The following is a 41,755-nucleotide window of genomic DNA, read 5'->3' as shown; positions in this document are numbered from 1 at the left end:
GGTCGCGCACGACTCGTTCACCGCCTACGAGGAGAAGCTCATCACCTCGCCCCATGTGGTGGTGCTCGGAGACATCGGCTCGGGGAAGAGCTCGCTCCTGAAGACCGTCTACTGGCTTCGGCCCTGCATCGTGAAGAAGCGGCGGGGCGTCGTGCTCGACCGCAAGGACCGGGACGGCGAGGGCGAATACTGCGAGTTGAGCAGACGATTCGGCGGGTCGGTGTTCGGATTCCGGGCGGGCGGTGGCGGCACACGCCTGAACCCACTCGATCCGCGCATCCTCGACGTCGTCGGGGCGGGCGGCGCGTTCCGTCTGGTGAAGGCGATGGCCGAGCGTGCCAGCGGGACCGACCTAACCCTGGACTCGTGGGCGCAGGACGCCCTCCGGAAAGCAGTGAAGCGCGCTCTGAGAGACGCGGCACGCGATGATCGTGTGCCGGTGCTCGGAGACATCGAGAGCCGCCTAGGCGTCGTCGACGGCGACGATGCCTGGTCGGACTACTCGGCGGCGGCGAAAGAGCGGGTGCACCAGGCTGGCCTCGAGGTGCGCCAGCTTCTCATCGGCGCCGTCTCTGACGATCTCGCTGGTCTTTTCGACGGGCCCACGAGCGACGACGTGCAACTGAACTCGAAACTGACCGTCTTCGACATCTCGCAGTTGCCGGCGGACGGGCCGGCGACGGCACTGGTTCTTGTCGTCGCGCAGGCGTGGCTGCTCGGGACGCTGCGCAAGGACCGTGGCCACGGCACGAACTTCTTGCTGGAGGAGGGCTGGGACCTCGTGACCGGCCCGATCTCGCGGCAGATCAACGCGAACCAGATGGTCGCCAGAGGGCTCGGGCTCTGCAATGTCGCCGCGATGCACAATATCGCTCAGATGCCGAACAGCTCGGCTGCCCGATCGCTGCTCAAAGAGCCTGAGACGATCCACATCTACCGACAGGACCGCCGCGAGGACGCCGTCGCGTGCGGTGAGCTCTACGGGCTGGACCCAGGGTCGGTCGAGGCACTCTCCTCACTTGACCAGGGCACCCACCTGCTCAAGGTCGGGTCTCGGCCAGAGATTGTGGTCGAGCACGTCCGCTCGGCGCTCGAGGCCGAGCTGACCAGGACCGACAGCGGAATGCTCGTAGGCGGTGCTTCCTGATGAGCGAGGACCAGGGCGTCGCGAGTCACACGGCCGGGAATGTAGTCGTCGCCTTGATCGCGCTGTGTGCGATCGGCAGTTGGCACGCCGCGGTGGTTCTCACGTCCGGCAGTGTCGGAGTGGTCGACGTCGCGGGCTCGATCGACGTGCTCATCGGGGGCGCAGGTCGTGGTACGTGGGCGCTCTTCGGTGCGTTCCTCGCCGCGGTGGCGGCGGCCGGCGCCGGGGTGATCTGGCTGCTGCGGAAGCGCCGGTCCTCAGGTGACGCCGAACGTCGAGGTCTGGCCTCCAAGGAGCAAGCCGAGGCCGCACTGGGCGAGACCGCGGTGCGCGAGAGCGCAGCACAGACTCGGCCCGGGCTGTCGGCCGCGATTCGAGAGAAGGTCGAGCTGGACGAGATTGGCCTTCGGGTCGGTCGCGACAAGGCGAGCGGGAGCGAGCTCGTGCTGCCCCATGACGACCACCTGGTGGTGATGGCGTCAACGGGTGGTGGCAAGTCGACCCTCGTGATGATCCCGGCCGCGCTGGCAGCACCAGGGGCGCTCGTCGTGACGTCGAACGAGGTCTCGATCCTCGATCTGATCGCGACGAGCAGGGCTCGCCTCGGTCGGCTGTGGGTCTTCGACCCTCTCAACAGAGCGTCCTGGCCCGAGCCGATGGTGTGGAACGCCGTCGGCGGCTGCGAGGACGGTAAGACCGCACTGGCACGAGGGATCGCCTTCGCCGCGGGGCTGAAATCCGACAAGGGCGGTTCGACGAACGCGGGCTTCTTCCAGCACAACGCGATGATCGCTCTCTCGCGGATGCTGCACGCAGCTGCCTTGTCGGGTCGGGACATGAGCGAGGTGCTGCGGTGGACGGCCAATCTCGATATCGAGGGGAAGGTGGCGGCGCGACTCATCAGTGAGAGTGCCGACCCGCGAGCTGAGCAGGGGTGGGCCGACATGCTGGTCGCTGTATCAACTGGCGCGGTCGAGACGGTCTCCTCTTCACGGCAGACGCTTCAGCAGGCGGTGGAGCCGCTGACCTTGAAAGCCGTTACACGGTGGGTGAGCCCTCAGCCGGGGGTCCCGGAGTTCGACGCCGGCGAGTTCGTCAGGTCGACCGACACCTTGGTTCTGATCTCGGACGACTCGTCCGCCACGAACGTGGGGCCGCTGTGCACCATGCTCTTCCAAGAAGTGATGGACGCGGTGAAGGCCGCAGCACCGACGATGAAGTACGGGAAGCTTGACCCTCCGCTGCGTGTGGTGGGAGACGAGTTCGCGAACATCGCGCCGATCGACAAGGCGCCGGAGCTGGCGTCGGAAGTGCGCAAGCTCGGGGTCCAGCTGATCCTGGCCTTTCAGTCCGAACTCCAGACGCGATCACGCTGGGGCGACCGAGGCCAGATCCTCCTGGAGCAGTGCGCTGAACTCGCACTTGCTGGCCTGAAGTCGCCTACCTCGCTGCGCCGCTACAGCGAGTTGACCGGGAAGGTGGACGTCGACGACGACACACACCGTCAACGCGAGGTGCTGCGCTCCGACGAGCTGCGGATGCTCGAGAGCGGAACAGGACTCCTGCTGTACCGCAACGCAGCGCCGATGGTCATCGAACTCGACCCCTGGTTCCGGTCACCGAACGCCGAACAACTCGAGGCGGATCGGGCCACGGTCGCCGATCGGCGAGCAGCGCACGCCCGCGCACAGGGCCTGATTCGGCCGAATCACCTCATCGATGTGGAAGGAACGAAGGCATGACCGTGCCGGGGGCAGAGGTCGAGCGCCGGCTGAGGGCGGCCGAGACTGACATCGCGGAGCTGCGGACCCACACGACGGACATCACCGATGCCGTTGGCTCGCTCGCCGAGTCGGTGAAGGTCCTGACGAAACGGTCCAGCCGGCCGACAGGAGGGGGTGGGAGCGAGGCCGAACCGACGGCGTGGGCGCTGCGAGCCACCGATGACGACTGGGCGGCCCTTGCGGACTGGGTCGACGGGCTGCTCACCACCTACGAGCTGAGCGAATGCGTCGCACCGTGCTGGCCAAGCCACGGTGGCGTCGTCGAGGAACTAGCCGCCCTGCGAAGTGCGTGGCGGGCAGCCGCCGCGAAGTCCGCGGAGGAGGACGACGATGCGATGTCCTTCTGGCACGACCGCGCGCTGTACCCGACGATCACGCGGATCATGTCGACCTTCTACCCGATCAACGGATGCCGCAACGGACATCGCACCTCCGAGACCGTGCGCCCGACCGACCGCCGCACTATCGCCCTGGCTAACCCGTCGAAGGGCTGCCCGTCATGGCCGTCGCGATGATCGCGCGGCGGCTCCTGGCAACAGGAGCCGCCCTCGTGGCGCTCGCATCGTGCTCGACGAGCGAGCAACGACCGACCGACCCGGGCGACGCCGCAAACCAGCCATCAGGGGTCGCGATCCCGCACGGTGAGCCCGGGCACGAGCACGACACAACGCCGATCGAGGGCGCGGGCACGGTCGCGACGTCAGCTGCTCGACGAGTCGTGGCGCTATGGGCCCGGCCCGACCTGACTGCGGAAGCGTGGTGGCGCAACCTGGAACCGCTGCTCTCCGCATCAGCTCAGCAGGCCTACGCGTGGACCGACCCGACGACGGTGCCTCGACTCGAGGTGCTGTCCGCACAGGTCGCCGACGATGCGACGGCGACAACGCCGACCTACACGGTCGTCGACGTTGACACCACGCGCGGAGTCATCGCCGTCACGCTGACGCGGACGACGGTCGAGTCGGGGTGGGTCATGGACCGGATGGACCTCACCGAAGTGCTCCAACCGACAGCTGCGCCTGGGAGCACGGACGGCGATCTTCTGGCGGCGGCCGAGGCGCCATGAAGAAGGTCGCCGTAGTCGCCGGATGCCTGATCGGGGTGATGCTGATCGGCCTGCTCACCCTGGTCGGGATGATCGGCGGCTCGCAGCCTCCCGGCAGCACGTGCGGCGTGCCGGGAGGCACGAGTGCCGGCACGGTGACCGGCGCACTCCCGGCCTCAGTGGGAGCCTGGAGCGGCGAGCAGATCGAGAACGCGGCCGCGATCATCAACGCAGGTGCGGAGATCGGCATCTCCCGCCACGGCCAAACGATCGGCGTGATGACGGCAATGGGGGAGTCGGGCCTGCGAGTCCTCGACTACGGCGACTCGGCCGGTCCGGACTCTCGAGGGCTGTTCCAGCAGCGCGCAAACGGCGCCTGGGGGAGCCTCGAGGACCGGATGGACCCACGAATCAGCTCCCTGAACTTCTTTCGAGCACTGATGAAGGTCGAGGGATGGGAATCCCTGCCACCGACGATCGCGGCACACCGGACTCAGATCAACGCCGACCCCTACCACTACGAGAAGTTCTGGGACGACGCAGTCGAGGTGGTCGCGGCGCTCCTGGCCACCGACGGCGGGTCAGTGCAGATGGCGGTCGACAACACCGACGGCGACCGGTACGGCCTGGGCCAGGTGACACCGCAACTTCGGAACCTGGTGAACACCCTCGCGCCGATGTTCGGCATCAGGACCGTCGGAGGCTACCGAGAGTCCGCCACGGATATGGATGGGCACCCAGCAGGTCTGGCAGCGGACTTCATGGTGCCGCTGAACAGCGCGGGCAAGCGGCAGGGCGACGCCCTGGCTGCCTACGCCCGGGCCAACGCGGCGAGCCTCGGCGTCGACTACATCATCTGGTACCAACGAATCTGGTCGACCGAACGAGCAGACGAAGGCTGGCGGGCGATGGAGGACCGCGGAAGCGGCACCGCCAACCACCTCGACCACGTCCACATCAACGTCAAGCGCGACGCGACCGGCACCGGTGCGCTCACCCCAGCCCTCTCTCCCTGGAAGGCCGCGCTCGGCTGCACCCCGGTCGCGACGGCCGGTGCCGGCACCGTCGTGTACCCGATCGCGAACGGTGCGGACTACGACCGGAAGAACTGGGGAGACGCCGGCTCAAATTGGAAGAACCGGCACACCGGGACCGACTTCTCCGTCAGCTGCGGCACTCCCGTCGTGGCTGCGACCGGCGGCACGGTGTCGATCGAAAAGTCGTCGTGGGCGGGACCATTCCTCACCAAGGTGTCGACCGGACCGACCTCACTCACGACCTGGTACGGCCACATGCAGAGCGTGACCGTTTCAAACGGTGACGTGGTGACGGCGGGCCAGCAGATCGGCGAGGTCGGCACCCTCGGGAACAGCACGGGATGCCATCTGCACTTCGAGGTCCACCCGAAAAACGGGTCGATCTACGAGGACAACATCAACCCCACCACGTGGCTGGCCGAGCACGTTGGTCAGCCCGTGGTGGTCCCGGTGGGCTCGCAGGCCGTGCCCGGCACCGGGATTCGGGTGATCCAGGCCAACGTGAAGGGCAACAGGTCACGGTCCAGCTTCCTGGCCACGCGGGCGAAACTCGCCAGCCTTGGACCGGACATCATCACCTGGAATGAGGGGTTCCGGCGGTCTGATGCGCTGCTCACCCCTCCCGGGTACGCGACGTGGCGCGATCCCAACACGGTCTGGCCGGTCTCGGAGAGCCGGGGCACAGCAATCAGCTGGCGCACCGACAGATGGACACTCGCGGGCAAGGGGCGCGTGAAGATCACGAGCGGCCCGAGGGCCGGGTCGTGGGATAACCGATGGGTCCAGTGGGTGCTTCTGCGCGGCGCCGACGGCACATACCTATCGGGTGTCTCGGCGCACGCCATGACGAACGCTGGCAGGCCCTACGGCGGCCGTTCACCGCAAACGCGCGAGGCGGAGTACGTCCGAGGGATGGAGAAGCTCGCCACCGTGGTCAGCCAGCTCAGTGGCTACGGGCCAGTCGTCGTCGGCGGTGACTTCAACTCCGGATACCGGCCGAATCAAGGCCGAGGTTACGGATGGGGCCCGCAGGCGGTTCTGGGCCGCTACGGCATCCGCTCGACGTTCCAGGCCCTCGGCCCGCTGGAAGCCTCGTACGTCGACTACATCTTCTTCACGCCCGGACTCACAGCAACAGGCCATCGAACGATCCGAATCGACAGCGACCATCCCGCAGTAGTAGCCGACCTAGCAGCCGCTCAGTAAACAGAGGGAGAAAGTGATGCCGGAGAACGTTGCAGTGGCAGACCGCCAGACAGACCAAGCGCCGATCGATCCACACGACGATCCGATCTCGCAGACCATTGAACGGATCCGCGTCGCATCGCGCACGCTGGCCGAACGCGAGCACGAGGTCGAGCAGGCCGTGTTGAAGGCGTGGATGGCCAGGCACACGTGGGCGGACATCGGCAGCGTCGCCGGGATGACTAGACAAGGCGCGCAGGCGCACTGGTCGACCGCGGTCCAGGGCCTCACGCGAGTCGAAACGGGCCCCGAACTGGACGACGTCGTCGAGCGCAACCACGCGGCCGCCGAGACCAGCCGCCAACTGGCGCAAGCCGTAGACCGCTGCAGGACAGCCGGAATCGCACGGAGCGCGATCTGCAAGGCGGCCGGCGTGTCAGCAAAGACAGCAGCAGCTCGATGGGGAGCCCTCCCAGCAGACGGTGCGTACGACATGGGCCAGCAGGCGCTGCACGAGCTGCGCGCGGCGGCCGCGCGGCGCTCCTACGCGCTGGAAGAGCTGGCACTCAGCATCACAAAGGCCCGCGAGGCCCGGTTCTCCTGGCATCTGATCGGAAGCACCCTCGGGCGCAGCCACGCGGTGGTGCTGAAGATGACCAAGACCCTGCTACCCGATGCGGTCACCGCCCCGTCAGGACACTCTCAGCACACCGAGGCGCTCGCAGATGCCCTTCTCCAATGGGAACGCGCACGCGCCGGAGTGCGTAGCACCGCAGCAATGGCCAGGCGTATCGGATGCACCTGGAAACAGATCGAAGACGCCACCGGCCGACGGATGCGGCCATGAGCGCCCCTGGAGATGGGGGGCCTGCGGGAGACCGACCGACCTCCCCGGAGAAGGACTCGGAGGGGGTCGCTGCCCTTATCGCCGTGCTCTACCTGGGCGTCCTGGTCCTGGCGGTCTTTGTGGCGTGGTCGTTGGGAGGGGATACGGAAGACATCAGCCCGACACGTTCGGAGACCATTTCTGCGTGGCTCGGCCTTGCGGGAGGACTTTTCCTCGTCGGCGTCGGCGTGAAAGACGTCGTGGCCAACCGAACAGCGTCCAACGGCAGGGGACTCATGTGGGGGTTGGGGCTCCTGGGGACAGCTCTCGTAACCGCCCCCTTCGCCCTGACGGTTCTGTCCTTCATTGTCACCAGATAGACCGCCGCCAAGGGAGATGGCAAAAAAATCGGAACACGATATATCGTGATATATCGCCGTTAACTGTCGTTATGACAAAACGACCAGTTAACTAGTTGCATAGTCAGACGCCTGGGTGTACGGTCGGTGCATGACCGAATCGACGTTGCATCTCCCCCGTCGTCAGGTGTCAGCGGTTCGGATGCGGCTGGGACCGGAGCAGCCGGCCCCGCCGGGCGACGCGCTCGGCCGGGACCTGATCGGCTACGCCGAGGGGTTGAGTCCGGCGCAGCTGTGGCTGCGGGGACGTGGGGTGTGGAAGGCGCGCCTGGACAAGGTCGCCGACTGTGCGCTCGCGCTGATCGTCTACGACGGCCGGGTGGTCCAGGTCGGGACCGTCGAGGGGGTCTCGTTCCACCTCGAGGACCGGGTCGCGGTCGAGGGCCGGCCGCTGCCCGGGCACCCGCTGGTCGGCCAGCCGGACCCGTTGCACAACGACTCACGCAACCCGATCGCCTACGGGAAGGTCGAGGTCCCCGCCACCGCCGGGTCGCCTGCGGTGATGGGTAGCGCGGAGTACTCCGACGCCTACGCCGACCTGCTGGCCCAGGCGGTGACGACGCTCACCGCGGCCGCACGTCTCCCCCGGCCGGTGCTGCGACGGGTCGAGGACCCCGACGGCCGCGCCGGGGCGTCGTCGACGCCTGGCGGGGCGTGGGAGGTCGACCCGACTCGGACCGAGCCGACCGACTGGGCCGAGTTCGTGACCCTCGCCCTGGCCGGCGCGGCCGCGAACGTCGGCGGGATAGGAGTCGCGCTCGCCGGGCGGCCCGGCTCCTGGGAGGCCGCAGGCGTCGAGCAGCTGCTGGAGTCCACCGTCGGCCCCGACGAGGCAGGCCTGTGGGCCCACCGCACCGAGCCGCTGCGGATCACCCTCCACGTCGACGAGCTCCTGGCCGATCACACCGAGACCGGAAGCGAGTACGACACCGCGTTTCGCGCGATCCGCGAACGCATCACCGCTGCCGAGGAACGCGAGCCCGAGGTCGACCTGGCCACCTACGCATGGATCTACGACCGCGACAGCAGCGGCGAGTGGCAGCCCCACGACCCAGCCGCGCCCGCCTGGTCCCTCGAGGCGTGGAAGGACTCGCTCCGCGCCTCTGGTACCTCCGAGCAGGGCATCGCTGCCGGAGCTCAGTGGCTCGAGGAATCCTCAGAAGGCGCATGGATCTCCAAGACCCCCGAGGCCGAGGCCGAGTACTACCGGCTGGTCAACGAACGCGACCAGCGGCTCGGCCTCGACGACGAAGACCGCCTCGAGGAGCTACGACTACGCGAGGCACGGGAGTACGGCGCCGCGCTCAAGACACACATCGAGCACGCCGCCGCGCAGCTCGACGGCCTGAACGTACCCGTCGAGATCGTCGTCGACGTCGAGACCTACCGACCCAACCGCGAGCTGGAGGACTTCAACTCCCTCACCGCTCGCCTCATCGACGCCGCCGTCATGGACGTCCCCTCCCCCGCCGACCTCCCCGGAACCCCGCTAGAACGACTCGATAACAGCACCAAGGAATGACGTCGAGCGGGACGACGCGAACACCAGCCAGCTAGGCCGCACCGATTGTCGGTGGGGGCAGGAAGAATCAGTCAGACACAACCTCGGAAAGTGGTGGAACCGATGAACCTTGAGCCCTTTGAGAACGTTTCTGTATGGGTGCCTGTGATCGCGGCGATCGGGATTTTCGCGATGACAGTCCTGTGGGTCATCTCCCAAGCCCACAAAGAACAAGGGCCGCGATGGATCAACCGGTACGAGGCCAAAATGCGATCGACCTACCTGCGCCCGGCACTCGAGCTCGCAGCGCAAGGCGGTGGCCAGCGCCACGTCCCCAGCATCTGGAGTAACGCGACAGCTGAGCAGGCCAGCGAGGAACTGCGCGGGGCAGGCATTCACGATGCGGTCGCCGCCGAGGGGTACGCCCTAGCCCTCGAGTCCGACCGCTGGGTCCCAGCTGGCCAGCTACTCCTCAACGTCACGCCGCTCCGGACCAACGCGCTCCCCTAGCCGCTACCCCGGTAGGCCTCGTCGTCGCATCAGTTCCTCGTGGCCGTACGCGGCAGGACCGTGGCTGGTTGGAAGGTGAGGGGAAGGCCCATCGCTGTGTCCAGGCCGATCGCTTCACCGAGCCCAATCGCCTTGTCGAGGCCCTGGTGCTCGGCGAGGTCGGCCTCGCTGAGGTTGGCCCCGGTGAGGGCGGCCTCGGTGAAGTTGGCGCCGGTGAGGTCGGCGCCGAAGAGGTCGGCGCCTGTGAGGCGAGCGCCGTCGAGGCGAGCGCCGTTGAGACGAGCGCGGGTGAGGTTGGCGGTGGTGAGGTTGGCGCGGTCGAGGATGGCGCGGCTGAGGATGGCGCCGGTGAGGTCGGCGCCGAAGAGGTCGGCGCGGCTGAGGATGGCGCCTGCGAGGATGGCGCCGTCGAGGCGAGCACCGAAGAGTTTGGCGGTGGTGAGGTTGGCGTCGAAGAGGTTGGCGGTGGTGAGGTTGGCGTCGGTGAGGTTGGCGTCGGTGAGGTTGGCGCCGAAGAGGTTGGCGTCGGTGAGGTTGGCGCCGAAGAGGTTGGCGTCGGTGAGGTTGGCGCCTGTGAGGTTGGCGCCTGTGAGGTTGGCACTGCTGAGGTCAACGCTTTCGAGGTAGGCGTTGTCGAGGTTGGCGCTGGTGAGGCCTACGCCGCGTAGGTTCGCGGCCTTCAGGTTGACCTCGGTGATCGACAAAGGCTGCCGATCGCCCTGGAGGCGGCCGTAGACCTGGACAGCGCCGACCACTGTGGGAGAGGCACGGGTGTAGCGGACGGCCCCGGCTTCGGCCGCGGTCGCTTCCACTATGTAGGCCTCCAGGAGACGCTCGATGGTGGCGCGGTCACGTTCGGAGTCTCCGTGGATGCGTTCTAGTGCGAACAGACCACCAAGCGAGATGGCGGGGTTCGGGTCTGCGAGCTGTGTGACCGCCTTGGTGTATCGGTCGGTGACGTCGGCGTCGCGGCTGAGCGTGAGCTCTTCGAGGCGCGCCTGGTGGCCGTATCCGGCGAGCACGGCCGCGAGGACCGCCGCGACGAGCGCCGCGCCAGGGATCGCGATCTTCGCGACCTCGCCCCACTCGACGCCGGGACCCTTGACACCGTTGAGGGGCCACCAGTCCCCTGTGCTGAGCCCGGCCGCGACCCACATCAGTCCGACGACAACAAGCACCGCGCCGACACCCGCGAGCGCGATCCCAGCTCCAAGGCCGGGCGCCTGAATCCTGCGTAACCGAGACATGCGGCGCAGTATCGCAGCGGGCAACCAGCTCCTGCCCCGAAATCGCTAGAGCATGCGGCGAGCGGCGCGCCGCAGCGCGGCCTCGAGGTCAGGCACGGCGTCGCCGAGTGGCGTCGGTGGGTGCTGGTCAGCGAGCTCGTCGAGCAGGTCGTCGTCGACGAGCTGCGGGGCGGCGTAGGTGTTCCACTCCCCTACCGCGGCCGCGAGCCGGCGGTAGGCCTCGACGTCGGCCGGCGCGTTGAACCAAGCGGAGGCGGCCAGGGCGACGCGTCGGGCGAGGATCGCGGCCTGGTCGTCCATGACGTGGAGTCTCCCACTGATCAACTGGGGTGTCGGTGGTTCAGGGCATCATCGGCTGCAGAGAGCGGGTGGTACGGATATGCCTTATGTGACCGGCCACTACCGGAGCGGGCGCTGGGTACGTGGTCACTGGCGCCGGAGCGCTGGCGCAACGGGCAGCGTGACCGCACTTGCGCTGGGAATCGCCGTCGTCGCGGCGATGCAGGGCGGCGGCGGGCAAGACCGTCGTCAACAAGACGACGCGCCTCCGGCCACCTCGCTCCGACAGCGAGCGTCCGCGGCCGCCGTCATTGACGGCGACACCTTGCGGGTCACTGTTCGGGGCGCGCAGGAGCGCGTGAGACTGCTCGCGGTCGACACGCCTGAGGTCGACCAGTACGAGTGCTACGCAGATGAAGCGACGACGCTGACTGCCCAGCTGGTCCGCTCGGCGGACCAGGTCGTCCTCGTGGTCGACCCGACGCAGCCTGACCGCGATCGATACGGGCGTCTGCTCCGATACGTGCGGCTCGATGGGACTGACCTCGGCTCAAGCCTGGTCGAGTCGGGCGCTGCTGAGGTGTGGGTCGGGACTCCCCCGGCAGCTCGGTTAGACAGGTACCGGGCGCTGGAGGGCGAAGCCCGTGCAGCTAGCGCGGGCCGCTGGGGGCAGTGCGCAGCGGCGACCTAACACCGCTCGCCCAACAGTTTCTCGGGAGCAGGGCCTCGTTTCCTCTAGGCCGTCGGCGTGGGCCCGGTGTGGCGGGGCGCGGGCCTGTCGTGGTCGTCGCGCCGCTGGGTCTGCTCGCGGAGACGCTCCTGGGTTTCCGCGCGAGTCGCGCGGACACGCGCGAGGAGGTCGTCGAGACGGGCTCGGTCTGGTGATTCGGCCGAATCAGGGGCTTGGAGTCGCTCGAGGACCGCGGCCGAGAACGCGGCGGAGCTCTCGAACGTCTGGCCACTGTCTGCGACCTCGATCGCCGTGGTGGTAAGGGTCGATCTGCGCCCGGCGCGCACGTCAGCCCGGACCTGGGCCGCTATCGCTGGCCAGGCGGGGGTGGCCATGATTTTGGCGGCGTCCTTGAGGTCGAGGTCGGTGGCAAGCAGCTGGTGGGTCGGGCTGTCCGCTTGGTGGTTGCCCGTGGTGAGGGGACTGAGACGTGACCACAGTGCGGCGGCCTGGTGCTCATCTGGCAGTGGTCGGTCGAGAGCGGCGTGGAGAAGGGCCTCCACGAGAAGGTCGTCGCGCAGGAGGTCGCTGTCTTCTCTGTCGCCTACCTCGGCCTCGATCGGCGCCTCGGCCGCGTCCGACCCGAAGTCACTCGATAGCGGAGCGTGGGCGACGCCGCGGGCCTCGTCGAAGGCGGCCGAGACCACCTCGGAATCGAGCGGTACCGCTACCTGGGTCAAGACGGTGGCATAGATCTGCTGGTCCTCTGCGGCCCGCGCAGCGTCGCGGGCGATCGCTCGGAGGGCGCCGAGCTGCCCGTCGATGTGGTCGAGGACTGATCCCCACTTGTCGAGGTGAGCGTTGACGACCGTTCCGATCAGCGGAGACGTCTCGGCGAGTGTGGTGGCGAGTGTTTCGGCGCCGTCCTGCTCCAGGACTTCGGCGGGGTCCTTCCGTGTGAGCCGGACCGAGCGGGGGTCCTCGACGCCGGCGTCGACGAGCAGCCGCCAGGCGTTGACGGCGGCCTTGCGTCCGGCCACGTCCTCGTCCGTCGCGACGACGATCGGAGTGCTCGCTAGGTCGACGACCGTGCCGAGCGCGGCGACCTGGTCGGCGGTAAGGGAGGTCCCTCCTGACGAGAGTCCAATGTGGGTGCCACCTGTGGCGAGGGTGACAGCTTCGGCACAGACCTGGCTCTCCACGAGCACCGGGATCGCGCCGGCCCGAAGGGCGTCGACGTGCTCAGCGAGGCCGTACAGGACCTCACCCTTGACGAAGGCGGCGGTACCTGGCGTATTGAGGTACTTGGGCACGTAGTCCGGGTGCCCCTGGGGTGCGCGGCCGACGAAGGCGACTGGTTCGGGTGATCCGTCGGCGCCGGTGGCATAGACGGTGAGCACCACCCGGTCACGGAACGTGTCGCGGACCTTGCCGTCGCGATCGACGGCGAGACCCGCCTGCACCAGGTCCTCGACACTATGTCCGAGTTGGGTCAGGTGCTCGACGAGCGCCCGGGGGCCGCGGGGTGCGTAGCCTGCCTTGTCGATGATGCCCGCCAGACCTCGACCGCGCAGGTAGCCGCCGATCCAGCTTCCGGCCGCGTGGCCGGCGTAGAACTCGTGGGCGGCCCGGTGCAGCTCGACGACGCGTGCCCGACGTTCCGCGTCGACGACTGAGGCCTCGACCGGCTGCGCCTTCTCCGAGCCGTTGGCGGTGCTCTCGCTCGCAGGCGGTTCAGTGGGGGCGTCCACGCGGTCGGGCGCAGCGTCAACGGGGTCGTCGCCGGTCGGCTCGCGGAGAGCGGCGTTCGCATGTTCAGCGGCGACTTGTTCGAGCGCTCGGAGGACGTCGGCGTTGGTGAGGTCGAGCCCGCCTGTGGTGAGCTCGTCGAGCCGGTCGGCGAGGACCGGCCACCAGGGATCGGCCGTGAGGGCAGGGTGGCTGTTGAGCACACCGGCCCAGTGGTGCGTTGGCCCGGTGAGCGTTGCGCGGTGGCGCTTGAGGCGCTCGACGAGGCCCTTGTAGTGACGGCGTTCACGCCGGTCTGATGGCTCCCGCCCTACGGGTCGAAGGTCGTCGTCGCGGACGTGGCGGGCTGCCCGCCACACGGCGAGGTCACCGACCAAACGTCCGTCGAGGCCTAGGAGGCGCTGCGCCCACGCGGGCGCCGTCTCCACCGTCCACGTGTCGGCAAGCGTGCGGACCTCACTCGCGGCGGCGCTGAGTTGCTTGCTCCGAGCTTCGAGCCAGGGACCGTACTCGGGGTGGGTCAGGATCGGGTCGGGAATGGGCGGGAGCCACGGGAGTGGGCCGGCCCCGCTCGCGTCGGTGTCGTCGAGCCGCCACAGCATCACGGCGGCGTCGTCCCGCGAGGGGTCTGTGAGGTCGTCCACGAGAGGCCGGCTGGCCAGCGCGGTGGCGAAAGTTCCAATAGCGTCCTCCCCCCGTAGCTCGAGGACGCACAGATGCTGGACCAGCCGATCCCAGCTCGGAGTGTCGCTGATGCCCGGAGCGAGGACCTGAGTGTCGCGGGCGATCTCCTCATACCGGTCTTGGCCGACCATGAGGATCGCTGCCCTGCCGAGCCCGTCGCCGTAGATGCGCGCGAAGCGAGCCAGCTCGACGACCGGGGAGACCGCGTCTTCCGCGGCCGAGTGGGCAGAAGTGGCCGAGCTGTCACGACCGAAGACTTGGAGCAGAGTGTCGGTCGCGGTGGGCTGCTCGACCTGATCGGGGGTGATCTGGGTGTGCGGGTCCCCGTCGCCTCCGGTGACGACGTAGACGCTGTTCTCAAGGCGGCCGCGGGTCATGGCGACGTAAGCGGCGGCGCGGTCCCACGCGCCCGTCACGAGTGCGAAGCATCGGTCGACGGTCTGGCCTTGGGAGCCGTGCACGGTGGCGGCGTAGCCCAGGTCGACGTGATCTGCGACGTAGTCCGCGGGCAGCCGGATCCTGCGCCTGAGGACGTCGTGGACGACGGTCACGGCGCCGTCCCGGTGGACACGCTGGACGGTCCACCGGTCACCGTTCTTGACGTGGTCGGTCGCGCTGACCCGGAGCGACCGATTGTTGCGCCTGGTCACGATCGTGTCGCCGGCGCTGGCCTCGAGGCCGGATCGGAGGGCTACCGATCGGCTCACCTTGTCCCCGGCAAGTCGGGCGAGGCGGGCTCTGGCGTTGAGCTCGTTCACCGAGTCTTTGTCGGCAGCCACCATGAGCGCGTTGTCACCTGTGGCGCGCGCCTGGCTCCAGGCATTGAAGATGTCATCGACGGCGTTGATGGGGCTGGCCGCCCGAACGCGTGACTGATCGAGGTAGAACCCGATCGCTTCGACGGCACGGCCGTCGCGCAAAGCGAGGCTGGCTGTGGCCTCTGCAGGGCAGGCAAAGCGGATGACTTCGTAGAGCGAATCGGCGCCGACTGTCGATTCGATGTCGCGCAGCACTCCCCCGGCGCCGATGGCAGCGAGTTGCTGGGTGTCACCGATGAGCCGGACGCTTGCGCCGCGCTCGCGGGCGAAGGCAACGGCGGTTGCGAGCGCGGGCGTCGAGGCCATTCCGGCTTCGTCGATGATGATCAGCGTCTTGTCGTCGACCCCTGCGAATGGCGAGCTTGAGGCGCGGACCTCGTCGTGCTCGATGTCCCAGACGAGCTTGTCGAGGGTGCTGCTCGCCGCTCCTGTGGCCTCGGCCAGTTCTCGCGCGGCCACTGCGGAGGGCGCGAGCGAAAGAACGTTCCCGCCGGACCCGGTCCAGGCGGTCGCGAGGGCCCGCATGGCCGTGGTCTTACCTGTCCCGGCCGGCGCGAGAGCGAGTTGGAGGCGGGCGCCCGAGGTCGCCATAGCGCGGACGAGCTGCTGCTGCCCTTCGTTGAGGTCATGTGCGTTGGCGGTCTCGGTGAGCAGGGCGACGCTCACGTCGACCTCGCTTACGCGGCGTGCGCCGCGCTCCTGGGCGGCGTCGACGAGGAACCGTTCGGCGCTCTGGACTCTGGTGGTGGTGTAGAGCTGGCTCCGCGGGGTGGCGTACTGCGAGGACCCGTCCGCGCGAAGCATCGCGACCGGCTCATGGACCGAGTCGGGGCTGCCGATGGCCACGGTGTCCACCCCTGAGAGGACCGCGCTCGTGACAGCCTCGACCGCGTCGTCGACGGTCGCGCGTGGGACCTCGGCCGAGCGGACCAGGCGCTCAGCTTCGGCTCGGATGTGCGCGTACTGGAAGGTCGCGCGAGCAGCCTCGGTAGTTGCGAGGGCCTGCTCGGCCAGGTCAGCGATGCGTTCGGGCGAGAGTTCTGCGCGCGGTGTCGCGACCTGGTGAAGGGCGTCTTGGACCATCTCGTCGACTGCATCCGGGCCGCCGAGAGCGCGCGCGGCTTCAGCGGCCCACTGCTCGCGCTGGTCGGCGTGGGAGCGGTGCTCGTGCTTGGCCTCCCGGGTCTCAAGGTTCGCCTGCTGTGCCAGGTCGAGGGCCTCTTTGGGAGTCGGGACACGGCCATGTCGCTCCTGAAACTCCGCGGTGAGGGTGGTGAGACGTGCGTCGATGGCCGACCGGCGAGTCGACCACCGCCTTAGGAGGTCTGAGGCGACACCTACGATCTCGCGGACGGGTCGGGCGTTCCTGGCCGTCGTGACCGGCTCCCAGGTGACGCCGAGACGCTCGCTGAGTTCGGCCTCCAAGCGGGTGTTGTAACGCTCGGAGGCGGCGACTGTGTGCTTGTAGAGGACCTGCGCATCGATCGCGAGCCAGGCGCCGTCTTCTGGGTCCTGGACCTTGTTCGCGATCGCGACGTGCGTGTGGAGGTCTGGGTCTCCCGCCCGTGAGTCGCGATGGACGAACATCGTCGCCAGGAGGCCGGCGGTCGAGACCGTCCGGGCCCCGTTTGCTCCGCGGCGGGTATAGATGATTTCCCGCTCAAGCCAGTCAAGGGTGTCCCTGACGGCCGCCTCGTGGGCTTGCTCGATGGTCCTGGACGTGTCGCGATCGGCGACGGCCCACAGGGCCGAGACGCTCTTGACTGGCGAGAAGGTCAGGTCGAAACCGGCACAGGCCTGCTCGCGGGGACGCGACTCGCGGGCGATGAACCCCGAGAGTTCACGAGAGTCCGCTGGAGGGCGGCCGTGGTACTCGGTGAACAGCGTCTTGCCGATCCGAGTCCGGATCAGGGCGCGTTCCTTCTCCGGAACTGGCGCGGTCCGCGGGTTCCCGATCGCGACGTTGTAGGCCTCGTACTCGCGGGCGCACTCGACGACGAACTGATGAGGCTCCGACGCGGTACGCCGAAACTTGTTGCCAAGCTTGGAGGCCCGTTGCTGTTCCTTGGGCGACCCACCGGCCGCTGCCATCGCGGCCTCCAGGGCGTCCGCGTTCGGCTGGCGCCCCTCTCCGAAGAGGGCCGCCATCTGCTCGGCGGTGACGGTAGAGCCGAGGGCGACGGCGGCCAATGACCGCAGGTGGAGCACCGTCTCGCGAACCGCTTCGTCGACCTTGTCCGGGTCGGGAAGGGCGGAGGCAAGCCCAGCGAGACCTGACCCGGCCCACACCCCAGGCTGCTCTCCCTTCTCGGAGTAGTAGTCGCTCAGCGCCTCGCGCGGCTCGAGCTCTCGGTCGGCCGCAGCTGTCTGCCGGATCAGGTACTGATAACCGTCCCCAGCCGAGAGCTTGTGCAGCGACATCACGAGGGCATCGTAACGGCGCTGTCCAGAATGCAAGAGGTGTGTGGGAGTACAGGTCTCAAAGATGGGATCGCTGAGGAACAGGACTTGGTGCTGGTTCGATGGTCGATCTGGTTGGTACCTTGGGCTGGCAACATCTGGCTACCAGGCTGAGGAGAACTGAAAATGGCACGACTGAATCAGGCAGAAGCTCGGGAACGTGCTCGGGCCGCAAAGCGGCGCCTTGACGCCGATCGCCACGCCCGCGACAAGCGGATCGAGGAGGCCGCGACTGCGTTCTACGCGGGGCGGTCGCTCATCGACGAAGGGGTCGAGGCGGTAGAGGCCGCTGTCATGACTCTGGTCGATGAGCTGAGCGAGCCGACAGCGAACGTGGCGGTCCTGCTCGAGATCAACGAGGCCGAGGTCAGGCGAATCCGTCGACAGGCGAAGGTCCGGCAAGGACCGGATGAGGACGGCCATGCCAGGCCCGTCGGTGACGTTCATGTGGAGGCGCGCGATGGAGAGCTTTGAACGGGCCGACCTCGACGGTCATGTCGGATTCGGGGGACCGCTGGCCCAGGAGCGGCACGAAGCCGCGCGACGCCGGTTCCAGGTCCGCCACCCCGGTTGGGCCGGCAACTTCGAGCTTCACGAAGACGGCTTAGCGATCTCGTTGAGCGAGCACTCCGCCACCGTCCAACTGGCCGCCAACTACTTCCGCGACGACGACGGCTTCCGCACCCTGGAGTACCCGATCGCAGTCCTATCGGTCGACGCCGCAGGCGACGGCCCAGCCTCTGTGTCACTGAGCCTCTCGACGTGCGGCGAGCCGTTCCGATCAGCTGACCTCGCAACCGTCGCGGAACAACTCGAACTGGGGACCGCCGCGGACGCCCTGGATGCCGTGAGCGGCGTGACCGCGCGGCTACTCGCTGCGGTCGACACCGAGGGCGAGCGCGATGGCCTACACCACCTTGATGATGCTGAGGCAGCGCTCCAGGCGCACGAGCGCCGCGCAGCGGCCAGGCCGGTCACGGAGCTGGACGTCGGCCACCGGTACGTCGGCCACGGCGAGATGGATGTTCTGGCTGACATGGAGTTCACGCTGAAGGCGCGAGGCGAGCCGGACGACGAGCGGATGGTCTCGCTGACCGCCGAGGTTGGCACCGAAACCTGGTCGAACGTCAGGGTGCCCGCGACTGCGACCGCACGACTCCCGGAGCAGGATCGTGCTGCCCCCGCGCCGTCGCGGATGGGGCTGATTACGAGCAGATTGCGCGAGACGGCCCGGTTGGTGCGCGAGAACGCTGATGCGTTGGACTCGACCCCTCCGACCGACACCGGCGATGACCGTGTGGAGCGGCTGGCCGCCTCGATCCGCGAGATTGCCGCGAGGATCGAAACCTCGGCAGGCGAGCTCGATGTCGTCGGGGACCGCAAACGCTCCGACCTTCGGCATGACAACAACCGTGCATCCAGCGCCAGGACACATAGGCTGTAGGCGGGGATTCAGGTGGGCACGTTGGACAACTACCACCGCGAGCTCGAGGCGGTGTTAGGTGACGCCCAGGTCGTCGCACGGTTTCGCGCGAAGGCCTGGCGCGTCGCCGGGTCCGACTGCGTGTGGTGGGCTGGGGCCGTGTCCGACCGAGGCCACGGCCGGTTCTGGCTTCGCCCACACTCCCCCGGCGCCGGACGTGTCATCATCGCCCACAGGTTCGCTTGGGCCCTGGCGTACGGCGCAGCCGCGCTCCAAGCGACACCGGTGTTAGGTCATCTGGGTGTGTGTGACAACCCGTTGTGCCAGAACGTCGAGCACATGGCACCGAGCAGCGGGCGTGAGAACACACAGGACTGGTCACGTAGACGTCACCGCGTTGGGGGGCCGTTGAACGACCTTCGCGGATCCTTAGGCCGCGCGCTGGCCGTCCGTGACGCGATCCGGAGCGGCGGCGATGTCCAGGCCACCCTCGAGGCCGGAGACAAGCACCGCGATCAGCCGACGCTGTTCGAGGTTGCGGACTGATTCGGGCGAATCACTCCAGGCGGACGATCGGCTCTCCTGGGAGTGATTCGGCCGAATCACTCCACACGCCAGCTCGAACGGGTGTTCTACCATCGTTCGGTGATCTATCCCCGCGCCGAGCACGTTTGGGTCTCGGACGTCGAGGTGTGGGGCGACCGTCGCTCCCCCGGCCTGCTGTTGGGATGGCGCCGCTCTGAGACAAGGGACGGCTGGGACGGCTGGGTCATCTCCGCCTCGGTGGGAATCCCCGCCAGGGGCGATGGGCCCTACGTCCGACAAGCGTGGGTTCGCGCTGAGTCGATTGAGCGGGCGGGGACAGACGCCCCACGGGGGTCGGCGTCCTCACCGACGACGAGCTAGAAGGGCCCAGGCGATAATGGCGCCGCCCACGGCGGAGAGCAGGTGGGTGATGACGAGCGCGGGATCCATGACAACTCCTTCGTGTCCGGGACCTGCCAGATCGAGCGAAGCCTGTTGCGCGCCGTCGCAAGCGCACCTTCCCCGAGCATGGCCGCCATCCTTGCATCCGCTGACCGGTGAGGCTCGTGACCAGGTCGTCAGGGGCGACGGGGAGATACGCAGGCGGCGCAGAGCTGGCAGAGGCCGTGGGGCTCGCCCTCGGCCAGGCGCCGGCGCGCCTCCTCCCCCGCTGACCAGATGTCGGCGAGAGCAGGTGGCTCCTCCCCCGCGTCCGGAATCTCGTCCAGCTCGTCGAGCGCGTCGTAGTCCTGACGAGTGACCGTGCCGAGGGTACGGGCGAACTCGTCGAAGCCTGCGTAGTCGTTCTCCTTCCACTCGGTGAGGTCGTAGTCGTGCGGGACCTCGAGGAGGTAGTCGGTTGTCTGGCGGACGAGGAAGGTCCGTCGGACGGTCACGGTCCGGATCAGGCTGCTGCTTTCGGTGCTCATCAGTAGTCTCCTAGTTGGGGTTGGGGGTCCCTGTTTCATCGCGTGGTGCAGGTCGAGCAGGTGCGGGCTGTGCCGTTGTTGCCGCCGAGGAGGACCGTCGGGCGCACGCGGCCGCAGTGGTCGCATGCTCGGTCGACGCTCATCGCGAATCTCTCGACGTGCGGTTCGTCGCGAGGGTCGTGACCAGTGGCCCGCTCGATGTCTTGGGCCAGCTGGACGGCGTCCTCGAACGTCTCGGTGCCGTAGATGTCCCTGACCATGCATTCGAGGGCGTAGAGGTTGTTCCACAGGTCGCGGTCATCGGATAGCCGTCGGATCAGGTTGAGGCGGTCCCGCGCCGCCCCGAGCTGCCGTCTGCTGGCGCGGGGGTGGGCGTGCAGCAGGGCGAGTGCCCGCTTGGCCTCGCGGAAGCCCTCGGCGGCTTCCTTGATGGTGAGTTCGCACATTGGTCTCGTTCTCCTTCGATTTCGTTCAGGTGGCGTGCCGACACTTGCTATTGTAAGTAATGTGGGTATTGTAAGCAATACCTACACGGGCATAAGGTTGCTCGGACGAGAAGATCGAGGAGGGTCCAGCGATGGCTGGTCAGCGCAAGACGGGGATGGGCACCAACCCCTTCGGAACGAAGAAGCCCGGCCGGGCGAACCTTGGGGTGGTGACCGCCCTGCGGGAGGCAGCTGCTGCTGACGAGGCGGCGACCGCGATGCCGGTCGTCGACCTGGCTCCGAACCCGGAGAACCCTGAGTCGCGCTCGCAGGCCGATGAGGGGCTGGTGGCCTCGGTGACGAAGGTCGGGGTCCTGGTGCCCTTGATCGTGCAGTCGCGGTCGGTGTTCCTTGCCGCGCTTCCGCAGCACGCCGATGCAGTGGGGGACGCGCCGTACGTGATCCTCGCGGGGCACGAGCGGCGGGCGGCCTGCGTGGAGGCCGGGGTCGATGAGGTGCCGGTCATCGTCCGTGACGACCTGGTGGCCGACGACGTGATGGTCGCGGAGAACGTCCATCGGGTCGCGCTGACGCCCCTGGAGGAGGCAGCCGTCTACCGCCGCGTCATGGACCGCCAGGAGCTATCGCAGCGGGCGCTGGCCGGACACCTAGGGGTGCCGCAGGCGCGGATCAGCAAGCGGCTCGCCCTGCTGAAGCTCTCGCCCCTTGCGCAGAAGCGCGTGGCTTCGGGGGAGATGGGCCTCGAGACCGCGCAGGAGGTCGCCGCCAGGTTGCCTGAGGGAGACGAGGACGTCGCGGCGGAGTTCGACCGACTTCTCGTAGAGCGACCGAACTGGGGTGCGGAGGTGATCGCCAGCGAGGCGGTCCACCAGGTGGAGGCCGCGCGCCGGCTGGCCGAGCTGGAGAAGCAGGCCGAGGACGAGGGAGTAGTCTTCGTGGCAGACCCCAGGAACAAGTTCAAGGGCAGGGAGGGGCAGCACCGCCTGACGACCAAGCGTGAGATCGAGAAGGCGCGCAAGAACGACCACCTGGTGCTCGGCCCTACCACCGGCTACGGAAACACCCAGGACTGGTGCTACTACACGTTGGCGGCCCCGAAGACCTCGAAGCCGGCGCTGTCCAAGTGGGAGTTGGAAGCCCGCGAGGAGGAGCGCGGCCGCAAGGAGGCGATGAAGGCCCGACGCGAGGCGCTGGCCACCATCGTGACCAGGAAGGGCGCCCTGTCGCCGACGGCACTCGACGAACTGCGGATCGAGGCGACCCTTGCGGGGAAGCACCTGAACGCCGATGCAAAGACCGTCTGCATGAAGCTCGCTCTCGCGGCTGGCCTCGGTCCGGCTGCCAGTGATCTCAGCGAGAAGCCCACGCACTATGAGTGGATGGAGGCCGTTCTGAAGCAGTGTCCGCGCGGTGGCGCCGACCGCGCGCGGATTGCGGCCCTCGGCGTCGTGGCGGCCGTGGAGGAGTGCGCCTCATGGACGCACAGGCGGTGGGGCGTGCTGGATCTCGTGTACTTCGAGTGGCTGCAAGGACAGGGGTACGTGCCGACCGAGTGGGAGTCGGCTCGTCTCCGGAAGGTCCAGGATGAGGTGGGTGATTCGGCCGAATCAACGCCAGAAGCAGAGCCGCAGGCGGCCGCGGCCGGGGAGGCCTGAGATGCCCAAGCACATCGTCCCGGTGGCGAACATGGCGGGGTCGGCGGGAAAGACGACCACCACGGTAACCCTGGCGGCCCTGCTCGCAGAGGTGGGCCGCCGGGTGCTGGTGGTCGACCTTGATCCGCAATCCAATGCGACGGAATGGCTCGGTCACGACCCTGACGAGGTGGAGGTCTCGTCCGCGACGGTGCTTCTCAAGCGGGCGGAGCTCGGTGAGGCTCTGGTGGAGACCGGGATGGAGGGCCTGTTCTTGCTGCCTGCCGCGCGGCGCAGGATGGACGCGGAGTTGATCCAGCTTCAAGGTGTGCCCGCGCGGGACATGCGACTGAAGCAGGCGCTGCGTGACTGCCCAGAGGCGATCGACACCGTCCTGATCGACTGCCCCGGATCGATGGGAGTGATGACCCTCGCGGCCCTGGTGCCGGCCACGTCGGTGGTGACCGTGACGTGGCCGAGTGGGAAGGAGCTGAAGGGCATCCCGATGTTGGAGGACGTCATTGCCGAGCTCGCGGATGCCGAGGTCAACGTCGGGCTCACCTTGGGCGCGGTCGTGCCGTGCATGGTTCCGACCGGCAGCAGTGCGGGCTCGATCTACCAGGACGGGATGAGCTTCCTCACCGAGGCCTACGGCGACCGGACCGCTCCGGTTGTGAGGAAGTCAGTGCGGGTGCCCGAGGCGCAGTCGCACGGGGTCCCGTTGCCCGTCTACGCCCCGCGCGAGGGTGTCACGGACGACTATCGGGCAGTCCTTGCCTATCTGGAGGAGAAGGGGATTCTGTGACCACTGAGAACTCGCCGCAACGGGTCCGGTTCGGGACTCAGGTGGACGCCGAGGTGCTCGAGTCGGCCCGGGCGACCGTGCTCGCCTTGCAGCGGCTGCTCGGCCCGCGGGTGTCGCTCGCAAGCTTCACGACCGACGCCCTGGCTGAGCACGTCCGGCGCGCCGAGCGCGAGTACAACGACGGGCAGCCCTTCGGCTCGGACGGTGCTCGACTCCCGACGGGCCCCAGGATCGGGGCCGGCGACGTCGCTGAGCCGCCACGTTCGCCATGAGGGGCGGCCGTCCGCTCGGCCGGTGCTGTTCATACCGGGCACGATCGGGTACAAAAGCGTCCGACGGCTGGCAATATTTGTCACGCCGAGACAGGGGGCGTGACGGGTGGCGAAGCGGCGTAGTCGGCGGTACGACGATGACCACCCAACCCTGGACCTCTGGGGAGACGGAGAGACCGAGCTCGATGAATCACTACGGAGCACTCGCGCAGCGCCACTGGAAGATGTACCGGCCGAGCCAGTACGCCCAGCTGAGCGACCCGGAGGCCTTCTTCCGGGAGCTGGGGGAGGAGATCGACGGCCAGGTGCAGAGCTTGCGGGATCAGCTGACGACAGCCGAGCGCCCGGCCCTCAACGAGATGACCGACCTGGAACGGATCGGGCGGCTCAACGCGATCCGCAGACAGGCCGAGGAGCTGACCTACGCCGACCTGGTCTGGCCGTCGACGACGAACGAGGACCTCGACCAGGAGCTCGACGACCTTCGCCTGGAGCCGATCTCCCGGGAGGAGGCCCTGCGGACGGTGGGGGCGATCGAGGACGAGGACGGGGGAGTGATGCCGGCGGACCGGAACCATCCCTTGTGGAAGGCCTGGACGGCGTCAACCCAGGACTCCTCGACCTCGACGGAGCGGGAGGCGTTCGACTCGGCGTATCGGGCCTGGCTACGGGAGACTCCCGGCCTGCTCGACCTGATCTAGGTGAGAGTGATTCGGCCGAATCACTCTCACCGGCGCGACCGGCCGAGAACGAGGGGCGACAGCAGCCGCCTGAGCCGGCCGACTGGCGGGCGGGCCCGCGCCACGGCGTTGACGTCGCTCCGCAGTGGCAGACCGGGCAGGTCGGGCCGCGCGGGAAGAAGGAGCGCCTCGAGGCGAACCTTGCCGCGCTCTCGACACTTCGCCGCGTGCAGAACGAGGGGCGGCCCGCAAGCCGCGCTGAGCAGGAGACCCTGGCGCGCTGGACGTCGTGGGGAGCCCTCAAGGAGGTCTTTGATGAGCAGCGAGCGGACAGCGCCGATGCTCGCCTCGACCTCCAGGCCCTGCTGAGCCCATCTGAGTACCGCGCCGCTCGCCGCACGGTCCTGAATGCTCACTACACCGACCCCAGGGTCGTTGAGGCGATCTGGGAGACCATGCAGGGTCTCGGGTTCGCCGGCGGCCCGGTCCTCGAGCCGGGCGCGGGCGCGGGCACCTTCATTGGCCTCGCCCCGGAGGCGGCGCGGATGGTCGGAGTCGAGCTCGACGGAGTGAGCGCAGACATCGCGGCAGCGTTGTACCCCTCTGCGGTCATCCGCCAGGAGTCGTTCGCCGACACGCATCTCCCGCGGGCCATCTTCGAGGCTGCGGTCGGGAACGTGCCGTTCGGGAGCTACGCCCTACACGACCGGCTGCACAACCCTGGGCGCCACACGATCCACAACCACTTCATCTTGAAGTCACTGGACCTGGTCCGACCGGGTGGCGTCGTGGCCGTCCTGACGTCACGGTTCACCCTCGACGCTGCCGATCCCGGGGCCCGACGGGAGATGTTCGACCGTGCCGATCTAGTCACAGCCGTGCGCCTGCCTACCGGGGCGCACCAGGAGGTGGCTGGGACCGAGGCGGTCACCGACCTCCTCGTCCTCCGCGTCCGCGGCGAGAAGGAACGGCCGCAAGAGGACAACGCCTGGCTCCAGGTCGTGCCGAAAACCTTGAGAGACGCCGATGGCGTCTCCCACGACGTCGGCCTGAACAGCTGGTTCGATGTGAACCCGCACCTGGTCCTGGGCGAGCTGAGTGTGGGCCACGGGATGCACGGGGCCACCACGCTGATCGTCACTCACAGCTCGCCAGGAGAGGGGGCCGCCGAAGAACTCCGCACGCGACTGCGGAGCGAGGTCGTGCGTGCCAGCTCGGCGGGCCTGACGTTCTCGCGCGATGACACCCTCGAGGAGCGGACCGCCCGGCTCGCCGAGCTGGCCGCGGAGCCAGGCCCGGTCGCCGAGGCGGGGAACTCGAGCCGCTTCGAGGGCTTCTTGACGTGGGACGCCCACAACGGCCGGTTCACCCAGCTCGTGATGGGTGTGCAGCGGCCCGTCGAGGTACCGAAGGCGCAGATCAAGCCGCTGCGGGCCCTCCTGTCGATCCGTGACACCCAGCTCGCACTCCTGGAGGCCGAGGCCGCCGCGCCCGGGTCGGACGAAGCAGCGGGCATCGAAGGCCTCCGGAGACGCCTCAACGGCGAGTACGACTCGTACGTGCAGGCATATGGGCCGATCAACTCGGTGAAGGTCACCGAGTCCACGCGGACCGACCGCCACGGCGATCCCGTGATCACCCGGCGGAAGCCGGCAGTGATGAAGACCTTCGACCTCGACCCATTCTCCGGGGCCGTACGTGGCCTAGAGGTCTACGACGAAGCGTCTGATACCGCACAAAAGGCGGCGGTCTTCTCCCAACGAGTGGTGAGCCGCAAGCAGTTGCCGACGTCGGCCGACACAGCCGAGGACGCACTAGCCATCGTCATGGACTCTCGCGGTGAGGTACACCTCGATGACGTGGCGCGCCTCCTGGGGGCTACCGCGGAGCAGGCGAGAGCCCAGCTCGGCACCCTGGTCTTCGACGACCCCGTGACCGGCGACTTGGTCCCGCGGGCCGAGTATCTGTCCGGGAACGTCAGGGAGGCGCTCAGAGCCGCCCAGGAGGCCGTCCTAGAGCGTCCTGAGCTGGCGGCGAACGTCGGGGAACTCCGCCAGGTCATCCCACGCGACCTGACGCCGGTCGAGATCACCGCCCGGCTCGGGGCGGCATGGATTCCCGCGAGCGACGTCGAGGCGTTCCTCCATGAGATCACCAAGGACACCGACGCGACGGTCGAGCACCCGGCCGGGGCCCTGTGGAACGTTCGGGGCGGGAATCGGCACACCACCACGGTGACCTCGACCTGGGGCACGAGCCGGATGAACGCCTACGTCATCGTCGAGCGGCTCATGGAGCAGAAGGCGATCGTCGTCCAGGACACCTTCACCGACCCCGACGGCCGCGAGCGTCGGGTCCTCAACGCAGTCGAGACAGCTGCAGCGCAAGAGAAGGCCGAGCAGCTCAGTGAGCGATTCGGGGAGTGGCTCTGGGCTGACGCCGATAGGGCCCGCCGGCTGGCCCGGGAGTATAACGAGATCTTCAACGCGATCGCTCTGCGCGACTACAGCGCCGATGGTGAGCGGTTGAGCCTGCCGGGCCTGGCAGCAACTTTCACCCCCCACGCTCACCAGCGCACGGCGGTGGCCCGCATGATCGCCGAGCCATCGGTCGGCCTGTACCACGGCGTCGGTGCCGGAAAGACCGCTGAGATGGTCATGGGGGCGATGGAACTGCGCCGCCTGGGCCTGGTCGAGAAGCCTTGTGTCGTGGTGCCGAACCACATGCTCGAGCAGGTCAGCCGGGAGTGGATGCAGCTCTACCCGCGCGCTCGCCTCCTGGCCGCAGCCTCGGAGGACCTGCGAGGGGATCGGCGCCAGCACTTCGTCGGAAGAGCCGCAATGGGGGACTGGGACGGGATCGTCTTGACCCACAAGGCGTTCGAGCTGCTACCGGTCGCGAAGCAGACCGAGATCGCCTACGTCGAGGCCGAGGTCAACGCGCTGCGCGAATCGAGGGAACAGGCGCGCGCAGCTGGTCTCTCGTCCCACACGGTGCAGCAGCTGGAGCGTTCGGTCGCAGCGAAGGAAGAGCGCCAGAAGATGCTGCTCGACCGGCCACGCGATCGCGGACTCACCTTCGAGCAGACCGGGATCGACTACCTGGTGGTCGACGAGCTCCACCTCTACAAGAACCTGACGATCGCCTCCAACATCCAGGAGATGAACAAGAAGGGGTCCCTCCGCGCGAGCGACCTGGACATGAAGCTCACTTGGCTGCGGGGCCGGGCAGAGGAACGTGCCGCCGAGCGTGGCCACAAGAGAGCCCGAGTCATGACCGGGGCCACCGCTACCCCGATCGCCAACAGTGTCTCGGAGGCCTGGGTGATGCAGAAGTACCTGCGCCCGGACCTCCTCAAGGCGGCGGGCATCAACGACTTCGATGCCTGGGCGGCCACCTTCGGCACGCTCGTCACCGAACTCGAGCTGACCCCGGAAGGTGGCCACCGCCAGAAAACCAGGTTCGCGCGCTTCGACAACCTGCCCGAGCTGCTGCGGATGTGGCACGTCTCTGCCGACGTGAAGACAGCCGAGGAACTCAACCTCGCAATCCCGGCCATCGCCACACGCGCCGACGGACAACGGGCCGCCGAGGCCAGTGTGGTGTCAGCCTCGCCTGAGCTCACCGCTTTCATGGGGACCCTCGCACAACGTGCTGAACGCCTCCGGAACGGCGCCGCCCCGCGCGGCAAGGGCGAGGACAACATGCTCGTGGTCACCAGTGACGGCCGGAAAGCCGCCCTGGACCTGCGAATGCTCGACCGGACCATGCACGACCCGATCGCCACGACAGCATCCAAGGTCGACGTCGCGGCCGACCGGATCCACCAGATCTGGGCCGAACACCGCCATACCCGCTACCGGGTCGCGCCCGGCACCAGCGAGGGACATGAGCATCCCGCTCCAGGTGGCCTGCAGATCGTGTTCTGCGACCTCGGGACCCCCGCGCCAGCGGGCGCGGGGGAGAGCATCCCCTGGTCGTTCTACGGGGAGCTGCGAGACCAACTCGCCACACGCGGCATGGACCCAGCACGGATCAGGTTCGTCCAAGACGCCAACACCAATGAGAAGAAGGCGCGCCTGTTCGCCGCGTGCCGCGACGGCCAGGTCGACGTGCTCGTCGGGTCGACCGAAACGATGGGCGTGGGCACGAATGTCCAGGCCCGCGCGGTCGCTCTGCACCACATGGACTGCCCCTGGCGGCCGGCCGACGTCGAACAGCGAGAGGGCCGCATTCTGCGCCAGGGCAACCAGAACGATCAGGTCCAGATCATCCGGTACGTCACCGAGGGCTCCTTCGACGCGTTCTCATGGCAGACCGTCGAGCGCAAGCAGAGATTCATCTCCCAGATGATGCACGGCACGTTGGAAACCCGCGGGGCCGAAGACCTGACCTCCTCTCAGGCGCTCTCCTTCAGCGAGGTGAAGGCACTCGCAAGCGGAAACCCCCTCATCATGGAGCGGGCGCAGGCCGAACAGGCCGTGGTGAAGTTGGAGCGTCTCTCACGTGCGCACGCTCGCGATCAGCACCAGCGCCACGCGACTATCCGTGAGGCCGAGCGCGAGGAACTGGAGCTCGAAGCCGAGATTCCGCGGATCGAAAGACTCATCACCGACCGAACCGACACCTGCGGCGAGGCGTTTCACGCGAAGATCATGGGGCGCACAGCCCTGGATCGCGCCTCGGCCGCCGAGATGCTCGCGCACGAGGTTGGGCCGATCGCCGGCGAGCTGGGGAACCTGCCCACCTTTCGCGAGCACCCCGTCGGGGAGGTGTCGATCGGTTCAACCACCTTCAGCCTGTCCATGATGCGCGGCGTCAGCGGGGACAACCTCATCGGGACCATGCCAGGCCTGGAGCGGCATCAGGTACGCATCTCCATGAAGGACGTCCTCGGCGGCAGCCTCGGACCTGTCACGCGCCTCGAGAATCGCGTGGCGGGCCTCGACGCGCTCCTGAGCGAGATGAACCACCAACTGGAAGCCGCCCGAGCAGAACGAGACGAGGCCCAGGAGCGTCTGGGCGACGACTTCCCCCGCGCGGCCGAGCTCGAGGAGGCACGGCAACACCTGCGACAGCTTGATGAGCAACTCCAACAGGCCACCAAAGCCGAGGAGGCCGAGCCCACCGATTCGGCCGAATCACCGGCCTTGGGGGCGGCCAGTCGCGAGCGCTTCCGCGATGCCCGTCAGCGCCTCCGGGAGATCACCGAGGACTCTCGTGACCTGCCGCCACGCGCAGACCCGCACTCACACGACCACCGTCGTCATGGCGCAGAACACCGTCGCCGCGGACCGGAAGTGAAGCCGCCCTCGATGGATTAGCCAGCGCCCGTCCAACCCGAGTATTGACCACAGTTACCAAGGTCAACGCAAGTGATGCAAGATCGGGTCGCGCGGCCTGGCGTGACCAGCGATGGTGCGACTCCCCCCAGCATCAGTGTTCTCGGGATCACCAGGCCGCGTCGGAATGCCGTAGGTGTCGCGATGTCGCTGCCAGGCAGCGACGTGGGCGTGCTGGAGCGGTTCTGGGAGGCGTGCGTAGGCGGCCTGGCGGTCCAGGGCCCGCCGGCGGGCTGTCTCGGGGTCCTGGGCGGCGGTCCAGGCGGCGTGGCGGGCTCGCTCGTCGATGCCCGCGTCGACGCGGCGCCGCGCGAGCCGGCTGGTCAGCTGCTCCTTCTCGATGAGGGGGAGGGCGTCGAAGGTGGCCCGCCAGCGGGCGCGGCGCTCGAGTTGCTCGGCGGGCTCTAGCCCGTCCCACCAGGCGTGTTCGCGGGCGATCTGCGCCTTCAGGGCACGGGTACGAGCCCTGGACCAGCTCGTCGAGCTCGCGGCGCGGTAGGTCGCCCGTTCGGCTCCGATAGCTGCTGTGGTGGCGCGGTGCGCGCGATCTGCGCGCGCCAGGACGTCGGCCGAGTAGGGGCCCGTCGCAGCGGTCCAGGTGCCGTCGACGGTGCACGCGGCCAGGCCGGCACGCGCGAGGACGGTGAGGGTCTCTGTGGCGGTCCGGGTCTGGCCAGCACTCGGTGGGGCCGCAGAGTCCGTCAGGCCGGTGCGAGCCAGCAGGTCCTCTACGCTGGCCGGCTCTGTACTGAGGGTCCTCCAGACGGCGTGAGCAGTGGGGCCCAGGACAGACCAGACCCCCGGAGGGACGTACCGGACGGGCGCGGGCTGGGGGGTATGACTGCTGGGTGGGGGGATTTGCAACAGGCCGGTCCCGTCGCTGGCGGCCGCGGGAGTTGGTGCGGGCGGGAGCTCGTACTCGAAGCTCGTGTCCTCGCGCCGGGCCGGTGTCCAGGCGTCGGTGTGGAGATCTCCTAGGCGGCCGTCGAGGTGCCTCAGAGCCGCGCGGATGGTCTTGCGGTCGCTCAGGCCGGTGTCGAGAACCAGGTCGCGCTCAGGGACCGGGACGCGCCGGCTGTTAGTGCGCAGTGCCCGGTCGAGAATCTGGTGGGCCACGGCGAGCAGCGCGGGACGGCGCCGTGGAGGGAGAGTGCGGGCCAGCGCGGGGAGACGGCCCCGCGCGGCCGTCACGGCGGCGACGACGTCGTCGTCGACCTCGAGGGCGGGGGAGTAGGCCAGGTCCTCCTGGACGGCACGGTTCCACACCAAAGTGATCCAGCGGTCCTTGTTGTCGCGGGCCTTGGTCATGGCGTCGGGGTGCGCGGCCCGGATCAGGTGCCACGCGCTGGTGGCGTCGTGGCCGCAGTGGAGCAGGTGCTTGGTGGCGATCGCCTCGATCGTCGAGCGGCTGTGGTCACTACCGCACCGCCCGCACGTGCCGTGCGCGACCGCGGTGCAGCCCTGCCTCTGGCCAGCGACCGGCGGGGCTACTCCGTCCTCGAGGTAGCCAGCCCACGGCGCAGCGAGCGCCTTACGGGGCCGTGGCCGCCCGGGCGGGAGCGGTGGCGTCAGCGGAAGACGGTCCTGGGTGGCCGCCGCCGGCGTCGGGCGTCCGTCCGGCCCGCCAGCCGAGGACACCGGCCCCAGGAGGCGGTGGAGAGCGACCGCGGCCGCGCGCAGGTCCTCCGCGGCACCCTGGGGCCCGGGGTGGCCGCCGAGCCTGTGTGGTGCCGTGAGCGGCCGGACAGGCGTGCGGCGGTCGAGCTGTGTGCGGCTGGCGGACAGGTCGACGCGGAGCTGGTCGACCACGTCGACCAGGTCGGGATCGGTGCGGGGGAGGGCGATGAACACGTGGTAGCGGCCGGGACCTCCCCCCGAGGGCCGCACCAGATGCCACACGCCCGTGCGGAGGCACCATCGGGTCAGCAGCTCGGCCGCCGCGTCGCCATCGGGGCCCGCCAGATCGACGTCGACCACCGACACCTCCGGGCGCAGCCGGCCGACGATCGTGGCCACCGACCCCATTCCGATCATCGCCAGCCCGGCCTCGCGGGTCGCGACGACCACGCGTGGCACGCGGAGGTTGTCGGCGCCGATCGCGAACCAGCCCGACGGCTCGAACAACAGGTCGTCCAAGGTCGCAGTCAGCGCCCGCCTGGCCGTCGGGCTACCCACGTGCGTACCTGGGCGCAGCCGGGCGGTGGCGACACGCCACAGCGCTAAACGGACCGTGGAAACGGGTAGGTGCAAGTGCTAGCCTGGGCAGCACAAAGCCGCTCCTTCACTTTGGTCAGTGGGGGCTTACAAGGGGCCGAGTTCGCAGCTCGGTCTCGATTCGACTAGAGGGCCCGCGCCAAACGGGTCCTCTTGTCACGTCAGGGCACTGCCCTGATGGGTGTCATCCAGCTCTGGCGAAATCCTCCATCCCCGGAAAGCTCTCGTCGGTCCTCGGCCCCATGAACGGCAGCGCGAGAGGCCTGCCGTTCTCGTCAACCTCCACGACCTTGACCAGCTGCTCGATGAACAGGCCCAGGGAAAGCCCGGTGGCGGCGGCCATAGCCTTCATCTGCTCCCGCGCTTCCGGCGCGACCTCGGCGCTCAGGAAGACGGTGTCTGCCCGCTTCTCGCGGCGTCGCGAGCCTGGAGTGAGTGCCATGTGGTCAAAAATGCACCCCTATCCCATAGATAGGGGTGCATTTCCGGTGGGCTCGGCGTGTCGCTACTCCGGCGCGACCACTTTCCGGACGGCGTCGAGCAGTTCGGCGACACGCGCCTGGTCGACCGTGTAGCCCTTGCTCGTGCCAGGACCCGGTACCGACTCCTCGACGAGGACGCCGAGGGCGACCAGGGCGCGTGTGCTGGAGGCCGCCCTATTGAGCGGTATCTCGAGATCGGCAGCGGCAGCGGTTTGACCCGCGCCGGGATGGGCGAGGAAGAAGCCGATCAGCGCGAGCCGCGTGGGCGTGCGATGCATGGCAGCCGCGTCCTCGACGCTCATAGGAATGCCCCGCGGAGTCGAGGAGTACCGGGGCATCTAGTCATTGTGTCGCCTCCGCGGGGCACGGGTCACTGGGGACTACCTTTCAGCAAGACTAGCGGTTTAACCGTTAGTTGCTCTACAGTGCCAAGTATGCGGTCAAATCGACCGCAGGATCGTGTCAAACGCGCTTGCCGAATGTTGCCAACGTAGATAACAATCGGCGGCGGGAGACGACGGGAGGGTCGTGCAGATGGGGATCCCAGGTGTGTCGACGCTTCCGCGTGTGTCTCGGTCGCGGGGCGCGAGGGTGGCACAGGGTGCCGCCGCAGGCTCGTGCCTCGAACAGAAAAACCCCACCACCAGCGGTCACCTTCGACTACCAGGCAGAGGGACCACGGGCGGTGGGGGTATCCCCAGAGAGGGGACTAGTCCAGTCTCGCAGTATTGCGAGGTCGTCGGGAAGAGGGGCGTTGCGTTCTTACAGCGTCGACCCCGGCCACGGGACGTGTCCCGGCTCCGCTCATGGAGTTGGTCTATCGAGGAGGCCGGGCGCGCAGTCCGGTCGCGATTCCAGTCGCCAGCGTTCGCGGGGCGTGAAGGGCAACGAGGGCCGCTAGTGCGGCCTGTCGTCGACGCTCACACGTCTCGCACGTTCGGTGCGATTCCGCTTCTCGCCGCCAGCTTCGTGGGCGCCGGTCTCTCACCCGAGGCCGGAGGCTCGTGCCGCCGTTCGTGGATCCCCAAGGGACCCACGACGACGCACCTGACCTGAGCCGCTCTCTCGGGGAAGCCAACCGCTTCCTTTCCAGAGAAAAGGCCACCAACGTGAGACCCATCCGCGCTCTCGATGCTCGAGGCTTCGTCGCGAGCTCATGCGGCCGTGAAGACCACTTCACGAGTGTCGGCGCCAGCACGTCGACCGCAGGACTCCTCCCTCGCGCCGAGGGGGAGCGCCGTCGTGTCGCACGCCGCCGAACCCGTGTGGTTCGTCGGAATCGGCGGGCCGGCGGGGGGTGGCTCTGCCCGGGGCCCGAGACCCAGGCGGGGCCACCCCCAACACCCCGAGGGGCGTTCCGATGAGTGTCGCTCCGGGAGGATCCGCGGGTCGTCGCATCCCGTGCGACCCGTGCAAGGAGACGCACCACACTGCCGCCGACTGCGCCGACCGGATCCGACCGATGTGCCAGCGGACCTGCCCGTGCGGCCACGGCGCGGCCGACCGCGACCCTTCACCGTTCTGGACCGCGGTGCGGGCCAGCGAGACGGATGCTGCGGCGCGCGAGTCCGTCGCCGCAGGGGAGGAGTCGAGCGGCTCCCTGGTCGACCACGCGGGAGCCACGAACGGGCGTTGGCGGCTGAGCCCGCCCGAGCAGTCCGCGACGAAAGGAGAGGTCCAGTGATCGGCCCGCGACGGCAACGGCGTTCGGTAGTAGTGGTCGATCAAGAAGAGGCTCTGGTCGACGGGACGCTGGTCACCAGGCAAGTACCCGACGAGCTGCGAGAGTGCGACCCGGCCATCGCGGCGGTCTACGCGCTCTATGAGCAGGCCGCCAAGTCAGGTCGGCCCGTGCGAGCGGTCGGGATCACGGGGTCTGAACGAGTGACCTTCGAGGTCCACCCGGACGGCACTGTCACCTCGCCTCGCGCCGTGACGGCCAAGCGAGCGCTACTCGGAACGGCCGCGCTAGCGGCAGTCGCTGCGCTGGGAGGCGCGCTCGTCTTCGGTGGTCACACCGAGCAGCCACGAGAAGCCGCATCGACGACGTCGACGAGCACGCCAACCGCGCCGCCGACCCCGTCCCCATCGGCCGAACCAGTGGTGGCACCGAAGCCGCGCCCGGTGCGGGAAGCTTCAGCCTCAGCACTCGCCCGGGTAGGGGTGGTCCGGCTCAGGATCGATGCGACCCGCCGCCCAACCTCCGCCACGATCCGAGTGATCGGGCCTGGTGGTCAAAGGCTTGTGAAGTCGGTGCGTCTGGTCGATCGCACGACGACGGTCTCACTCAAAGTACGTACGGCCGGCCGCTACCGCTGGACGGTCCGCGTGACGGGGGTGAACCCGATCGTCGGCGCCGTCCGCGTGCCGTCGCCCCCGCGCCCGTCGACCGACCCGCCACCGGCTCCGACCCCACCGCCGGTACCTGCGCCTGCGCCGCAGCCGGAACCCGCGCCGGAACCGGCGCCGGAACCCGCGCCCGCGCCCCCGCCGAGCAGCGGAGACGGCGACCACGGCACCGGAGGCGGCCAGCAGCATCACGGCGGCCCGAAGCCACCGCCGCCCCTGGATGGGGGAGGCCCACCACCGGTCCCGACCGGTTGAGCACACGACGGTTCCACAACAAAGCACTCGGAGAAGGGAAGACAGATGGCACTCACGATGGGACACCGGGCGATCCGGTGGATCACCGCTGTGACAGCGGTGATCCTGCTGACCGCGAGTCTGACGGCGCCGCCGACGGCCTCGGCCAGGGCGACACGTGACAGCGGGTACAGCATCAACGCCAAGCCGGGGTGGATCGGCGGCTACAAGATGCGAGGTAAGCGGGTCTACCGGACCACCGCGAGCAAGCCGGTGGTGGGGAAGTACCGACCCGTCAAGCTCGCCCGGAAGAGCCCGGCGCGCGCTCGCGCGGCGTGGATCCTCTCCAAGTACGGCGCCCGAGGGTCGCGGACACAGGCCGCCGCCGTCGACGCCGCCGTACTGCACCTGCTCGCGGGCAAGTCCTACCGCCTCAACGGCTCCAAGGGCGCCGCGCGAATCCGCCAGGTCGGCGGCAACCGCGGCTACGTGCGCTCATACGCACGCCAGATGCTCACCAATGCGCGGGCGCAGTCCGGCCCCTACCGGACCAAGCTGACCGGCCCGGACCGTGCGGTAGCCGGGTCGGGCGCCAAGCTCACCTTCACCATCCGGTCCCGCTCAGGCAACGGCGTCTTCGGCCTGCCGGTGGTCTTCACCTACGGCAACGGCGCCAGGGTCACGGCCTACACCAACAGGAACGGAGTCGCATCCGCGACGGTGACCGTGCAGGCCGGCGTGATCGCTGCGCGTGCCGCAGTCTCGAAGGTCCCGGACTGGCGCCTGCGTATCCGTAAGGCCAAGCGGCGGGCGTCGTCGGCCGTCGCGATCGCCGGGCACACGAGCGTGATCCGCGCGAAGACGAGCATCATCGGGACGACCACGCAAAGCGTGCGAGTGAGCAACGGGGCCAGTCGGATCATGGTCGGCCAGGTGCTGGGCGGCTCCTACACGATCACGGGCGGTGCTGGAGCCCGTGAGGTCAGGCGCACCGTCTACGGGCCGGCGAGCGCATCCGCTGCGGGATGCGTCGGCTCCCCTGCATTTTCCTCGAGCACCACGACGTCGACGAGCTCGTCGTGGCCGCTGCCGTCCTACAAGCCCACCCGCAGCGGCTACTACCGATGGGGCGTGTACGCCGGCGCGAGCATCTCGACCCCGGCAGCGAGCACGTGCGGTGCTCCGGTGAAGGTGCAGCGACGAGCGTCGATCAGCCAGGCCCGCCCTGACGGCATGGACCAGTCCGTGCCGACGAACCGACCGTTCGGTGTCAACGTCCGCGTCAGTGGATTCGACCGCTGGGAGACCCACCAGGCCATCGGCAGGGTCTACGGCCCGTTCGAGACACGTGAGGCGGCTCGGTGCGTGGAGGCACGCAAGTGGCGCACAGTCAACAGGACCATCAAGCAGGACGGCACCTACGCGCTGCCGCGCGTGACCGCCGGAGCGGCGATGTCCGGGAAGTTCTTCATCTGGCAGTCGTCGCTCTCGACCGGGGAGCTCATCCTTGGCAACAACTCCGCGTGCGGCGTGATCTTCAAGATCGTCCAGTAATGACTACCTCAGGGCGGCGACCCACACCCTGGGAAACAGGGAAGACGTCTGAGGCGCTCCAAGACGACGCCCATGACCAGGTGGTCGAGGACTACGACGCGATCGACCAGGAGGAGAACGACGGGCCGGACGTCGACGTCGACGAACGGACCATCCAACCGACATCGCTCGATGACCTGCTCGACAGTGGCCTCGAGGGGTCCGGTGATTCGGCCGAATCACCGGACCCCTGCGGGGCCACCCCGGCCGAATCCAAGAGCCAGGCCGCCCGGGCGGTGTTCGTTGGGGCCACCCGACGAGAGCGCTACGCAGAGCCCGAGCTTGACCAGGAGGCCTACGAGGCGGAGAAGCCGCCCCTTCTGACCGGTCGCGAAAGGTGGGAGGCCGCTGGGGAGCGCGTCGCCGCCTACGTCGCCTCGGCCGCTTCCCAGCCTGGCGGCTCGTGATCGCCCGCTGCCAGCCCCGACCCGGCCAGTCACCCCCACCACAGAAGAAAGAAGACCAGAGATGTTGATCCTCGCAACGCTGAGCCAGGGAGCCGATGTCGTCGCCTCGACCATGTCGACGATCGTTCCCCTTATCAAGAACCCCATCGAAGGGATCGCCCCCGACTTCGAGATCTTCGGAGCCGAGTTCACCAAGACCTGGCAGAAGCTTCTGGCCGGGGTATGGGGTCTCGGCATCATCGCGTCCATCTTCTTCCTCATCCGCGGAATGGTGACGACGAACACGAACACGAACGGCGGCCACCCAGGGGCGGTGCGCGAAGGCCGGGCAGAGGTCAAGGTCGCGGCGATCTCGCTGCTCGGCCTCGCGCTCCTGGTGCCGCTTGTCGGCGCGATCTTGGCGATCGCCGGCTGATCGTGACACGCGAAGCCCGAGTGGCCGTCGCTGCGCAGCAGCTGATCGGCCGGCAGGCCTAGCGGTCCATTACAACCCGTTCTAGGAGAAGGGTTAAGCAGATGTCGAACCAACGGTTGTACGCCGTGAGGCGTCGATCCATCTGGCCGTTCGTGGCAGGACTGGCGGCTGTGGCTGTCATCGCGGCCGCAGTGTGGGCTCTGGCGTCACGGTCAGGCAGCGCCGATGCGCCGCCTCCAACGGCCGCGCCGTCCGTCGCGTCGCCGGGTACCGGCGAACTGGCCGACGGGTGTCTCGGGCGTGACGCGGCCAGCCCTGGCGAGGCTGTCCTCCAGGCCCAGGCCGAGGCGCCGCTCACCGGCGACGGCGCTGCGGCGTTCATGGCGGCGGTGGTCCGGTGGGGCACAGTCCTCCCAGGGGCGCCGGGCGAGCTCGACACGGTGGGTCCGCGCATCATGAGCGCGGACTTCCCCGATGACCTGCTCCGGTCCATCCAGGACGAGATCCGGGCACTGCCCGAGGTCCCGCAGACCGCGACGTTCGTTGGCAAGCACTACGAGGTCCGGGCACTGAATGGGCCCGACGCGACGGTTGCCTTCACGGTCGACTTCGTCCAAGACGGAGCGATTCGCGAGCAGGCCATAGTCGTCGCGAAGGTCGTCGTCGAGGACGGCAAGTGGCACTGGGCCGGTTACGACCAGGCGGCGATCGACGCCGTGAGCGCCGACCGAGGGACAGCTGCGCGGACCGCCCTCGATTCCTCGGGGCTCCCGTTCGAGGAGGCCTGCTGATGTGCGGCGGTCCTCTCGTACCCGACCAGACATGCGACGTCGCGGGGGTGATCGTCGGCTCTACACCGGCCGGGGCCGTCATCAACGGCGTCCAAGGCGCGGAGGATGCCGCCAGTGCGGTGAAGGAAGGGCTCTCGTTCGCATCTGACCCGCTCGGCTATCTCGCGGACAAGGCACAAGGCGCCGCGCAGTCGCTCTCGAGCGACATCTTGCCCGCGATGACACATGCGATGGAGCCCGATCTCAGCGCGGACTGGTTCCTCAACGCGTACCGCACGACGTTCGCCATTGCGATCCTCGTATGGGTCCTCCAGCTGCTGTGGGCATTCGTTCAGCACGCCCGGCGGAAGATCAGCAGCTCGGAGATGGTCGACATTCTCGTGGCCAGGTCACCGATGTTCATCATCGGCTGCATGTTCGGCCCACCCCTCGGCGCCGGGCTAGTCAAGCTCTTCGGCGCTCTGACCGACAGCATGATCAACGAGTTCATCGGTGGAACCTCGGACGAAGTGGCAGCCGGTCTCAACGAGATGTTGAACTCGGGTGACCCAGATCAGATCGCCGGCGGGCCACTCGTGGCCTTGGTGATCTACGCGGTGATGGTGCTGGGGCTGCTCACGTGCCTCGTGACACTGCTCGTCATGCTGGTAACCCAGTACCTCTCGGGCGTCTTCTTCCCACTCGCATGGCAGTACATCACCTCGGCCAACCAGAAGCACCGGGCATGGTCGATTGCGAAAATCTGGATCGGGATCATGATGTCCCACCCGCTGATGTTTCTGCTGCTCGGAGTCTCGCTGAAGATGGCTACCGGCACGCTGCTCGGCGACCAGCTGCCCGGTAGGGAGCAGGGTCTTCCCGAAGGAATCCAAGTCCTGCTCGGCCTGGCGATGTGCTGCATCGCGCTATGGATGACGGCACTCTCCCCGCTCGCGCTGTCCAAGCTCGCACCGGTGCTGCCCACCGGGGCAGGATCGACCGACGGTGTCAACCTGAAGTCAATACCGAGGCCGTCGGGGAACAGGACCGATGCAAGCAACGCACTAGCTCAGCGGTCTCAGACAAGCGAAGCGGCCTCGGTCGATGCTGGCGTCGGTGGCGGCGACGGCCAGGGTGGCGGCGGGAGCGACGTGCTCGCCACGGTGGGCGGAGGCTCGTCGTCGGGGGCCGCCGAGGGTGCGGCCGCAGGCGCCGAGGAAGCTGCTGCGGCGGGCGCCGAGACGGGCCCAGGGGACGTGCTTATCGCCGGGGCCGGGGCGGCCGCAGGAGCCGCCGCGGGTGCAGTGAAGGACGCCGAGCAGGACGCCGAGGAGCAGGCAGGCCAGGCCGCGGGCGGCGGTGCTGACGGCGGTGGCGACGACGTGTCGTCAACTGTCGGACCAGACTCCGGAGACGGCGACGGGTCGCCCTCCGTGACAACGATCGATGACGCCGCCACTCCGTCGACAAGCGCAGGAGGCGAGGACGTCGGCGGAGCCGGGAGCGGGAGCGGTGGCGGCGACGTTGCCTCGTCGAGCGCCAGCGACGCGCCGGCGAGCACCGACGCAACCGGCATGGACGCGGACAAGGCCGATAGCGGCAGCGGAGCCGGGGGAGGCGACGACGCCAGCAACACGGCCGAGTCCGCGGACGAGTCGAAGTGGTCCCGCCGCACGGCGTGGGTCAGCCGCGAGGGCGGCGGCCGGCGGCCGAGGGGACAACGGACTCAGTCGCGACGCAGCACCTGGTCGTCCGCGATCGAGCAGCTCGGCGACGAGGTGATCGCGCAGGCCGACGATCACAGTGACCGCCGGGGAGGTGCGCGATGATCGACCAGCGCTATCTCGGCGGCGAGGCAGGCCACCGATCCCTGTGGGGCGGCGTGAGCACGCGAAAGGCCCGGAACGTGGGCCTGGCGATCGTGGGGGCCGCCACCGTCATAGTGGTGCCGCTGGTGGGTTACCCCGGCCTGGCACTGTGTCTAATCAGCGCCGCTGCGGTCTACGTGTTCACCACCGAGACGCACCGCGGTACACCTTGGGAGCGGTGGATGCTCCGTCGTGAGTGGCGAGCCCGCGAGGCAGCAGGGCTGAACCGCTTCCGCCCCGTCGACCGGCGACCGCCAGAGCTGCACGCCGCGTTCCTTGCCAGCAAGGGACGAGCTCGCGCGTCGGTGGCGGGGGAGTGGAACACCTACCGTGACTGGCCCGACGGCGCAGAGGGCATGAGGTGGCTCCTGCGTAAGCCCCATGTTCCCGGAATCGCGTGGCACGCGCCGACCGGGGAGGACGCATGGTTGTCGGTGGTGTTTCCGCTGGGCGGACAGATCAGCGGAATCCAGGGCGACGACGTAGTGAACGCGCGATCGCGCGCCTTCGGACGGCTCCTAGGAAGCCTGGGAATGGTCACCGCGCTGGCCAAGCGGATTCAGATCCTCACCCACATTCAGCCGATCGATACCGCGGCCCACGAGTCATGGATCGCAGACGAGGTCGATCTCGAGGCGCCCGAGGAACTGCTGCGGTCCTACAAGGAGGTCATCGACCGTCTCGGCGGTGGCGGTCTGATGCAACGGCACTACGCGGTTGTGCGGTGGCCTCTCTCGCCCCGGTTCCTGCGGCTCGCAGAGCGCAAGGCACCCGGCCGAGACGGCTGGATTCTGCTGATGGGTCAGGAGATCGATGCCGCTTGGCGTGAGATGTACCGAGCGAAGCTCGATCCGGGCCGGGCGCTCTCGGCCGCGCAGACCGCAGCGGTACTGCGGCATCTCCAAATGCCCTCGTGGCCCATGGACCAGGCCGGGGACGTCGACCCCGAGAACCCGTGGCTGGAGTCGGACCAGGGATGGTCATGGGTCACGGTGGCCGACCAGGGACCCGACGGCCTGGAAGAGACGTGGTTCCACCGGACTGCCGAGCTGCCGGTCAGAGCGATGGAGACCTCTGGCCGCAACGCGTTGTGGATGCTGCCCCTGCTTTCGCAACTTCCTCGGCAACGGGTGGTACGCACCATCTCGGTCCAGCTGGAAGGGGTGCCACAGCAGACGGCACGGTCGCAGGCACGCGTCGACCTGACGTCGGACCTGGCCGAGGAGTCGGCGCGAGCCCGCAAGGGCGTCCTGAGCGACGACGACCTCGACGAGGGACTCACGGCAGCGCGGGCACGCGTGCGCGACCTCAAGCCTGGCAAGGGGCACCACGGTCTGGAGTACGTGATCCACGTGACCGTCTCGTCGGAGACAGAGGTCGAGCTGCGCAGTGCGTGCGAGCTCCTGACCGAGGCAGCCCACAAGGCAGGGGTGCGAGAGCTGCGCTGGCTCGACACCCAGCAGGCCGGCGCCCACGCCTGCACCTGGCCGCTCGCCCGAGGCATGAAGCCGGCGCGCCAGACCGCGGGCGCCTGGGCGGCGGGAGTGCTGGCAGGGACCGGACCGAAGGAGGAGTTGATGTGAGCGTCGATCAGAGCGAGACCGCCGAAGCACCCCCGAGCGAAAAAGGGTCGGCCGCGAAAAGCCCGAAGCGTCGAGGCTGGGTCGGCCGACGAGGCAGGACGACCGGAAGCCCGGACGTGGGGGCGGCGCCTGCAGAAAGGAAGGCCGCGCTGCCCGTGGCGGCCGAGCCGCGGGGTGCGCAGCTGAGGACGAGCGCCCGAGCGGCTGCAAGGGGCCGATACGCGCCTCTAGCTGCCGGTGCACCGACTACGACGCGGCAGGGCGAGATTCTGAACCCGGCGCTGATCGCTGCTCCCCTCAACGAACGAGGGATCGTGATCGGGCGTGACCGCACGTCATCGGCAGCGGTCGCGCACGACTCGTTCACCGCCTACGAGGAGAAGCTCATCACCTCGCCCCATGTGGTGGTGCTCGGAGACATCG

The 41,755-nt window shown here is 68.5% G+C and carries 31 protein-coding genes; 23 read left to right on the top strand and 8 right to left on the bottom strand.

The features are described from left to right. The 8 genes from WMR31_RS21790 to WMR31_RS21755 form a co-directional block, all read left to right on the top strand. On the top strand, positions 1-1,147 hold a 1,147-nt coding region (locus WMR31_RS21790), incomplete at its 5' end, for a putative type IV secretion/conjugal transfer ATPase (protein ID WP_340541042.1). Beyond that, on the top strand, positions 1,147-2,889 hold the full coding sequence (locus WMR31_RS21785; protein ID WP_340541041.1) for a type IV secretory system conjugative DNA transfer family protein: 1,743 nt from the start codon (positions 1,147-1,149) through the stop codon (positions 2,887-2,889). The genes WMR31_RS21790 and WMR31_RS21785, both read left to right, overlap by 1 nt. After that, a complete protein-coding gene (locus WMR31_RS21780) occupies positions 2,886-3,446 on the top strand; it encodes a DUF4913 domain-containing protein (protein WP_340541040.1) in 561 nt (186 codons plus the stop codon). The genes WMR31_RS21785 and WMR31_RS21780 overlap by 4 nt, the downstream gene beginning before the upstream one ends. Positions 3,447-3,481: 35 nt before the next feature. Next, positions 3,482-3,997, top strand: coding sequence for a hypothetical protein (locus WMR31_RS21775; protein WP_340541039.1), 516 nt, complete (start codon positions 3,482-3,484; stop codon positions 3,995-3,997). Then, positions 3,994-6,219, top strand: coding sequence for a VldE C-terminal domain-containing protein (locus WMR31_RS21770; RefSeq protein WP_340541038.1), 2,226 nt, complete (start codon positions 3,994-3,996; stop codon positions 6,217-6,219). Before WMR31_RS21775 ends, WMR31_RS21770 begins: the two co-directional genes overlap by 4 nt. A gap of 16 nt (positions 6,220-6,235) precedes the next feature. Next, positions 6,236-7,045 carry a hypothetical protein gene (locus WMR31_RS21765; protein WP_340541037.1) on the top strand — a complete coding sequence of 270 codons (810 nt, stop codon included), beginning with the start codon at positions 6,236-6,238 and terminating at the stop codon, positions 7,043-7,045. A gap of 489 nt (positions 7,046-7,534) precedes the next feature. Then, positions 7,535-8,965 carry a hypothetical protein gene (locus WMR31_RS21760; protein ID WP_340541036.1) on the top strand — a complete coding sequence of 477 codons (1,431 nt, stop codon included), beginning with the start codon at positions 7,535-7,537 and terminating at the stop codon, positions 8,963-8,965. A 102-nt stretch (positions 8,966-9,067) separates the two neighbouring features. Continuing rightward, positions 9,068-9,454, top strand: coding sequence for a hypothetical protein (locus WMR31_RS21755; RefSeq protein ID WP_340541035.1), 387 nt, complete (start codon positions 9,068-9,070; stop codon positions 9,452-9,454). A gap of 29 nt (positions 9,455-9,483) precedes the next feature. On the opposite strand, the gene WMR31_RS21750 is transcribed toward WMR31_RS21755, so the two are convergent. Next, positions 9,484-10,701 (bottom strand): pentapeptide repeat-containing protein, encoded by a 1,218-nt coding sequence (locus tag WMR31_RS21750; protein WP_340541034.1) that lies wholly within the window; start codon positions 10,699-10,701, stop codon positions 9,484-9,486. Between the two features lie 45 nt (positions 10,702-10,746). Then, a complete protein-coding gene (locus tag WMR31_RS21745) occupies positions 10,747-11,001 on the bottom strand; it encodes a hypothetical protein (RefSeq protein WP_340541032.1) in 255 nt (84 codons plus the stop codon). Here WMR31_RS21745 and WMR31_RS22175 point away from each other — a divergent pair. Further along, on the top strand, positions 11,000-11,671 hold the full coding sequence (locus WMR31_RS22175; RefSeq protein WP_445321664.1) for a thermonuclease family protein: 672 nt from the start codon (positions 11,000-11,002) through the stop codon (positions 11,669-11,671). The two genes, WMR31_RS21745 and WMR31_RS22175, sit on opposite strands and share 2 nt — an antisense overlap. Positions 11,672-11,715: 44 nt before the next feature. Here WMR31_RS22175 and mobF read toward each other — a convergent pair whose 3' ends face one another. Beyond that, on the bottom strand, positions 11,716-17,322 hold the full coding sequence (gene mobF, locus WMR31_RS21740; RefSeq protein WP_340541031.1) for a MobF family relaxase: 5,607 nt from the start codon (positions 17,320-17,322) through the stop codon (positions 11,716-11,718). 165 nt (positions 17,323-17,487) lie between these two features. Between mobF and WMR31_RS21735 the strand changes: the two genes are divergently transcribed. Next, complete coding sequence (locus WMR31_RS21735) at positions 17,488-17,835, top strand: hypothetical protein (protein ID WP_340541030.1); 348 nt, start codon at positions 17,488-17,490, stop codon at positions 17,833-17,835. Continuing rightward, the gene (locus tag WMR31_RS21730) at positions 17,822-18,805 is read left to right on the top strand and encodes a hypothetical protein (RefSeq protein ID WP_340541029.1); all 984 of its coding nucleotides are present in this window, start codon (positions 17,822-17,824) and stop codon (positions 18,803-18,805) included. The genes WMR31_RS21735 and WMR31_RS21730 overlap by 14 nt, the downstream gene beginning before the upstream one ends. Before the next feature lie 1,082 nt (positions 18,806-19,887). On the opposite strand, the gene WMR31_RS21725 is transcribed toward WMR31_RS21730, so the two are convergent. Together WMR31_RS21725 and WMR31_RS21720 are read right to left on the bottom strand one after the other, a co-directional pair. Then, positions 19,888-20,238 (bottom strand): hypothetical protein, encoded by a 351-nt coding sequence (locus WMR31_RS21725; RefSeq protein ID WP_340541028.1) that lies wholly within the window; start codon positions 20,236-20,238, stop codon positions 19,888-19,890. A gap of 35 nt (positions 20,239-20,273) precedes the next feature. Then, positions 20,274-20,684 carry a hypothetical protein gene (locus WMR31_RS21720; RefSeq protein ID WP_340541027.1) on the bottom strand — a complete coding sequence of 137 codons (411 nt, stop codon included), beginning with the start codon at positions 20,682-20,684 and terminating at the stop codon, positions 20,274-20,276. Positions 20,685-20,815: 131 nt separating this feature from the next. Between WMR31_RS21720 and WMR31_RS21715 the strand changes: the two genes are divergently transcribed. The 5 genes from WMR31_RS21715 (at position 20,816) to WMR31_RS21695 (ending at position 29,399) form a co-directional block, all read left to right on the top strand. Further along, entirely contained in the window at positions 20,816-22,339 is a 1,524-nt protein-coding gene (locus WMR31_RS21715) for a ParB/RepB/Spo0J family partition protein (protein ID WP_340541026.1), read from the top strand. A 1-nt stretch (position 22,340) separates the two neighbouring features. After that, on the top strand, positions 22,341-23,123 hold the full coding sequence (locus tag WMR31_RS21710; protein ID WP_340541025.1) for a ParA family protein: 783 nt from the start codon (positions 22,341-22,343) through the stop codon (positions 23,121-23,123). Next, on the top strand, positions 23,120-23,395 hold the full coding sequence (locus WMR31_RS21705) for a ParB family protein (protein WP_340541024.1): 276 nt from the start codon (positions 23,120-23,122) through the stop codon (positions 23,393-23,395). Before WMR31_RS21710 ends, WMR31_RS21705 begins: the two co-directional genes overlap by 4 nt. 185 nt (positions 23,396-23,580) lie before the next feature. Beyond that, positions 23,581-24,096 (top strand): hypothetical protein, encoded by a 516-nt coding sequence (locus WMR31_RS21700; protein ID WP_340541023.1) that lies wholly within the window; start codon positions 23,581-23,583, stop codon positions 24,094-24,096. Positions 24,097-25,454: 1,358 nt separating this feature from the next. After that, a complete protein-coding gene (locus WMR31_RS21695; protein ID WP_340541022.1) occupies positions 25,455-29,399 on the top strand; it encodes a helicase-like domain-containing protein in 3,945 nt (1,314 codons plus the stop codon). Positions 29,400-29,441: 42 nt separating this feature from the next. Here WMR31_RS21695 and WMR31_RS21690 read toward each other — a convergent pair whose 3' ends face one another. From WMR31_RS21690 to WMR31_RS21680, 3 genes are all read right to left on the bottom strand, one after another. Then, the gene (locus WMR31_RS21690; RefSeq protein WP_340541020.1) at positions 29,442-31,553 is read right to left on the bottom strand and encodes a hypothetical protein; all 2,112 of its coding nucleotides are present in this window, start codon (positions 31,551-31,553) and stop codon (positions 29,442-29,444) included. 262 nt (positions 31,554-31,815) lie between these two features. Further along, on the bottom strand, positions 31,816-32,073 hold the full coding sequence (locus tag WMR31_RS21685; protein WP_340541019.1) for a hypothetical protein: 258 nt from the start codon (positions 32,071-32,073) through the stop codon (positions 31,816-31,818). Between the two features lie 63 nt (positions 32,074-32,136). Then, positions 32,137-32,415, bottom strand: a complete 279-nt coding sequence (locus tag WMR31_RS21680) for a hypothetical protein (RefSeq protein WP_340541017.1) — start codon at positions 32,413-32,415, stop codon at positions 32,137-32,139. A gap of 1,058 nt (positions 32,416-33,473) precedes the next feature. Here WMR31_RS21680 and WMR31_RS21675 point away from each other — a divergent pair. The 7 genes from WMR31_RS21675 (at position 33,474) to WMR31_RS21645 (ending at position 41,332) form a co-directional block, all read left to right on the top strand. Then, positions 33,474-33,797 (top strand): hypothetical protein, encoded by a 324-nt coding sequence (locus tag WMR31_RS21675; protein WP_340541016.1) that lies wholly within the window; start codon positions 33,474-33,476, stop codon positions 33,795-33,797. Between the two features lie 965 nt (positions 33,798-34,762). Next, positions 34,763-36,250 carry an Ig-like domain-containing protein gene (locus WMR31_RS21670; protein WP_340541015.1) on the top strand — a complete coding sequence of 496 codons (1,488 nt, stop codon included), beginning with the start codon at positions 34,763-34,765 and terminating at the stop codon, positions 36,248-36,250. Next, positions 36,250-36,696, top strand: coding sequence for a hypothetical protein (locus tag WMR31_RS21665; RefSeq protein ID WP_340541014.1), 447 nt, complete (start codon positions 36,250-36,252; stop codon positions 36,694-36,696). Before WMR31_RS21670 ends, WMR31_RS21665 begins: the two co-directional genes overlap by 1 nt. Before the next feature lie 61 nt (positions 36,697-36,757). Continuing rightward, positions 36,758-37,111, top strand: coding sequence for a hypothetical protein (locus WMR31_RS21660; RefSeq protein ID WP_340541013.1), 354 nt, complete (start codon positions 36,758-36,760; stop codon positions 37,109-37,111). 125 nt (positions 37,112-37,236) lie between these two features. After that, entirely contained in the window at positions 37,237-37,902 is a 666-nt protein-coding gene (locus WMR31_RS21655; RefSeq protein ID WP_340541012.1) for a hypothetical protein, read from the top strand. Next, positions 37,902-39,710: a hypothetical protein gene (locus WMR31_RS21650; protein WP_340541011.1), complete on the top strand. Its 1,809-nt coding sequence runs from the start codon at positions 37,902-37,904 to the stop codon at positions 39,708-39,710. The genes WMR31_RS21655 and WMR31_RS21650 overlap by 1 nt, the downstream gene beginning before the upstream one ends. Next, entirely contained in the window at positions 39,707-41,332 is a 1,626-nt protein-coding gene (locus WMR31_RS21645) for a hypothetical protein (protein WP_340541010.1), read from the top strand. Before WMR31_RS21650 ends, WMR31_RS21645 begins: the two co-directional genes overlap by 4 nt. The last annotated feature ends 423 nt before the right edge of the window (positions 41,333-41,755 follow it).

Origin of the sequence: Nocardioides epinepheli (assembly GCF_037936805.1) — a bacterium.
Taxonomy (GTDB): Bacteria; Actinomycetota; Actinomycetes; order Propionibacteriales; family Nocardioidaceae; genus Nocardioides.
This window is presented reverse-complemented; position numbering and strand designations above follow the sequence as displayed.

What these genes read in the sequence shown, in the direction of transcription:
- WMR31_RS21785 (WP_340541041.1), top strand. Translation starts at nt 1,147, where the DNA reads ATGAGCGAGGACCAGGGCGTCGCGAGTCACACGGCCGGGAATGTAGTC.
- WMR31_RS21780 (WP_340541040.1), top strand. Translation starts at nt 2,886, where the DNA reads ATGACCGTGCCGGGGGCAGAGGTCGAGCGCCGGCTGAGGGCGGCCGAG.
- WMR31_RS21770 (WP_340541038.1), top strand. Translation starts at nt 3,994, where the DNA reads ATGAAGAAGGTCGCCGTAGTCGCCGGATGCCTGATCGGGGTGATGCTG.
- WMR31_RS21765 (WP_340541037.1), top strand. Translation starts at nt 6,236, where the DNA reads ATGCCGGAGAACGTTGCAGTGGCAGACCGCCAGACAGACCAAGCGCCG.
- WMR31_RS21760 (WP_340541036.1), top strand. Translation starts at nt 7,535, where the DNA reads ATGACCGAATCGACGTTGCATCTCCCCCGTCGTCAGGTGTCAGCGGTT.
- WMR31_RS21755 (WP_340541035.1), top strand. Translation starts at nt 9,068, where the DNA reads ATGAACCTTGAGCCCTTTGAGAACGTTTCTGTATGGGTGCCTGTGATC.
- WMR31_RS21750 (WP_340541034.1), bottom strand. Translation starts at nt 10,701, where the DNA reads ATGTCTCGGTTACGCAGGATTCAGGCGCCCGGCCTTGGAGCTGGGATC.
- WMR31_RS22175 (WP_445321664.1), top strand. Translation starts at nt 11,000, where the DNA reads ATGACGTGGAGTCTCCCACTGATCAACTGGGGTGTCGGTGGTTCAGGG.
- WMR31_RS21745 (WP_340541032.1), bottom strand. Translation starts at nt 11,001, where the DNA reads ATGGACGACCAGGCCGCGATCCTCGCCCGACGCGTCGCCCTGGCCGCC.
- mobF (WP_340541031.1), bottom strand. Translation starts at nt 17,322, where the DNA reads ATGTCGCTGCACAAGCTCTCGGCTGGGGACGGTTATCAGTACCTGATC.
- WMR31_RS21735 (WP_340541030.1), top strand. Translation starts at nt 17,488, where the DNA reads ATGGCACGACTGAATCAGGCAGAAGCTCGGGAACGTGCTCGGGCCGCA.
- WMR31_RS21730 (WP_340541029.1), top strand. Translation starts at nt 17,822, where the DNA reads ATGGAGAGCTTTGAACGGGCCGACCTCGACGGTCATGTCGGATTCGGG.
- WMR31_RS21725 (WP_340541028.1), bottom strand. Translation starts at nt 20,238, where the DNA reads ATGAGCACCGAAAGCAGCAGCCTGATCCGGACCGTGACCGTCCGACGG.
- WMR31_RS21720 (WP_340541027.1), bottom strand. Translation starts at nt 20,684, where the DNA reads ATGTGCGAACTCACCATCAAGGAAGCCGCCGAGGGCTTCCGCGAGGCC.
- WMR31_RS21715 (WP_340541026.1), top strand. Translation starts at nt 20,816, where the DNA reads ATGGCTGGTCAGCGCAAGACGGGGATGGGCACCAACCCCTTCGGAACG.
- WMR31_RS21710 (WP_340541025.1), top strand. Translation starts at nt 22,341, where the DNA reads ATGCCCAAGCACATCGTCCCGGTGGCGAACATGGCGGGGTCGGCGGGA.
- WMR31_RS21700 (WP_340541023.1), top strand. Translation starts at nt 23,581, where the DNA reads ATGAATCACTACGGAGCACTCGCGCAGCGCCACTGGAAGATGTACCGG.
- WMR31_RS21695 (WP_340541022.1), top strand. Translation starts at nt 25,455, where the DNA reads ATGGGTGTGCAGCGGCCCGTCGAGGTACCGAAGGCGCAGATCAAGCCG.
- WMR31_RS21685 (WP_340541019.1), bottom strand. Translation starts at nt 32,073, where the DNA reads ATGGCACTCACTCCAGGCTCGCGACGCCGCGAGAAGCGGGCAGACACC.
- WMR31_RS21680 (WP_340541017.1), bottom strand. Translation starts at nt 32,415, where the DNA reads ATGAGCGTCGAGGACGCGGCTGCCATGCATCGCACGCCCACGCGGCTC.
- WMR31_RS21675 (WP_340541016.1), top strand. Translation starts at nt 33,474, where the DNA reads ATGAGTGTCGCTCCGGGAGGATCCGCGGGTCGTCGCATCCCGTGCGAC.
- WMR31_RS21670 (WP_340541015.1), top strand. Translation starts at nt 34,763, where the DNA reads ATGGCACTCACGATGGGACACCGGGCGATCCGGTGGATCACCGCTGTG.
- WMR31_RS21665 (WP_340541014.1), top strand. Translation starts at nt 36,250, where the DNA reads ATGACTACCTCAGGGCGGCGACCCACACCCTGGGAAACAGGGAAGACG.
- WMR31_RS21660 (WP_340541013.1), top strand. Translation starts at nt 36,758, where the DNA reads ATGTTGATCCTCGCAACGCTGAGCCAGGGAGCCGATGTCGTCGCCTCG.
- WMR31_RS21650 (WP_340541011.1), top strand. Translation starts at nt 37,902, where the DNA reads ATGTGCGGCGGTCCTCTCGTACCCGACCAGACATGCGACGTCGCGGGG.
- WMR31_RS21645 (WP_340541010.1), top strand. Translation starts at nt 39,707, where the DNA reads ATGATCGACCAGCGCTATCTCGGCGGCGAGGCAGGCCACCGATCCCTG.